At 58.6% G+C, this 57,671-nt stretch carries 51 protein-coding genes and 1 pseudogene (2 of these 52 running past the window's edge); 31 read left to right on the top strand and 21 right to left on the bottom strand.

All coding sequences use genetic code 11. The features are described 5' to 3' along the window. The 10 genes from WDN46_07335 to WDN46_07290 all read left to right on the top strand — a co-directional run. Positions 1 to 348, top strand: partial view of a sarcosine oxidase subunit beta family protein gene (locus WDN46_07335; protein MEJ0093237.1) — the 3' portion only. Its footprint begins 903 nt before the window's first position; the window shows 348 of its 1,251 coding nt (coding positions 904–1,251); its start codon lies off the left edge, out of view; the stop codon is at positions 346 to 348. A 13-nt stretch (positions 349 to 361) separates the two neighbouring features. Further along, a complete protein-coding gene (locus WDN46_07330) occupies positions 362 to 649 on the top strand; it encodes a sarcosine oxidase subunit delta (protein ID MEJ0093236.1) in 288 nt (95 codons plus the stop codon). Then, on the top strand, positions 646 to 3,627 hold the full coding sequence (locus tag WDN46_07325) for a sarcosine oxidase subunit alpha family protein (GenBank protein MEJ0093235.1): 2,982 nt from the start codon (positions 646 to 648) through the stop codon (positions 3,625 to 3,627). Before WDN46_07330 ends, WDN46_07325 begins: the two co-directional genes overlap by 4 nt. Then, positions 3,617 to 4,249 (top strand): sarcosine oxidase subunit gamma family protein, encoded by a 633-nt coding sequence (locus WDN46_07320; GenBank protein ID MEJ0093234.1) that lies wholly within the window; start codon positions 3,617 to 3,619, stop codon positions 4,247 to 4,249. Before WDN46_07325 ends, WDN46_07320 begins: the two co-directional genes overlap by 11 nt. Before the next feature lie 192 nt (positions 4,250 to 4,441). Then, a complete protein-coding gene (ureE, locus tag WDN46_07315; protein MEJ0093233.1) occupies positions 4,442 to 4,912 on the top strand; it encodes an urease accessory protein UreE in 471 nt (156 codons plus the stop codon). An 11-nt stretch (positions 4,913 to 4,923) separates the two neighbouring features. Then, positions 4,924 to 5,631, top strand: coding sequence for an urease accessory UreF family protein (locus WDN46_07310; GenBank protein ID MEJ0093232.1), 708 nt, complete (start codon positions 4,924 to 4,926; stop codon positions 5,629 to 5,631). Positions 5,632 to 5,640: 9 nt separating this feature from the next. After that, complete coding sequence (locus WDN46_07305; GenBank protein MEJ0093231.1) at positions 5,641 to 6,336, top strand: urease subunit beta; 696 nt, start codon at positions 5,641 to 5,643, stop codon at positions 6,334 to 6,336. An 11-nt stretch (positions 6,337 to 6,347) separates the two neighbouring features. Next, a complete protein-coding gene (gene ureC / locus WDN46_07300) occupies positions 6,348 to 8,060 on the top strand; it encodes an urease subunit alpha (protein ID MEJ0093230.1) in 1,713 nt (570 codons plus the stop codon). A gap of 37 nt (positions 8,061 to 8,097) precedes the next feature. Next, entirely contained in the window at positions 8,098 to 8,715 is a 618-nt protein-coding gene (ureG, locus tag WDN46_07295) for an urease accessory protein UreG (GenBank protein ID MEJ0093229.1), read from the top strand. Positions 8,716 to 8,796: 81 nt separating this feature from the next. After that, positions 8,797 to 9,663 (top strand): urease accessory protein UreD, encoded by an 867-nt coding sequence (locus WDN46_07290; protein ID MEJ0093228.1) that lies wholly within the window; start codon positions 8,797 to 8,799, stop codon positions 9,661 to 9,663. Positions 9,664 to 9,667: 4 nt separating this feature from the next. Here WDN46_07290 and WDN46_07285 read toward each other — a convergent pair whose 3' ends face one another. From WDN46_07285 to WDN46_07230, 12 genes are all read right to left on the bottom strand, one after another. Beyond that, the gene (locus tag WDN46_07285) at positions 9,668 to 9,970 is read right to left on the bottom strand and encodes a hypothetical protein (protein ID MEJ0093227.1); all 303 of its coding nucleotides are present in this window, start codon (positions 9,968 to 9,970) and stop codon (positions 9,668 to 9,670) included. Positions 9,971 to 9,975: 5 nt separating this feature from the next. Continuing rightward, on the bottom strand, positions 9,976 to 10,668 hold the full coding sequence (locus WDN46_07280; GenBank protein MEJ0093226.1) for a tetratricopeptide repeat protein: 693 nt from the start codon (positions 10,666 to 10,668) through the stop codon (positions 9,976 to 9,978). A gap of 10 nt (positions 10,669 to 10,678) precedes the next feature. Then, complete coding sequence (locus tag WDN46_07275; protein MEJ0093225.1) at positions 10,679 to 11,791, bottom strand: hypothetical protein; 1,113 nt, start codon at positions 11,789 to 11,791, stop codon at positions 10,679 to 10,681. A gap of 26 nt (positions 11,792 to 11,817) precedes the next feature. After that, on the bottom strand, positions 11,818 to 14,250 hold the full coding sequence (locus tag WDN46_07270; GenBank protein ID MEJ0093224.1) for a N,N-dimethylformamidase beta subunit family domain-containing protein: 2,433 nt from the start codon (positions 14,248 to 14,250) through the stop codon (positions 11,818 to 11,820). A 51-nt stretch (positions 14,251 to 14,301) separates the two neighbouring features. Next, positions 14,302 to 14,742, bottom strand: coding sequence for a N,N-dimethylformamidase, small subunit (locus WDN46_07265; protein MEJ0093223.1), 441 nt, complete (start codon positions 14,740 to 14,742; stop codon positions 14,302 to 14,304). 33 nt (positions 14,743 to 14,775) lie between these two features. Further along, the gene (gene urtE / locus WDN46_07260; GenBank protein MEJ0093222.1) at positions 14,776 to 15,474 is read right to left on the bottom strand and encodes an urea ABC transporter ATP-binding subunit UrtE; all 699 of its coding nucleotides are present in this window, start codon (positions 15,472 to 15,474) and stop codon (positions 14,776 to 14,778) included. Between the two features lie 2 nt (positions 15,475 to 15,476). Next, a complete protein-coding gene (urtD, locus tag WDN46_07255) occupies positions 15,477 to 16,217 on the bottom strand; it encodes an urea ABC transporter ATP-binding protein UrtD (protein MEJ0093221.1) in 741 nt (246 codons plus the stop codon). A gap of 1 nt (position 16,218) precedes the next feature. Further along, the gene (urtC, locus tag WDN46_07250; GenBank protein MEJ0093220.1) at positions 16,219 to 17,340 is read right to left on the bottom strand and encodes an urea ABC transporter permease subunit UrtC; all 1,122 of its coding nucleotides are present in this window, start codon (positions 17,338 to 17,340) and stop codon (positions 16,219 to 16,221) included. 51 nt (positions 17,341 to 17,391) lie between these two features. Further along, positions 17,392 to 18,288: an urea ABC transporter permease subunit UrtB gene (gene urtB / locus WDN46_07245; GenBank protein MEJ0093219.1), complete on the bottom strand. Its 897-nt coding sequence runs from the start codon at positions 18,286 to 18,288 to the stop codon at positions 17,392 to 17,394. 193 nt (positions 18,289 to 18,481) lie between these two features. Continuing rightward, a complete protein-coding gene (locus WDN46_07240; GenBank protein MEJ0093218.1) occupies positions 18,482 to 19,792 on the bottom strand; it encodes a transporter substrate-binding domain-containing protein in 1,311 nt (436 codons plus the stop codon). A gap of 536 nt (positions 19,793 to 20,328) precedes the next feature. Continuing rightward, entirely contained in the window at positions 20,329 to 20,970 is a 642-nt protein-coding gene (locus WDN46_07235) for an XRE family transcriptional regulator (GenBank protein ID MEJ0093217.1), read from the bottom strand. Positions 20,971 to 21,210: 240 nt separating this feature from the next. Next, positions 21,211 to 22,833 carry an ABC-F family ATP-binding cassette domain-containing protein gene (locus tag WDN46_07230; protein ID MEJ0093216.1) on the bottom strand — a complete coding sequence of 541 codons (1,623 nt, stop codon included), beginning with the start codon at positions 22,831 to 22,833 and terminating at the stop codon, positions 21,211 to 21,213. Positions 22,834 to 23,351: 518 nt separating this feature from the next. On the opposite strand from WDN46_07230, the gene WDN46_07225 reads away from it, so the two are divergent. Beyond that, complete coding sequence (locus WDN46_07225; GenBank protein ID MEJ0093215.1) at positions 23,352 to 24,722, top strand: cytochrome B6; 1,371 nt, start codon at positions 23,352 to 23,354, stop codon at positions 24,720 to 24,722. 712 nt (positions 24,723 to 25,434) lie between these two features. Here WDN46_07225 and WDN46_07220 read toward each other — a convergent pair. Beyond that, positions 25,435 to 26,514 (bottom strand): annotated as a pseudogene (locus WDN46_07220) (IS5 family transposase). A gap of 27 nt (positions 26,515 to 26,541) precedes the next feature. Between WDN46_07220 and WDN46_07215 the strand changes: the two are divergent. The 7 genes from WDN46_07215 to WDN46_07185 all read left to right on the top strand — a co-directional run bounded on the left by WDN46_07215 (position 26,542) and on the right by WDN46_07185 (position 32,960). Continuing rightward, a complete protein-coding gene (locus tag WDN46_07215; GenBank protein MEJ0093214.1) occupies positions 26,542 to 26,883 on the top strand; it encodes a hypothetical protein in 342 nt (113 codons plus the stop codon). 208 nt (positions 26,884 to 27,091) lie between these two features. Continuing rightward, positions 27,092 to 28,375 (top strand): site-specific integrase, encoded by a 1,284-nt coding sequence (locus WDN46_07210; protein MEJ0093213.1) that lies wholly within the window; start codon positions 27,092 to 27,094, stop codon positions 28,373 to 28,375. A gap of 1,233 nt (positions 28,376 to 29,608) precedes the next feature. Next, a complete protein-coding gene (locus WDN46_07205) occupies positions 29,609 to 30,229 on the top strand; it encodes a hypothetical protein (protein MEJ0093212.1) in 621 nt (206 codons plus the stop codon). A gap of 122 nt (positions 30,230 to 30,351) precedes the next feature. Continuing rightward, on the top strand, positions 30,352 to 30,564 hold the full coding sequence (locus tag WDN46_07200) for a helix-turn-helix domain-containing protein (GenBank protein MEJ0093211.1): 213 nt from the start codon (positions 30,352 to 30,354) through the stop codon (positions 30,562 to 30,564). Next, complete coding sequence (locus WDN46_07195) at positions 30,561 to 31,130, top strand: hypothetical protein (protein ID MEJ0093210.1); 570 nt, start codon at positions 30,561 to 30,563, stop codon at positions 31,128 to 31,130. The genes WDN46_07200 and WDN46_07195 overlap by 4 nt, the downstream gene beginning before the upstream one ends. Before the next feature lie 94 nt (positions 31,131 to 31,224). Continuing rightward, entirely contained in the window at positions 31,225 to 31,392 is a 168-nt protein-coding gene (locus WDN46_07190; GenBank protein MEJ0093209.1) for a hypothetical protein, read from the top strand. Continuing rightward, positions 31,389 to 32,960, top strand: a complete 1,572-nt coding sequence (locus WDN46_07185; protein MEJ0093208.1) for a phage/plasmid primase, P4 family — start codon at positions 31,389 to 31,391, stop codon at positions 32,958 to 32,960. The genes WDN46_07190 and WDN46_07185 overlap by 4 nt, the downstream gene beginning before the upstream one ends. A gap of 738 nt (positions 32,961 to 33,698) precedes the next feature. Here WDN46_07185 and WDN46_07180 read toward each other — a convergent pair. Together WDN46_07180 and WDN46_07175 are read right to left on the bottom strand one after the other, a co-directional pair. Further along, positions 33,699 to 34,253 carry a flavin reductase family protein gene (locus WDN46_07180; GenBank protein ID MEJ0093207.1) on the bottom strand — a complete coding sequence of 185 codons (555 nt, stop codon included), beginning with the start codon at positions 34,251 to 34,253 and terminating at the stop codon, positions 33,699 to 33,701. A 41-nt stretch (positions 34,254 to 34,294) separates the two neighbouring features. Continuing rightward, positions 34,295 to 35,788, bottom strand: a complete 1,494-nt coding sequence (locus WDN46_07175; GenBank protein MEJ0093206.1) for a 4-hydroxyphenylacetate 3-hydroxylase N-terminal domain-containing protein — start codon at positions 35,786 to 35,788, stop codon at positions 34,295 to 34,297. Positions 35,789 to 35,987: 199 nt separating this feature from the next. Here WDN46_07175 and WDN46_07170 point away from each other — a divergent pair, with 199 nt between their 5' ends. Continuing rightward, on the top strand, positions 35,988 to 36,602 hold the full coding sequence (locus tag WDN46_07170; protein MEJ0093205.1) for a MarR family transcriptional regulator: 615 nt from the start codon (positions 35,988 to 35,990) through the stop codon (positions 36,600 to 36,602). A gap of 92 nt (positions 36,603 to 36,694) precedes the next feature. On the opposite strand, the gene WDN46_07165 is transcribed toward WDN46_07170, so the two are convergent. Further along, positions 36,695 to 37,960, bottom strand: coding sequence for an MFS transporter (locus WDN46_07165; GenBank protein MEJ0093204.1), 1,266 nt, complete (start codon positions 37,958 to 37,960; stop codon positions 36,695 to 36,697). Between the two features lie 116 nt (positions 37,961 to 38,076). After that, positions 38,077 to 38,652: an amino acid synthesis family protein gene (locus WDN46_07160; protein MEJ0093203.1), complete on the bottom strand. Its 576-nt coding sequence runs from the start codon at positions 38,650 to 38,652 to the stop codon at positions 38,077 to 38,079. Between the two features lie 445 nt (positions 38,653 to 39,097). On the opposite strand from WDN46_07160, the gene WDN46_07155 reads away from it, so the two are divergent. Next, positions 39,098 to 39,784: a GntR family transcriptional regulator gene (locus WDN46_07155; GenBank protein ID MEJ0093202.1), complete on the top strand. Its 687-nt coding sequence runs from the start codon at positions 39,098 to 39,100 to the stop codon at positions 39,782 to 39,784. Between the two features lie 45 nt (positions 39,785 to 39,829). On the opposite strand, the gene WDN46_07150 is transcribed toward WDN46_07155, so the two are convergent. The 4 genes from WDN46_07150 to WDN46_07135 all read right to left on the bottom strand — a co-directional run bounded on the left by WDN46_07150 (position 39,830) and on the right by WDN46_07135 (position 44,802). Further along, complete coding sequence (locus tag WDN46_07150; protein ID MEJ0093201.1) at positions 39,830 to 40,438, bottom strand: UbiX family flavin prenyltransferase; 609 nt, start codon at positions 40,436 to 40,438, stop codon at positions 39,830 to 39,832. A 60-nt stretch (positions 40,439 to 40,498) separates the two neighbouring features. Continuing rightward, a complete protein-coding gene (locus WDN46_07145) occupies positions 40,499 to 41,923 on the bottom strand; it encodes a UbiD family decarboxylase (protein MEJ0093200.1) in 1,425 nt (474 codons plus the stop codon). Between the two features lie 42 nt (positions 41,924 to 41,965). Next, positions 41,966 to 43,234 carry an MFS transporter gene (locus WDN46_07140; protein ID MEJ0093199.1) on the bottom strand — a complete coding sequence of 423 codons (1,269 nt, stop codon included), beginning with the start codon at positions 43,232 to 43,234 and terminating at the stop codon, positions 41,966 to 41,968. 182 nt (positions 43,235 to 43,416) lie between these two features. Then, on the bottom strand, positions 43,417 to 44,802 hold the full coding sequence (locus WDN46_07135) for an NAD-dependent succinate-semialdehyde dehydrogenase (GenBank protein MEJ0093198.1): 1,386 nt from the start codon (positions 44,800 to 44,802) through the stop codon (positions 43,417 to 43,419). 722 nt (positions 44,803 to 45,524) lie between these two features. Here WDN46_07135 and WDN46_07130 point away from each other — a divergent pair. From WDN46_07130 to WDN46_07080, 11 genes are all read left to right on the top strand, one after another. After that, positions 45,525 to 46,100, top strand: coding sequence for an amino acid synthesis family protein (locus tag WDN46_07130; GenBank protein MEJ0093197.1), 576 nt, complete (start codon positions 45,525 to 45,527; stop codon positions 46,098 to 46,100). A 19-nt stretch (positions 46,101 to 46,119) separates the two neighbouring features. Further along, entirely contained in the window at positions 46,120 to 47,316 is a 1,197-nt protein-coding gene (locus WDN46_07125) for an amidohydrolase family protein (GenBank protein ID MEJ0093196.1), read from the top strand. Beyond that, a complete protein-coding gene (locus WDN46_07120; GenBank protein MEJ0093195.1) occupies positions 47,313 to 48,521 on the top strand; it encodes an NAD(P)/FAD-dependent oxidoreductase in 1,209 nt (402 codons plus the stop codon). Before WDN46_07125 ends, WDN46_07120 begins: the two co-directional genes overlap by 4 nt. 120 nt (positions 48,522 to 48,641) lie before the next feature. After that, a complete protein-coding gene (locus tag WDN46_07115; protein ID MEJ0093194.1) occupies positions 48,642 to 49,940 on the top strand; it encodes an MFS transporter in 1,299 nt (432 codons plus the stop codon). Positions 49,941 to 49,978: 38 nt separating this feature from the next. Further along, entirely contained in the window at positions 49,979 to 50,656 is a 678-nt protein-coding gene (locus tag WDN46_07110) for a hypothetical protein (GenBank protein MEJ0093193.1), read from the top strand. A gap of 365 nt (positions 50,657 to 51,021) precedes the next feature. Further along, a complete protein-coding gene (locus WDN46_07105) occupies positions 51,022 to 52,701 on the top strand; it encodes a UbiD family decarboxylase (GenBank protein MEJ0093192.1) in 1,680 nt (559 codons plus the stop codon). Next, entirely contained in the window at positions 52,698 to 53,792 is a 1,095-nt protein-coding gene (locus WDN46_07100) for an ABC transporter substrate-binding protein (protein ID MEJ0093191.1), read from the top strand. Before WDN46_07105 ends, WDN46_07100 begins: the two co-directional genes overlap by 4 nt. Positions 53,793 to 53,816: 24 nt before the next feature. Then, positions 53,817 to 54,629: an ABC transporter ATP-binding protein gene (locus WDN46_07095; GenBank protein ID MEJ0093190.1), complete on the top strand. Its 813-nt coding sequence runs from the start codon at positions 53,817 to 53,819 to the stop codon at positions 54,627 to 54,629. A gap of 34 nt (positions 54,630 to 54,663) precedes the next feature. After that, a complete protein-coding gene (locus WDN46_07090; protein MEJ0093189.1) occupies positions 54,664 to 55,458 on the top strand; it encodes an ABC transporter permease in 795 nt (264 codons plus the stop codon). 601 nt (positions 55,459 to 56,059) lie between these two features. Next, the gene (locus tag WDN46_07085; GenBank protein ID MEJ0093188.1) at positions 56,060 to 57,502 is read left to right on the top strand and encodes a carbohydrate porin; all 1,443 of its coding nucleotides are present in this window, start codon (positions 56,060 to 56,062) and stop codon (positions 57,500 to 57,502) included. Positions 57,503 to 57,618: 116 nt separating this feature from the next. Continuing rightward, positions 57,619 to 57,671, top strand: the 5' portion of a protein-coding gene (locus tag WDN46_07080) for an asparaginase domain-containing protein (GenBank protein MEJ0093187.1). The gene runs 1,648 nt beyond the window's last position; only the first 53 of its 1,701 coding nucleotides appear in the window; its start codon is at positions 57,619 to 57,621; its stop codon lies off the right edge, out of view.

The raw sequence follows: 57,671 nt of genomic DNA, 5'->3' as shown, positions 1-57,671 counted from the left end.
TATGCCCAGCGCGGCAGCCTTGCGGTCTTCTCCGATGTCGCCGAAAACGCTATCGCCATGATGCCGATGCTCGGCCGATTGCGGATTCTTCGCAGCTGGGGCGGCATCATGGACATGAGCATGGATGGCTCGCCGATCATCGACAAGACGCCGATCGAGGGCCTCTTTTTCAACGGAGGCTGGTGTTACGGCGGCTTCAAGGCGACGCCTGCAGCGGGCTTCTGCTTCGCGCACTTGATCGCCAAAGGAGCTCACCATCCTGTGGCCGCGGCTTACCGGCTCGATCGTTTCGCGACAGGGCGCGTCATCGACGAAAAGGGCGCCGGGCCAACGCCGAATTTACACTAACAAGGTTTGATCCATGCTGATCAATTGTCCCTACTGCGGGCTTCGCGATCTCACCGAATTCGTGGTTGCTGGGGAAGCCGTCGCAAGGCCCGACGCGCATGGCGATCTTGACGGCGCGGATGCGCGCGCAGCCTTCGCCGACGCCGTATATCTGCGCGAGAATCCCGCAGGGGTCCATCGCGAGCATTGGTTCCACGCGGCCGGATGCCAGAGCTGGCTCCTCGTCGAGCGTGACACGCGAACGCATGAAATCATCAGGGTTGATGCGATTTCCGCGGGAATGGCGAGAGAAACACTATGACTCGCGGCGGCTTCAGGCTGAAGGCGGGCGGCCTTATCGATCGCGCGCGGAAAATCTCTTTCCAATTCGATGGAAAGACCTACTACGGCCATCCGGGCGATACGCTTGCCTCCGCCTTACTCGCGAATGGTCTGCGCGTCGCCGGACGCTCGTTCAAATATCATCGGCCCCGCGGCGTCCTTTCGGCCGGGCATGAGGAGCCAAACGCCCTCGTCGAACTACGCGCCGACGCGCGCCGCGAGCCCAACGTCAAAGCCACGACGGTCGAGCTTTATGAGGGGCTTATCGCGGCGAGCCAGAACCGCTGGCCTTCGCTTGCCTTCGATGTTATGGCGCTGAATGGAGTGCTGAAACCCGTTTTCGCAGCCGGCTTCTATTACAAGACCTTCATGTGGCCGGCTTCATTTTGGGAAAAAGTCTACGAGCCGATCATTCGGCGCGCAGCGGGTCTTGGCCGCGCCGCCGTTCTGGAGGATCCGGACAGCTATGAGCGATCCAACGCCCATTGCGATCTGCTCGTCATTGGCAGTGGCCCAGCGGGGCTCATGGCCGCGCTTGTCGCCGCGCGATCGGGAGCCAAAATTATTCTCTGCGAGGACGGACCACGCCTCGGCGGGCGCCTCCTCAGCGAGCGCGAGAGCGTCGATGGCAAGCCGGCGATCGAATGGGTCGAGGGCGTCGCGGCCGAACTTGCCGCGCTACCAAATGTCCGCGTCTTCACTCGCACGACCGTGGTCGCATCGTTTGACGGCGGAACCTACGCCGCGCTTGAGCGGGTCGCCGATCACTTGCCGGAACCGCCGCCGTTTGCGCCACGCCAGCGGTTTTGGCGCATTGTAGCGCGACGCGCCATTCTCGCGGCTGGCGCCATCGAACGACCCCTGGTCTTTCCAAATAATGATCGGCCCGGGATCATGCTCGCGAGCGCCGTCCGCAGCTATTTGAATCGTTTTGGGGTCGCGGTCGCCCGGGAGATCGGCATCTACACAGCAACAGACGACGGTTGGCGGACCGCGCGCGATCTCGTTGATGCGGGGCTGCCGCCTGTTGTGGTGATTGACGCGCGGGCGACAGGGCCGAAGGAATTCGCCGACGTGGCCAGCGTCGTTCCGGTCGTGCTCGGCGGTCAAATCATCGCGGCGGAAGGACGCAAAGGGCTGAGGCAAATCACGGTCAGGAGCCCTACAGGTAAGCGAAGCTTTGCCGTCGACGCTTTGGGAGTCTCGGGCGGTTTCAATCCCGCCATTCAGCTCGCCAGTCATTCGGGCGGACGCCCTATCTGGTCCGATGCGATCCAGAATTTTCTCGCCAGCGATGCTGCCGCTGGACTGGCGCCTGTAGGCGCCGCCGCGGGCGCGTACGCGCTCGACGATGTGCTGAAGACCAGCGCGGAAGCGGCCGTCGCGGCTTTGCAGGCCGTGGGCCTTTCCGCCAAACAGATCCCGATTCCAGAGGTAGAGAAAACCGCGACGGGGTCCGCTCCCGTTTGGTGGCGGCCCGGCGGCGACAGCGGTTCAAAATGCTTTGTCGATTTCCAGCACGACGTCACCGCCTCCGACATTGCTCTCTCTCACCGGGAGGGATATCAATCCGTCGAACATCTGAAACGTTATACGACGCTCGGCATGGCGACCGATCAAGGCCGCACCTCTAACCTCGACGCGCTCGCCATCATGGCCCAGCTGACGGGGAAATCGATTCCGCAAACTGGCGTCACCTTGGCGCGGCCTCCGACGATTCCGCTAGCGCTGGGGGCCGTCGCCGGCGACCATAAGCGCGCGTCCTACAAGCCCATTCGTGAGACGCCGATCCATGCGTGGGCTTTGGAGAAGGGCGCGGTTTTTGTCGATGTCGGTCAGTGGAAGCGGCAGCAAGGCTTTCCAAATTCGCGCGACGCCGATCTTGCCGCCACAGTCAAGCGAGAGGTGAATGCGGTGCGCAACGGCGTCGGCGTGACGGATGTCTCGACCCTTGGCAAAATCGAAATCGAGGGGCCGGATTCGGCAAAATTTCTCGACCTCGTCTGCGCGACGCGCCCCTCGGCGATCAAGGTCGGGCGATGCGGTCATCTGATCATGCTGCGCGAAGACGGCTTCATCAAGGATGACGGCATGTTCGCTCGCTTCGCGCCGGACAGATACGTCGCCTATGTGTCGACGGCCCACGTCGCGCCCGTCTACCGCCACATGCAATATTGCCGGCAAGCGCTGTGGCCGGAACTTGATGTGAGCCTCACCAATGTCACTGATGGTTGGGCGCAGTTCGCGATCGCCGGCCCGAAATCCTCGGCGGTTGCGCAGGCGCTTGCGGATGCGCCGTTGCAGATTTCGAGCAAAGGTTTTCCGCCGATGACGGCTGCCGAAATTATGATTTGCGGCGGGATTCCCGCGCGGCTCTGCGCGCTTTCCTTTTCCGGCGAGCGCGCTTTCGAGCTCGGCGTCCCAGCCGGTTATGGCGACGCGCTCATCCGCCGCATTATGGCGGTGGGCGAACCCTATGGAATTGTGGCCTATGGAAGCGAGGCGATGGGCGTGATGCGCATCGAGAAAGGCTATCCGGCGGGGGCCGAAATCAATGGCCAGACCACGGCCTATGATCTCGGCATGCAGGGCCTTCTCGCGGCGGATAAAGACCATGTCGGCCGCGTGCTGTCGATGCGTCCCGCCCTCGGCGACCCAAGCCGGCAGCGCCTTATCGGCATCAGGCCGCTCAACGCCGCCGATCGGCTCCGCGGCGGCGCGCATATCATTCCGCAAAACGCGGCTCCCTCGGCTGATGTCGACCTTGGCTGGGTGAGCTCGGCTTGCTACTCGCCAACACTATCTTGGTCGATCGGCCTCGCCTTGGTGTCGGCCGGCCCGGACCGCATCGGCGAACATGTTCGGGCCTACGACCCCCTTCGAGGCGGCGATTTTCTGGCGGAAATTACCGCTCCCTGTTTCGTTGATCCCGAAGGCCAGCGTTTCCATGTCGAATAACGCCGACGCGAGCCAGCAAAGCATCCTCGTCCCGGAGCTGACCCCCCGCTATTTCGCGCCGGGACGCCGCGGCGCCGCCATTACGCCGCCGGAAGTGACGCTGGCGCTGATAACGGACGAAGACCGTTTCAACGTTGAGGCCCGACGCGGCAAATCCGCTGAACTCATAGCGGCGATTGCAAAAGCCTTCGGCGTCTCGCCAATCGATCGCCCTGTTACCGTCGAGACTGATGGCGTCGCCTTTGTCGGCGTTGGTCCTGCGCGCTGGCACACGATCTCACGCGGCGAAGGGCGCGCCGGGCGGCGCGTGCGTCTGATCGAAGCGGCGCGCCCGCTGGCGACAGTGGTGGACGTTTCGCACGGCTTTGTGACCTTCCGGCTGTCAGGGCCGAAGGCGCGAGATGCCCTGGCGAAGCTGGCGCACATTGATCTCGACCCGGCGTCTTTTGCGGCCGGGGCCTGCGCCGGCGCGGCGTTGCACGGGGTGAATGTTCAGCTGCGGCGGTCCCCGGACGGCGCGGCGTTCGAATGCGCCGCTCCTCGAAGCTTCGCCGCCAGCGTTTATCACGCGCTCATTCGCGCTGCTGATCCCTATGGGCTTGTGGTCGAATCACTCGCGTAAGTCAGACGTTTCACTGAGCCAATTCCGAGATTTCGGATCAAAAACCGGCATCTTCTGCTCCGACGTCCCATAGATTGACGAGCCGTTTCCGAAGTGCGGCAAAAAAGATCGCAACGCCGCGTGCGCTCAGAATCGCTTTGAGATAGACTGAGCGGAAGGTTAAAACTTCCCGCCAAGGATTTTGAAATAGCCATGCGCCTCATCGATCGCATTCTCGGAAGCCGGCTCGATGAGGCGTTGGCTGTCTCTCTTCACCATCTCGAACACCATGGCGCGGTCGACGTCCTAACCCTTCAGAGCGCGGATGTCGCTCGGCGCCGTCTGCGCGGCAAGACGGACATGGGGGCCGACGTCGCGATCGCGCTGCCGCGCGATCAGACTCTCTTCGACGGCGCCGTTCTGGTGCTCGATTCAGATCAGGCCCTGGTCGTTCGCGTGGCGGAACAGCGCTGGCTTCGCCTTGTCCCGGCGGATGTGAGCAGCGCCATCGAGCTCGGCTATCATGCAGGCAATCTTCACTGGCGCGTCAACTTTGACGGCGCCGCCCTTCTCGTAGCGCTCGAAGCGCCGGTTAGCGACTATCTCGCTCGGCTCGGCGATCTCATCGAATCAGGTCGCGTCATCTCATCGGTCATCCTGCCAGAGAAGGGGTCCGCGTGCTGACGCAACTCATTATGCTTCAGCACGCCGACGCCGCCTTTCCAAGCGGCGGTTTTGCTTTTTCCAACGGCATTGAAGGACTGGCCTCGCTCGGGCTGCCTCTCTCCGGAATTGATCTTTCAAATGCGCTCGCCGTCTCCATTCGCCATCGCTGGGCGGGGACAGACCGCGTGGCCTTAATCAATGCGTATCGCGCGGGAAGCGATTCCGTCGCGCTTAACAGGATTGACGCGGCGCTGGAAGCCGCGACCCTTGCCGAACCAATGCGAACCGGTTCAAAGCGAAATGGACAGTCCCTTCTCGCGGCCCACGCGCGGCTCGGCACGCCCGGCGCTGACGATTTGCGTAAATCGGTGCAAACCGGGCGGCTTCTCGGGCATCTTGCCGTCATTCAGGCTGTGCTCTGGCAGGCGCTTGGCATCGGCGAACGCGAAGCAGTCCTGATGTCCGGCTATCAGGCTGCGTCCAGCATGACCGCGGCCGCCGTTCGCCTCGGTCAGGTCGGCGCTATCGACGCGCAGCGCAGCCTTGCGGACGCTCTCGTTGTGATCGCTGAAATTGCGGAGCGGCCGGTCAATGTCGGTTTGACAAACAAGGGCTTGACGGACCAGGACCTGGCGGAGAAACCAGAAGATGCGATCGTCTTGACAAGTTTCATCCCGTTCATCGAGATCGCGGCCATGCGAAATGCAGAGGCGGATCTGCGTCTTTTCGCGAACTGAGGCTCATCGATGCTGTTGACCCCGACCGAAATGGAGCGGCTGACCATCTTCACCGCTGCTGAACTCGCGCGCAAACGACGCGCCAAGGGCCTAAGGCTGAATTATCCAGAGGCCATCGCCATTATCACCGATGAAATCCTCGAAGGCGCCCGTGAAGGACGCAGCGTCGCTGACCTAATCGCCTTCGGATCGACAATCCTAACAACCGATGACGTCATGCCGGGCATCGCCGCGATGGCGCCGATCCTGCAAGTTGAGGGGCTGTTTCCGGATGGGACTAAACTTGTCACCGTCCACGAGCCAATCCGGCCGGCGGAGGGATCGGAGCCAGATGAGCTGCAGCCCGGCCTAATCACCGCTTTGGACGGCGACATCGAGCTCAGCGCAGGACGACCGCGAACAGAGCTCGACGTCGTCAACACCGGCGACAGGCCGGTCCAAATCGGCTCGCACTATCATTTCTTCGAGGTCAATCGCGCGCTCGATTTCGATCGCAAGAGCGCGATCGGCATGCGCCTCGACATACCGGCCGGAACTGCCGTCCGCTTCGAGCCGGGCCAGCGCAGAACGGTCACCCTCGTAGCCTTCGGCGGCGAGCGCATTCTGTCGGGGCTCAACGATCTTTCGCAAGGCATGGACGATAGCGTCGAGGCTAAAGAAGCGGCGCTCGAAAGAGCCCGCGCAGCCGGTTTCAAGGGCGCCTGAGGAGAACGCATATGGCCACGATACCCCGCGCTGATTATGCGGCGATGTATGGTCCGACCGTCGGCGACCGCGTTCGCCTCGCTGACACCTCTCTGGTCGCCGTCGTCGAAAAGGACTACGCGGTCTATGGCGATGAATGTTTGCATGGCGGCGGAAAGACCTTGCGTGACGGCATGGGCCTTGCCGCCGGCGTCACGAACTCCGAAGGCGCGCTCGACTTCCTCCTCTGCAACGTGCTCGTCATCGATCCCGTGATCGGCATCGTCAAGGGCGACCTCGGCATTCGCGCGGGGCGCATCGTCGGCATCGGCAAGGCCGGCAATCCGGCTATTATGGACGGCGTCGATCAGCGCCTCATCGTCGGAGCCGGCACCACCGTGCGCGACTGCGAAGGCCTCATCGCGACGGCGGGCGCGATCGACGTCCATGTCCATTTCGATTCCGCCGGTCTGTGCGATCACGCTATCGCCTCCGGCATCACGACGATGCTCGGAGGCTCGCTCGGGCCTATCACCGTCGGCATCGATTCGGGCGGTCCTTTCAACACGGGCAAGATGCTGCAGGCGGCAGAGCAATGGCCGATCAACTTCGGCTTTCTCGGACGCGGCAATTCGCACAAGACGGCTCCTCTGATCGAACAGCTCGAAACCGGCGTTCTCGGCCTCAAGATCCACGAGGATTGGGGGGCCATGCCCGCGACGATTGACGCCTGCCTCGGCATTGCCGACGAATATGATTTTCAGGTTCAGCTACACACCGATACGTTAAACGAATCCGGCTTCGTCGAGGACACTCTGCGCGCCATCGGCGGTCGCGTAATTCATATGTATCATACCGAAGGCGCCGGCGGCGGCCATGCGCCCGACATCATCCGAGTCGCCGGCTTTCCGAATTGCCTTCCGTCATCGACGAACCCAACCAATCCTTATACGGTCAATACTTTCGACGAACATCTCGACATGACGATGGTGTGCCACCATCTCAATCCGGCGATCCCCGAGGATGTTGCTTTTGCCGAGAGTCGCATCCGGGCGCAGACCATCGCGGCGGAGGACGTGCTGCATGATATTGGCGCGATTTCGATGCTCGGCTCCGACAGCCAGGGCATGGGGCGCATCCATGAAGTGATCTGCCGGACGTGGCAACTCGCCTCGAAGATGAAGGATCAGCGTGGCGCGTTGCCTGAGGAGAAGCCGGGTTTAGGCGACAACGCCCGCATCAAGCGTTATATCGCCAAATACACAATCAATGCCGCGCGAACCTTCGGCATCGCCGACCATGTAGGATCGCTAAAGGACGGTAAGATGGCCGATATCGTCATCTGGCGCCCCGCCTTCTTTGGCATCAAGCCGGAGCTCGTCATAAAGGGAGGTTTCATCGCCTGGGGCGCCATGGGCGATTCCGCCGCCTCTCTGATGACCTGCGAGCCGATGATGATGCGCCCGCAATGGGGCGCGTTCGGTCTCGCCAAGCAGGCGTTATCCGCCTGTTTCGTGCATCCGCTGGCGATCGCGCGCGGGCTTGCGAGCGAACTTGGACTGCGCAAAGCATTGCTGCCGGCGACCGGGACCCGCAGACTTTCGAAGGCTGACATGCTCTGGAACGACGTTTGCCCGAACATTCGCGTCGATCCTCAAACCTTCGACGTCTTTGTCGACGGCGAGATCGCCACCTGCGCGCCTGCGCGCGAGCTGCCGCTCGCACAACGCTACATGCTGAGGTGATGGCGTGACCGCCGAAGAGCCGCATCAAACCATCGCCATGAAGCCCGTTTCCGCTGCGCGCATCGGCATTGGCGGACCTGTGGGTTCGGGAAAGACCGCGCTAATCGAACAACTCATTCCGGTTCTCACCGCGCGCGGCGTCGACCTCGCCGTGGTCACCAACGACCTCGTGACCAAGGAGGATGCGGAGCGTTTGCGCCGCTCCGGCCTCATCGATCCCGCTCGCGTCGCCGCAGTCGAAGCGGGCGCTTGTCCGCACACCGTCATCCGCGAAGACCCGACTCTCAATATCGTCGCTGGCGACGAGCTCGAAGCCCGTTTTCCCGGCCTCGACCTTTTGATCTTCGAGTCGGGAGGCGACAATCTCGCCTCGACATTCTCCCTAGACCTCGTCGATTGGTGGATCTTTGTGATCGATGTCGCGGGCGGCGGCGACATTCCCCGCAAGCGAGGGCCCGGCGTCATCCGCTGCGACCTGCTCATCGTCAATAAGATCGACCTTGCGCCGCATGTCGGCGTCGACCTCGACGCCATGCTGGCCGATGCGCGCAAACTGCGCGGACACAAGCCGGTTTTGACGACGAACGCGCGAGCCGGCGTGGGAATTGCGGCGGTGGCCGACGCGATCGCGGACGCCGTTCTGTTTAGATTCTAGCATGTCGGGCCTGGAGCAGTATCCCAGAAAGGTCACGGACTTTTCGAACGAGATTATACGTCGTAAAAAAAAGCGATGGGCATGACGAGCTTAACTTCGAGCGATCATGCTTACGACCGCGAGATCGAGACCCATCGCCGATCGGAGGCGACGCTCGTCTTCGCGCGGGGCGGCGGCCGAACGTTCTTGAAGCACCAGCACATTCGGTATCCGTTCCACGTCACACGTCCATTTTGGCTCGATCCGCATCGCCCGGAGCTTGCGACCCTCTATTTGCAATCGGCTTCCGCCGGGATTTATCGCGACGACCATCTGCGCCTCAGCGTCACGGCGAGGGCGGGTTCAAACGCTCACGTGACGACCCAGTCCGCGACGGTGGTGCACGATACCGGGTTGCGGCCGGCGCGCCAGGAAACTGCTGTTACCGTCGCGCCAGGCGCCTTTCTTGCGCTGACTCCCGACCCGCTCATTCTTTTCCCCGGCGCATCTCTAACGAGTTCCATCGAGATGTCGGTCGCCTCAACGTCGCGCGCAATCGTCACGGAAGGCTTTGCATGTTTTGATCCGGGGGCGACGGGCCGCTCGTTTCAAAGTCTCGAGCTTCTGCTGACGATTACGGATGGAGACGGGCGAAAAATCGTGCAGGAGCGCGGCGCGCTCGCGGGCGAGGAAGCGTTTTCAAAAGGTTCGCCGCTTGGAACCTATCGCGCTTACGCGTCCATGATCATCATCGCGCCGCGGGATCTATGGCCCGATGCGCGCGAACTCCAGAGCGAACTCGACCGTCATGGCTGTCTGGCGGGCGCCAGTCCCCTCCCCGGCGGCATTGGCCTCAATCTCCGGTATCTTGCCCCCGATGGCGGAGCATTGCGTGATGGTCTTCGCGCGGGCTTTGAACTTGCGTTCACGGCGTTGGTCGGCGTCGCGCCCGCCAGACGCCGAAAGTAAGCCGTCAGAGCGGAGGAGTTTTAGGCGTCTTTTTGAACATAAAGACGCTAGCGCCGGACGCAGAGTCGCCCGCGACGGCATTTGCATGCTGTCGCTCCGTCATCCAGGCATGAACCATAGCGGCGCCCGACGCCGACGCGGCCGGCTTCCAAAGCCAGACGTCGCTTACGGGGTCGACCTTGTTGAGTTCGAAGAGCGCCTTCGGCGCATCGTCGGCGATACCGACCGACCACTCGCGGAAATCACCGCCAAATTCTTTCACATAACTGATCAGTTCGAATTTGATTTGCTGCACGCTATAGGTCATGTGCGTCAAGCTGGGATCGGATTGATGGTCGCCGGCGCTGAGCCTGACGCTGTGCGGCCTCGCCACTTTTGAGCGAAGGCAAGGCCGCGCTGCTTTTCCTCGCCTGACATTTCTGCAATGAGCGCTTCGAGTGCGGTCAGCGCTGTCCCAACGCCATGCCGGCCGGCTAAATACAACCAAGCGAAAGCGGCGACGCGATCCTTCTCGACTCCGAGACCATTGGCATAAAGGTGACCAAGGCGCGCTTGCGAGGGATAGTGTCCTGTCTCCGCTCCGCGGCGATAAAGATCGACAGCGCGCTTATTGTCCAGAGGCACGCCGTCGCCCTTAGAAAGAAGGGTCGCGAGATTATATTGCGCCATCTGATCTCCCTGATCAGCGGCGCGGCTCAGCCATTCGGCTCCGGCGATGCGATCTTGCGGCGCGCCCTGCCCCATTGCCAGCATCGCGCCGACATTGGTCGCGGCCTGGACATGACCCTGCTCCGCAGCGCGCCGATACCAAGCAAAGGCCGTTGGGAGGGAAGCGACGACGCCGGTCCCATTGGCGTATAGGGAACCGAGCCAAGCTTGCGCCTCCATGTCGCCCGTTTGAGCCGCCGGCTCAAAGATCGAAAACGCCCTACCATAATCGCCGGCCTTGAAGGCTGCGATGGCGTCGGCAACGCCATTATTGCTCGCCGCTTCATTTGCGATCATGCCCATCTCCTTATTTACGAGTTGTGTAGAACGTCTCGTTAGCATCTCGCGGCGCCGATTGCGTAAGCTCGCTTATTCTTGCCTCAAGCCATGGGGCCGGAGCGCCCGCGTCTCTCAAGGGTGTGCGCCGGTCATGATTCAAAGCAATCTCGGTCGGATCAAATCGAAGCGCGACCTGCGACGCCTCCGCCGCCGATAAGCGCGGTACGATGTCCGCGAGCCATCCTCGCAGCGCGGACCGGTATGATTCCACTGCCGGAAATCTTCCGAAAATGCGAATGCGGCAAAGCGTGCGGCCGAGCGCGACCGGCTGAAGGATCACCATGCAACGCTGCTGATGCGCCGTAAGGATGACCGCATTCGGGAACAGGATCGTCGCCGTCGCCGAACGGTCGCTCTCGAGCTTTATGGAGGTGTGGATAAAATCACGCGCGCTCGACCGTTGAACGCCCAAGGCTAGATTATGCGCGATCAGTTTCCAATCCGCATCGCATTCGACCCAGTGCGTCGCTTCCGGCCCCAGCCTATCCGCCGACTCTTGGCCGCTGTAGTCAAAGCCAGACGCCGCCGCATCCGGCCAACTAGGCGCCGCAACGCTCGAAGGATCGAGGTTGACGGCGATTAGGCCGCCGAACGTCCTGACCGCGACGGGCAAAAGGCGCTCGGGTCGAAGGCCAAGATATTGATCGAGAGCGCGCTCAGCGTCTGCGGCGTTCGCCGCGATCGGTCGACGATCGTGACTATATCCGCAGGCGGTGAAGGAACATCGCGTCTTCGCGCCGGTTTGGCATTGAACGGGAACGACCCGACAGCCCCCGTGCTGCGCTTTGTTGAAGCGCCCGGCAAGTCCGCCGCCTCGCAGCCGTTCGACATGCACGCCGTGATATCCGACCGTAAATGGCAGAATATCGCCTGCCGCGGCGATTTCGTCCTCGAAGCCGATCGAAACCCACGATCTCGTCCAGATCGCATCGTCTTCGAGGACAGCGAAATCAATCGAACCAAACGCCGCCGGAGATAGCGAGCGGACGGCGCCTTCCGGCGCTGCTCGCTCCCGAAAGGTATGCTTCGATGCAACAGCCGGCTCCTCGACATCGCGGCCGGCGCCAACGTGATTCAGCATAAGCCATCCTCCCACTGTCGCTTACGCTAGGCCGGCAGCGGTTCCCCGCGCTCTTTACGGCTGCGATGTTCCGGCGCCTTTGCATCGTAATCGGCCCTTCCGCGATGCCTGATGGCGTCGGCCGGAGGAGCTGGCAACGGACCATCGGCGGCGAAGCGATCGAGCACGTTCTTCACCAGCTTCGAGATATTGTTGTCGCAATTGTTCCACGGCAATGAGCCGCAGAAGGCGATTGACGAAAAGGCGAAGCAGCCGCCGCCGTTCGGCGTCTCGTGGAAAGCGATGTCCCCGCGCACGCGCGGATGCGTGGTGCCGTCGAGGCCTTGCTGATTGAAGCCGAGGTCCTCCATGACGAGAAGATAGGCTTCAGTATGGCGCCCCGCCGATGTCGCGACCGCGAGCGTATGCGGCGGCGAACCAAGCATCGTATCGACGATATCAAGTTCGAGACCGGCGGCGCCGCCGCCGACGAGACCGAAGTTGCCGAGTTTTTCGTCATATCCAATGCCGTCGAAAGCCCAGCTGACGCGCGGATCGAGGCTGTCTGGCGTCCGCGAGAAATAGGACGAAACGTCAAATCCCTCGGACGACATTCCGACGCCGGCGACGGAATGAAGATAACGGCCCCGATAGCGCCACATGCCGCCGAGTTCGCCCGTGCCTTGGTGGTAATATTCGCCTGGCTCCGCGCGCCATGTGCGAATGCCGGACTCGCAGCGCCTCATCTCCGTCACGACCCCACGGCCGAGATGATCGTAGGCGGGGTGGAACGAATGCACCCAGTACCAGGCGTCGGCGCCCATATACATGAGCCGACCGCCGCGCTGCGTATAATTGTGCAGCGCGTCGAGCTGCGGCCCGCTGTTGTGCTCCGGATGCGAGCCCGTGATGATGACATTGTAGTTTTCAATCCGAGCCAAGCCGTCGTAGCTGATGTCCTCGTCGGTGAACACGTCATATTCATAACCCATCGTCTCCAGCCAGTAGATGAGGTGGAGGTCGGCGGGGTACTGCCATGGCGCCTGGGCGAGGAAGTGATCATATTTCGGCCGGATGCTCAGGATAGGTCGGAGCCGCGACGAGATCGAAATGCCCGTTCCGTCGGTATGCGTGTCGTAGATCGAGCCGCCATATTCGCGATGCTCGGACAGGAACATGTTCTGCTGCTGCATGATCGGCACGCGATAGACGAAGAGCTCCGCGCCGCCTGCGTTGCACGCCACATGCTCGTTGGCATAGGCCATGTAGCTGATCGTCGGCACCATGACGGCGATCTTTGAGGTTTCCTCGCCGATGCGGGGCACGACCCAGAATGGAATGAACTCCTCATCGCCGTCCACCGTCGTCAACTTCACCGCATAGAAACGGCTCTTGATTCCAGTGGTTGGAACAGCCCATTCAAAGTCGGAGGACCATCGCGCGTCGTCAACGTCGTCGTCATGGAAGCTGATCGCTCCATATTCATGGGCCGCATGTTTCCAGTCGAAATTGGTTCCCGACCAGTTGTAGCCGGTCATGGCGCGGTTGGGGCAATTGACGAGCTGCGCGTCGAGACGATACGCCCCCTCATCCGTCGCGACGATGGTGTCGATGCCTTTCGAGAAATTCCAGGCGGCGACAATCGTCTCGGAAAGGCGCCCGGTTGGACCGCTGTTGCGCCGCTCCGTGAGGCCCGGTTGGGCGCCAAGCTTCATCGTCTCGATGTCCTGGCGAGACAGGGCTTTGTTGCAAATGCGCGGACTATCGATCTTGCCGTTATATTTGCCCGCGAAGATGACGCCCGCGGGCTTCGATGAGGCCGCCATCGGATCATCCGGCGCAAGCGCTTCGACATAGGCTCCGAGCGCGACCGGCGCGGGCGTATGTTTGATCGCCGCATCCACTATGGTCTCGACTGGCTCTATGACGGGATCGAGCGCATAGACGACTTGCGGCTCGTGATAAAGCGTCACGGCCCCTGTGGCGGCGTCGAAGGTCGCAGCAACGAAGTGCCAAGCGTGGTCGCGAATCTGAACGCCTGTCGTAATCTTATGCTCGTTGATGCGCAGTTCGAGACAACCCTCTTCATTGATGAAAAGGCCGTACCCGCGACCGTCGCACCATTTGGTCACGAGACCTTGCGCGCCGTGCTTCCAATATTGTGGGTGCGTCTTCGGCGCCGTTGGCCAAATCCAGCATTGGAGAGTGAAGCTCTCGACTTGAAAAGGCTTGGCGTCGGGGACGAAGCCGTAGGATCCGCTGTGCACGACCTGCTTGCGGCCCTTATAGGATTTGTTTATGTTGGCGACGATCGGCTTTTCAATATATCCTGGACCGCGCGGATTCGTGTCGCCGTTGATCATCTGCACGATTTCGGCCATGTATTCGGAAGGGCCGTCGCAATTGACGTAAAATTTGATCGTGTCGCCGGGATGCACGCCGAATTTATCGGCATAGCCGGTTAGCCTCATGAACGTCATGGTTTACTCCCTAAATGTTTGGCGATATGCGCTTGAAAGGAATGAGGCGGTTCACGTCACCGGCCAATTATCATCCTTGCGCTTCCAGCCTTCGTTGAAATCCTCCGGAAAGCCGTAGCTTTCAGGCAGTTCGTCAAGGCGCATGAGGAAGATCGCGTGCTGGATCTCCTGCTCGTCCGTATAAATCACGTCATCGACGAATTGCGGCGGCACGCCGCGGATGCCGGTCAGCCGCCCGATGCGCCACTCCTTATCGACCTTCGTGCAGATGATGATCAGCTTGCCCTTTGGGCTCTCGCCGCGCATGCGCAGAAGTATGCGTTTTAGCACGGGGTCTTCGTGTACGCCGCCGGTCAGCACCGTCGTGTCCCCCGGCGCGCCGCACTTCAGCACTGAATTGCCGGCGACTCCCTTCATCGAATCAATGCAGGCCTTGTGTTCATCGATCAAACGCTGGCGCTCCGGCGTTCCTTTTTTTGGAATCGATTGCATGGTGAATCCTCCTATTGATTTGAATCGTTGAGTTCAGATCGTCATGTGTCGCTCGACCAGTTCGTCGGTCATATCCGCAATTGGGCCGCGCGCTACGATGCGTCCGTTTTCCATCATCACGAACGCGTCGCCGAGCTTGCGCGCCACCTTGATGTGCTGCTCAGTTAGAATCAGCGTGATGCCGAACTCCTTGTTGAGGCGGCGCAAGGTCTGGCCGATTTCATGCACGATGTTGGGCTGAATCCCTTCTGTCGGCTCATCGAGAAGCAAGATTTTTGGATTGGTCGCCAAAGCGCGCGCAATCGCGAGTTGCTGCTGCTGACCACCCGAAAGGAGCCCCGCGCGCTTGTCGAGATTTTCGGCAAGATATGGAAAAAGGCTAAGGCAAAGCGGAGGCACCTCGGAAAGCCCATCGTTGCGCGCAAAGGTTCCAAGGAGGATGTTCTCCTTGACCGTGAAATTCGCAAGAATTTGCCGCCCCTGTGGGATATAGCCTAGTCCATATTTCGCGCGCTGATGCGTCGGCGCCTTGCTGATGTCGTCGCCCGAAATATGGATGTCGCCTGACATCCTGTCCGTCAGGCCCATGATGGTGCGAAGCAGCGTCGTCTTGCCGACGCCGTTGCGGCCCAGCACGCAAAGACACTGACCATCCTCAAGGTCGAAGCCAATATCCTTGAGAATCGGCGTCTTACCGTAATAGGACGTGACCTGATTGAGTCCTAAAAGCATGTCTAGTCCTCCGGGTCGCCGAGATAGACCTCGCGCACCCTTGGATTGGCTTCCATTTCGCCGATTGAGCCTTGCGCCAGGAGGCTGCCCATGTGCATGACGGTGACGACGTCCGCGATCTCGCGCACAAAAGCCATATCGTGCTCAACGACGATGAGCGTATTGGTTTTCTTCAGCTCATTCAGAATGCCGACGGTTTTCCCGATCTCGGCTTCAGTCATGCCGGCGACCGGTTCGTCGAGAAGGAGAATCGCGGGGTCCTGCATCAGAACCATGCCGATCTCAAGCCACTGCGTCTCGCCGTGAGAAAGCGTGCCCGCCTCCGTTTCAATCCGTCCCGCCAGGCCGGTAACGGTCAAGATCTCGTCGAGCTTTTGCTTAAGGCCGGAGGGCCTGAAGCTGAACAAGTTCTTGAACGGATTGATCTCGCGACTGTAGGCAACCTCCAGATTTTGGCGAACCGTCAGGTCGCGAAACACGGCTGGAACCTGGAACTTACGGCCAACGCCGCGGCGCGCGATCTCGTGCTCTCCGAGCCCCGTGATGTCGTCCCTGCGCAGGAGAATCTGGCCCGACGTCGGCTTCTGTCGTCCAGTGATCAGATCCATGGTCGTCGTTTTGCCGGCGCCGTTTGGACCAACGAGGCAACATAGCGTGAGTTCGGTTACCTCAAGGCTGAAATCGTTGATGACTTTTGTGCCTCCAAAGCTCTTGTGCAGGTGATGGATATCGAGAACGCCCATCTCAGGCCTCCACCTTGCTCGGAGCATCGGCCCCTGTTACGCGCGTTGCGACACGTTGGCGTTGCGAGGGAAAGCGGGCGCTCAACGCGCCAAGCGCCTGCTCCAGCAATCCGGCGAGGCCTTTGGGGAGGAAGCGCACGACAAGAATGAAGAATCCGCCGAGCATAAGCAGCCATGTCGCGAGGAAGTGGTCGCCGAGATAGCTTTGGCCGCCTTGGATGAGGAAAGCGCCAAGCATTGAGCCAATCAGCGAGAAGCGACCGCCGATGCCGGCCCAGATGACCATTCCGATGCTGAAATTAACGTCGAGCTGGGCCGGCGAAACATATTGGCCGAGCATGACGAAGCAACAGCCGGCGATAGCCGCGATGAGGCCCGACAGCGCATAGATCATGGTCTCGTAGGAGGCCACATTATAGCCAAGGAAGCGAACGCGTTCTGGATCGCTGCGCAAGGATTGCGTCACGAGCCCGAATTTGCTTTGCGTCAGCAGTTTTCCGCCAACGGTCGTGAGGAGCAAAAGCGCATATACGATCCAATAGCTGGCGACGCTATATGGATCGACTTCGGCCCCGAAAATCTTGAGCGGCGCCGGCGGCGTGATTCCATTGGCTCCATTGGTATAGGGCTGGATATCCAGGATCAGCGTGTAAAGCGCGCTGAGCATCGCCAAGGTCATGATCGCGATGAACGGACCCGACACGCGAGCGCGAAACATCAGGCTGCCGAAGAAGACGTAGAAAAGGGTCGGAACCACAAGAGCGAGGATGATGCCGATGGTCGTATTCTGGAAAGGCACCCAAAGCGCCGGCAGATGATCGAGGCTGTTATTGAGCATGAAGGGCGGCATCGGATTCGAAATCGGATCCTGTGACTGCATTTGCATCGTCATCGCCATCCCATAGGCCGCGAGTCCGAACGCAATTCCCTGTCCAAGATTGAGAATGCCGCCAAAACCCCAGGACAGGCTGATCGAAACGGCGAGCATGCCGAACACGCCGTACATCGCGAACTGGTTAAGCAGAAACGAGTCGTCGATCGTCATCGGGATGATGGCGAGGACGATGAACAGAAAGGCGTAAACGGACCATTGCGCAAACTTGTTATGATAAAGGTTTGGCATAATGCGATTTCCTGACCGACGCTGGCGCGCTGTTGGTTTTGCTGGCCGCCGCTAGCGGCGCGCCTTGGCCGGTGCAAACAACCCCGCGGGACGAAAGCGAAGAAAGACGACAATCATCAGGTAGAGAATGAAGCGTGCGAACGTATCGCTCGTGGCGTAGGCGAAAATGGACTGCAATTCGCCCGTGAGGCCCGACGCGACAACGCTCCCGACAATCGTGCCGCCGCCGACGACGACGACGAGAAAAGCCTGAACTACATAGGCCGTACCCATTGTCGGCAATACGATGGCGAGCACGCCGAACAGCGAGCCGGCAAGACCCGCAAGACCCGCTCCGATTGCAAAGGTGACCATGTAGACGCGATCAGCGTTGATGCCGAACGACGCCGCCATTTCCTTATTCTGCATGACGGCGCGGACCTGCATGCCGAACCGCGTGCGATAGAACAGAAGCACTGTCGCGACGACAAGCGCGATGGTGATTGCGAAGATGAAGATGCGAAGCACGGAAAGATTGACGAAACCAAGCTGTACGTTGCTTTGAAACATCTCCGGCACGGCGATGTATTTAGGATCGCTGCCGAAGATCAGGCGAACCACTTGGGTCAACACGAGCGAAACGCCCCATGTCGCCAGAAGCGTGTCGAGAGGGCGTTTATAAAGATAGCGGATCAGCCCTCGCTCCAGAATAAGTCCAATCAAGCCGACGACCACGAAGGAAGCCGGGATGCAGAGTAAAAAGGGAAGGCCGACCAGGGATTGAAGAGCGTATGAAGTGTAGGCGCCGAGCATGATGAATTCGCCATGCGCCATATTGATCACGCCGATCGTTCCGTAGATGATAGCAAGACCAAGCGCCGCGATGAGCCAGATGCTCGCGATGCTGAGACCGAGTATCAGCGAGTTCAGGATTGGGATCGCGTCCGCGGATAAGGAATGCCCTGTCATCAGTCATCTCCGACCGCGCCCGCCGTTCGTGGCGGCGCATCGTTTGCCGGCGAAAATGCGATGGGCTCTATGAAGCCCGATCGAGAAGATTCGAGCATGACGGTTTCAAGATCGAAACGATCACGCCCGGGCCCTCTTTATTCGACGCATAGCGTCGTCCTGGAACCCGCCGCCGCAGGCGTCGGGCGCCAAATCAAATCACATTGACGCGGAGTTTGCCGTCGGGAGCCTTAAGGCCTGTCGATGTGCATACGCCGACATCCGGATAGATCGAATAGGGGTCCGGAGCGACTTGCTTTTCGGCTTGCTTCACGATCTTGAAGCTGCCGTCAGCCTGGCATTGTCCGATCTTCGGCTTCAACCACGTATTGAAATTCTGATCGTCGATCCAAATCAGGCCTTCCGGCGAGATCTCGTCCTCGACTTTGATCCCGCCGCTCGCGTCGCGGATCATTTTCGGCGTAATTCCATCGATGCTGCCCGCCTTTTTGATCGCGGCTTCGAGGCCATATTTGAAGACATAGGCGGAGGTATATGTTTCCTCCATATTGTAATGGGTAGCGCCGTTTTTCCCGTATTTGCTCTTGAGGAAGCTTTCGACGAATTTGTGGTTGGTCGGATTGTCGAGCGCCTGAAAATAAGGAGCCGAGAGGAAGTGACCTGCCCCGAATTCATTGCCCATGGCGCGGGTTTCGATCTCGCCCGTCGTCAGCGAAGCGATCGGCATCGAGTCGACTTTAAATCCTTCCTGCTTGAACTGCTTGTGGAAGGCGATATCGGATGCGCCTACCACCGTCGAGAAAATGAAGTCCGGTTTCGCATCGCGGATTTTGTTCAAAATCGGCCCGAATTCGGAACTGCCCAGCGGAATATACTCTTCGCCGACCAATTCACCGTTCGCGGCTGAAAGCCAGACCTTGGCGTTCTTATTGGATTCTTTCGGCCATACGTAGTTTGAGCCGACGAAGAAGACCTTTTTCCCGAAATTCTGAACCATGTAAGGAATCAGATCTTTCGAATGCTGATTGGCGAGCGGGCCGGTGCAGATCGTATTTTGAGTGCACTCGGCGCCTTCGTAGCAAGTTGGATAATAGAGGAGACTGTTTTGCGACATTACGGTCGGCAAAATCGCCTTGCGGCTCGCCGAAGTATAGCAGCCAAAAATCGAGATGACCTTATCGCGCAGGATCAGCTCTTTGGCTTTCTCTGAGTAGACGTTGAAGTCGGATTTTGCGTCGACAATAATTGGCTCGATCTGGTGGCCGGCGACGCCGCCATTCTTATTAATCTCGTCAATCGCGTATTGCATGACGAGCGTTGAGTCTTCTTCTGGGACTGCAAGAGCGCCGGTTAGCGAAAAGAGAAGCCCGACCTTAATCGGCTCGCCCTTCTTCAGGGTTGCGCCCCAGGCATCGCTCGCCATCGGGATCCATATCTGCGGGGCGGCGATGGCGGCGGCGGCGACCGAGGCGGTCTGGAGGAACTTTCTACGAGACGAATCCATGCAAACCCCCAATGGCGACAAAATAGGCAGCCTGCCCAATTCTTCACAGGCGATGAACGTAGTTTCTTTATAAGAAACTTAAAGCCCGTCGTCAACACTTGGGAATCAGTTTTTCTTGTCATTTTGAGTGTTAAATTTTGTAGCGACTTAAAATCAACGGATTAGACAGTAAATCGCCTATCTTTTACCCAGTAATGAGCTATTACTAAGCAATCTGCATTATTTACGGTCGAAATGATCGGAAAGACCCGACGCGCAGACCATGTTGTCGGGCGCGGTTCAGCGGCGGCTCATCGCAAATGCTGCGCTTTTCGTCTGGCATTGTGGGCATGGTCTTGAATGGGCAACTGCCGTACGCGCGCCATAACCGAGGCAACCGCACATTGCGTTCGAAGAAACCGGACGGCCGGAATAGCTGAGATCTACGAACGTCTAGCGTCAGCGCTTATTGCGGGGATTTTTCGACCTGAAGAAGGAGAGAGTTTCGGCCTATAGTCGTCTAACGTTCGGATCGTTACCCGCGGATTCTCTATCGTTCACTCATGCGGGTAGATGATGATCGATAGATAGGTCATCGGAAGCTCGATCAACTCCTCCGGTCCGTGTGGCGCGGCCGCATCGAAAAACAGCGTATCGCCGGGCTCGAGCAGATAGCTCCTGTCGGCATGCCGATACAGCACCTTGCCTGTGAGCATGTAGATCAGCTCCACTCCGCCATGCTGAAACGATGTATACGGCTGCGCCTCCTCCGATAGGGTGATGAGGAAAGGCTCGACGACGATGTCGTCGCCAAGCGAATGTCCAAGCAATTGATAATGATGGCCGGACTTGGTGCCGCGCCGCTCGATGCTGACGCCTCGCCCCGCCTTCACGAAGGAGCAATCATGATGCTCCTCGAATGGCGTGAAAAAAGATGAAAGAGGCTGGTTCAGCGCCCGCGCCAGGGATTGCAACGTCGACAGCGATGGCGAGATCTGGCCATTTTCTATCTTGGACAGCATGCCGGTGGACAGGCGCGCCGCCGCCGCAAGCTCGGCTCCTGTAATGTCCAGGCGTTTGCGATGCGTTCGAATTTGCGCGCCGATCGCTTCTTCAAGCGTACGCTCGGCGCTGCGCGGCGCGCTGGAACCCGTCTCCAATATCTCCCCGGACGAATCCGCTCTTTCGAACTTGGTCACGCGACGCTCCCTTTCCGTGAATCCGCCCGCTTCAGGATGACGCCGATGGTCCCCGCGTCATTGAATCATCTCTATCGCAAAAAGGAAAATCGCGACGGCTTGGTTCGAAAACGTCGTTTTCAAAACATCCACGCGTGGAAGTTGCAATGCCTCCGAGCCGCGGGCAATTATTTGGCTACGAATAAAATTATACTACGACTGTTGGGGGCTCAGCGCTATGGCTCGGCGCGCATTATCCGATCAACTTCGCAAGCCGGGAGCTTCCTGGCCGGTTCGCGCCACATATTCTGTGTAACCGCCGCCGTACTGGTGGACGCCGTCGGGCGTGAGTTCAAGCACGCGATTGGATAGCGCCGCGAGGAAATGCCGGTCGTGCGAGACGAAGAGCATGGTGCCTTCGTACTGCGACAACGCCGCAATCAGCATCTCTTTCGTGTCGATGTCGAGGTGGTTTGTCGGCTCGTCCAGGACCAAGAAGTTCGGCGGGTCGAACAGCATCTTGGCCATTACCAACCTGGCCTTCTCGCCACCCGAGAGCACCCGGCACTGCTTCTCTACGTCGTCGCCAGAAAAACCAAAGCAGCCGGAGAGCGCACGCAGCGAGCCCTGTCCAGCCTGCGGGAAGGATGTCTCGAGCTCCTGAAAAATCGTCGCGTCGCCATCGAGAAGGTCCATGGCGTGCTGCGCGAAATAGCCGAGCTTTACTGCCCCGCCAAGCGTCACCTTGCCCGCATCCGGTTGGGTCGCATTGGCCACGAGCTTCAACAAGGTCGACTTGCCGGCGCCGTTAACGCCCATCACACACCAACGCTCTTTGCGCCGTGCGGAGAAATTGAGCCCTTCGTAGATGCTCCGGCCGCCATAGCGCTTGTGCACGTTCTCCAGGCTTACGACATCGTCGCCCGACCGCGGCGCGGGCTGGAATTCGAACGCCATGGTCGAGCGGCGGCGCGGCGGCTCTACGCGTTCGATTTTGTCGAGTTTCTTGACCCGGCTTTGCACCTGAGCGGCGTGCGATGCGCGCGCCTTGAAGCGTTCGATGAACTTAATCTCTTTGGCAAGCATCGCCTGCTGACGTTCGAACTGCGCTTGCTGCTGCGTCTCGCTCAAAGCGCGTTGCTGCTCGTAGAACGCATAGTCGCCCGAATAAGTCGTCAGCGCGCCGCCATCGATCTCCACGACTTTGCCGACGATGCGATTCATGAACTCGCGGTCGTGCGAGGTCATTAGCAGCGCGCCCTCGTAGCCTTTGAGAAAGGCTTCGAGCCAAATCAGGCTTTCAAGATCGAGATGGTTGCTCGGCTCGTCCAGCAGCATGACGTCCGGATCCATCAAGAGAATGCGAGCCAGCGCGACCCGCATCTTCCAGCCGCCCGAAAGGGAGGCGACGTCGCCATCCATCATCTCTTGGCTGAAGCTGAGACCGGCGAGGACTTCCCGCGCTCGGCCCTCAAGAGCGTAGCCGTCCAGGCTCTCGAAGCGCGCCTGCGTCTCGCCGTAACGCTCGATCAGGGCTTCCATCTCGGCCGCGCGGTCTGGATCGGCGAGCCCGGCCTCGAGCTCCTTCAACTCAGCGGCGACGGCGCTGACCGGGCCGGCGCCGTTCATCACCTCGGCGACGACGCTGCGGCCGGACATCTCACCCACGTCCTGGCTGAAGTAGCCGATGGTGATGCGACGATCCGTGGAGATCTGGCCTTCGTCGGGCTGCTCCTCCCCTGTGATCATCCGGAAGAGCGTCGTCTTGCCGGCCCCATTTGGGCCTACGAGCCCGATCTTCTCGCCTCTCTGAAGAGAAGCCGACGCCTCGATGAAGAGGATCTGCCTGCCGTTCTGCTTGCCGATTTTTTCAATGCGTATCATGGGTCCAACGGGATCGAGGAAAATGCCTCACGCCCATACGCCATGGAGCGGCCCAGAGGAAGCTTGATTTGGACGTCAAGGATTTCCCAAGTCCCGAACAAACATCCGATTTTGAGTCAAAATTCTCTGCTATTTGGTAGACGTTCGTGACGCCGCATCTGCCAATTTCAGGTTGGTAACTGGGATCAACGACCAGCTTTTCGATCTCAAGCCGCTGGAGATATGGAGCAGGCGCCAAGCACGGTGAAGCCTCGTGGGCCGAGTTATTGGCGCTGACGGCGCTCGCGCTATCAAGGCCGACATCTTTCGTATGGGCCAAATGCGCGAAAGGGAGCTTATAAAGCAGCGCTGCGTGACCCCATCGTTTCCCGGCATCGAATTCAAGTGGCCAACTCGGCTCACTTGATGGAGCATTTGGGACACGATTAGGTTTGCCTCATGGATCATCAACGATGTAAGCTTAAGCTTATCGGAGGTATCTCGTCATGAAATTTTCGCGAAACAAAAAAATCTGGACTTTGCTGGCGGCAACCGGTGTCGTTGGCAGTCTAAGCCTCGCTCACGCCCAGCAAGAGCAACGCGGGGCAACGAGTTACATGCCCGTCGATATCAAGGAGGCCTTTACGTCGATCATGGGGCGCATGAAAGCGGCGAAACCGGGCGTCGAGAAGACGCATTCGGAACTTCTGGACGCCCGCTACGACCTCAGCGACCGACCCTCCAAAGACGCCACGATGTCGCGCGGAAAACCCTTGCAGGAGGGTGTCCGCGTCAAGTTGCCTGCCGGGACAAGTTGGGATCGACTGGCGGCGATGAGCCCGACCGAAATCCGCGACCAGGGTTTATTCCCGAGGGGTTTCTATCCGCTGCCTCATCCGAACCATCCGGAAGGCGGGATGCTCTTTCCGAAGTTTGAGATCGACGAAATTGAAAAGCAGGAGGGGCGCGACCTTACGCGCTTCGATTTGGATTTCGATATTCCCGATCCTTTTCTGCCCGAGTTTCCAGCGCCCATCTATTTGACCTCCCGTCCTGATCTCGGCGATGTCTCGCAAGGCAAGCTGGTTACCATCGAGAACTATTACGAGATCTTCAACGGCATTCTGAACCCCAAACAGATCGAGGGGCTACGCCTGTTGCTGACGCCGTTTCCGCAGCAGCAGTTTAATCAAACGGAAGATCGCCGTTCGGAGAAAGCAAGCCGCGGCGTCACCTGCTTCGATTGCCACCAGAACGGCAACACCAACGGCGCGACCCATCTTGCGGGTGAGGCCCGTCCGCAGGAGTACCGGCATCGCGTCGAAACGCCTACGCTGCGCGGGGTAAATATCCAGCGGCTCTTTGGCTCCCAGCGCGCCTTAAAAACGGTTGAGGATTTCACCCAATTCGAGCAGCGCGGCGCCTATTTCGACGGCGATCCGGTCATCGCCACCAAGAAGGGGGTCAATATCCTGGAGCGTGGCAGTCAAATCCAGGACATGGCTGAATTTCAGGAGCTGCTAGACTTTCCTCCGGCGCCCAAGCTCGACATCTATGGAAAACTTGACCCGACGAAAGCGTCGCCGGCCGAATTGCGCGGCCAAGAGGTCTTTTTTGGCAAAGGGCAGTGTTCCACTTGTCACGCTCCTCCCTATTACACCGACAACCTGATGCACAATCTGCAAACGGAGCGCTTCTACAAGCCTGAGATGATCAATAACATGATGGCCAGCGGCGATGGACCGATCAAGTCGTTTCCGTTGCGCGGCGTCAAGGATACGCCGCCATACCTGCACGACGGACGGCTGTTAACTTTGGAAGACACGGTCGAGTTCTTCAACCTGGTTGAGGGGGCAAAGCTGACATCGTCGGAAAAACAGGACCTAGTGCAGTTCCTGCGCGCCCTGTAGGACGCGGAAAGGCGATCTCGAAGGGCGTGGCTCAACCGAGATGGCCGGCCTCGTTCGAGCCGTCGCGGATGATCGAAGTCAAAAGACAAAGAAAAAAGCCCGGCGCTAAGCCGGGCTTTTAGTTGGGGAAGCGGGGGAAGAACCGCAACGCGGTCTTGGCCCAGGAGCTCTGACATTGGCGAAGCAAGAGCTGCGCCGCATATCTCGACCGCGCGCTCCGGGATGTAACGATTTCGGGGGACTGCGACGCAGTCGTGCTGAGCGAATAGGCGATCGCCGCCCAAGCCTGTGCACAAATGCACTATGCGATCCCCGTCGACCTCACGCTCTGTAATCCAGAAATTAAGCTCAAGGCTGTCATCCCCCATAACTGGGGCTAAGCTCACGAATAAAAAATAGGATTTGTCGTCGAAGTCATCATATCCGATGTAGTACATCAGTAAGTGAGTATTGCCTCTATCGAAGAAAATCCCTGAAACGTCGCTCCCGGCGATTGTACAAATAAAAACCACATTGCCCCTCAAATGCCAGTTTTGAAATGTGGCTTGAGCTTGCATGTTGTCGACCGAGTCGCCAATAAGCTGGACGCTTCTATCAACAGCCTCCGTTGCCCTAATTGGACGGGATTGATCGGATTCGACGTGGGCTTTCTCTGAAGAAAGGCTCCTGGCCGACGTTTTGTTTTGTGCCGTCAGCGGCGGCATTGAAGGCGCTAGGCCAGGGCGATGCGCCGCAGGAACAGCAATCTTTTGATGTTGTAGACGAGGTTCGCCATTCCGATCTTCACTTTCGCCCGGGCGATCCCGATGGTGCGGATGAATAAGTCCATCCGGTCCTTTTGCTCGGCGAAGACATGCTCGACCTTGGATCGGACTTTCGATTTGGCGTTGTTCGCCCGGGAGAGAGCCTCTGGCATGGCGCAGCCCTTCGGCTTCTTGCGATGAACGTGGCTGACGAAGCCGTTCTTTTCCATGAACTCTTCGTTGGCTTTCGAGCGATAGGCTGTGTCCGCCCGGACTGCGCTCGCCGTGTTGGTCTTGTCGAGAAGTCCTTCACGGAGGCGCCGGCCTTCATAGGCGGCGGCGTCTGTCGCGCTCCATTTGCGAATAAAGCCGAAGCCGCGATCAATCGAGATGTGGTTTTGATAGCCGAAGATAGGAATCGCCAGATCGACCGGCGGCGTCGAGCCATCCTCGCGCAGCTTGGCCTTAGTGAACTTGACCGTCCAACGCGCCTCGCGATCCTTCTGGCGCAGTTTCGCGGGCTTGTCCTTCCAGTCCGTCCGGGACCCGCCCTTCCTTGATCGCCGCCTTCTCTTCAATGGTGTTGCGTTGCGTGGCGCGGCGATCAGGCTCGCATCAACGATCTGACCCGACATGGCGATGTAGCCGGATTGCCGAAGCGTCGCATCGAAACGCTCAAACAAAGGCCCAATGGCGCCGGCTTTCGTCAGTTTCTCCCGGAACAGCCAAATCGTCCGCGCGTCGGGGATGCGATCTGATAATCCAACTCCGAGAAAACGCATGAACGACAGGCGATCATTGATCAGGAACTCGGCGCGTTCGTCCGAGAGATTGTTCGTCGCCTGAATGACGAGGATTTTGAACATCATGACCGGATCGAATGGCGGACGCCCGCCTTGCGCACCATCGGAATAAGAAAGCGCCGCGACTAGGCCAGGGCGGAACATCTCGAAATCCACCGCCGCACGGAACGCCTCGAGCTGGTCCCCAAGATCGCTCAGCCGCCGCAAACGATCATCGACGTCGAAAAATCCCGGCTGCTTTCTCATCGAATCATCCCCGACCCAACGGAGACGATGGAATCAAAAATCGCAGGAATTGGCGAGGTTTTTAGAAGCGTCCAGCTTTGTGGTCGCCTTATCGATCGGACGTTGCGCCAGCCTTGCGGCAAACGGACTCAGCGGGCCCGAGGACGAGAAAAAGCCTTCACCCATAGCGGCACACGCTTCACCGTCCATTCAGCATGGTCGATGGAAAGAAGTCACCCTATTGCGGCGAACGTCGCGATTGTTATCGGGGGATTTCTTCGAGTGAGCAAAAAAAGCGGAAAGCGCAAAAAGCAAAATGTAAAGTCTGCTGTAAAGTACCGTAGCGCGTCTGGCTTTATCTCATTTTGTTCTCTTTTTTTCCAGCCGTAACCTATTGATTTTACTTCATTTCCTTTGGTGAGCGCGATGGGGCTCGAACCCATGACCCTCTGATTAAAAGTCAGACCGTCGCGATATCTTTCAGTTTCTTTTTATTTCATTGTGTATCACTTCTCCCTGTAGTTACTGCGATTCATATGCGATATTGTTTCGCATAGCTACCCACGGTTTCTTTTCTGGTGGCGACACGGTGGCGACAATGACTAAAGGCCTTACTAAGCGCACGATCGACGCCCTCGCCCCTCGTGAAAAGTCCTATATCGTCTTTGACGGAAAGCTGGCTGGATTTGGACTGCGCGTCGCGCCCAGCGGCATAAAAACTTTCGTCGTCGAGTACCGGCCGCACGGCGGCGGCCGCGCAATTGCGAAGAAGCGGCTCACGATCGGCGCGTATGGCCCGCTCACGCCCGACCAGGCGCGCAAGGCTGCAACGGAAGCGCTCTCTACCGTGCGCCATGGACGCGATCCGCAGGCGGAGAAGGACGAACGCCGCAGGGCGCTGACGATCTCAGACTTGATCGATGCATTCGCGGCCGAGCACATCGCCACCAAATGCAAGCCGCGGACGGCACAAGGATATGTCGCATCGCTGGAAATACTACGGCGGCAGCACGGTTTGGCCAAAGCTGAAAGCCTGACTCGGGCCCAGGTCGCAAAAATGCACGCGAATCTGGCTGAAACACCATTCACCGCCAATCGCTTCCTTGCGACCCTCTCGAAATGCTTTTCTTGGGGCGTCGATCGACAGCTGCTGCCGGACGGCCATCTCAATCCCGCGATCCGCGTGCAGCGCTATGCTGAGAGTGCGCGAGAGCGGTACATGTCCATCGCCGAGCTCGCTCGGCTAGGCGACGTCTTGCGGGAGGGCGAAACGATCGGCCTCGAATGGTCGCCCGACGAGACGAAGGCGAAGGCCAACCACGCCCCCAAGTCTGAAAACCGACGCACGGTGCTCGACCCGTTTGCCGCCGCTGCAATCCGATTATTGATTTTGACCGGCGCTCGGCTGCGCGAGATTTTGCACGCTCGATGGGAATACGTCGACTTCGAACGAGGCGTTATCCGTCTGCCCGACTCGAAGACCGGGGCCAAGCCCATTTATCTCTCAGCCGCCGCGCTGGCCGTGCTCGCCGCGCTGCCCCGGATCGCCGGAAACCCGCACCTCATCCCCGGCGATAGGGAGGGGGAGCCGCGCTCGGACCTGAAGCGGCCGTGGGCTGCAGTTATCAAGGCCGCAGGGCTTGGGGGCTTGCGCATCCACGATCTGCGCCATTCGTTCGCCTCGGTCGGCGCCGGCGCGTCGCTTGGCCTGCCGATCATCGGGAAGTTGCTCGGGCACAGCCAGCCAGCCACCACCGCTCGTTATGCGCACCTTGACGCCGATCCAATGCGTCGCGCCGTTGAGTCCATAGGGGCAACGATTAGTGTCGCGATGGGGGAGAACGTCTCCGAAAACGTTGTTGTCCGCCTCCGGCGTGAATAAAATCGCGATTTTCTTGGGTGGAAGCGCCTATCTGGGCGTAGGTGTCGTACGGGGGCTTAGCAAATTCAACAGTTTCCGTCAGTGCGCGGTGGTTTTGTAAGAACCGCCCTTCGCTGGCGCAGCGCGCCTAGCCGTCCCAGATTGGCGGCGCTGGCGTGTTTGCCGGCTTCGTTCTTGTCTTCGACTTGACCGGTTGCGATCGAGCGCTAGCGGGTCGCGCGGACATTGAAGACGATTTTCACTGGCGGGACGCTTGTCGTCTTTAGGTCCGGCCGGCATTACCCACATCCCTCGGATATAAAATATAGGCGCTATACCCGGTTTCCCTGCCGATAAGGCCATCGAGATCGCGACGACACTTTCCGTGGAGAGCAGGTCCGTCCAGACGTGAAGAATTTAACGTCTGGGTGGATATCGCAGCCCTGCTTTGCGCTAAGCATAGGAGAGAGGTCGAGGCCGCGCGAGCGCGCGTGTCAATGGCCTCAAATTTCAAACGACCTGCTAGCTATCCGCGCGTTACATATCAATGTGTACGTCCTATGTGTACCCTCGCTGGGAAGCATAGATTGACGGGAAAAGGCCCAAATGTGTAAAATTCGCCGGTCGAATTGTCTATGGACGTGCCGATCTCAATGACTTCATAAATGCCAGCAAGCACTCGTCTACCTCCGCCTATGACTCCGGCGAGGTCCTGTGATGGCTCCGCGCTCGCAGAGGGAACTATTCACATGTAGCCGCGATTCGGCTTCTAGCGCTCACGGGTTGCCGCCGCAGCGAAATCATGAGCCTGCGATGGTCGAGCGCCGATTTCAAGTGGCGAGCGCTCCATCTTTTCGACAAGAAAATCAGAGAGAAAATCATTTATATAAGCTGGCCGGCAACGGCCATACTGGGCGAACTTCCGCGCCCTGCGGATAATCCCCAGGTCATCGCAGTGCCGCTTGCTGACGCGCCTTTTGTCGCCATTGATAAGGTTTGGACCGGCGTGCGTGAGCGGGCGGAGTTGAATTGCGCGAGGCTGCCTGATTTGCGGCACGCATTCGCATCCGCCGCGCGTCGTTTCGGACTTCCGGTCAGAGGCAAGCTCCTCGCTCACACTGAAATGCAAACCACTGTTCGATCTAGCCACTTCGCCTCCAATTCCTCTTGGTCGCGCAGCCGATTCGATCAACGCAACCATCGCGGCCACCAGAGAGGGAAACGCGACGACGCAAAGGGCGGAAGGGGCGGCAGATGATTGAACGACGTAGCGCCCTTGGCGATCGCAACCGGGCGGGAAGTAAATTAGCGCGACTAAAGTATGATATGGTTGCTGAGGCAGCGCAATGGTACACCGATAATAATGGGACAGAAGATGAAAAAGAAAAACTCAGGAATTGCTGTGAAAAATTCTCCAAAGCTGTCTTGGCGGTCATCAATCATGTTTCTCAGGGGCCTGACCTTAATACCCAAACTCTCATTCTCTCGAATCTCGAAACAGTTATGCTTACAGCCCACATGCTTGGGAATTTAAGCCGGACGAGCCCCTTCATGGAACGCCGCCAAAAACTGGCAAAAAGGCAACAAACGGCCAACGGGCGTAGCACGAGAGACAAGATCGCCAAGCAGCGCCTTCCCGTCATTGCCACTTACGCAAACGCATTGTGGAAACTAAACCCGAAGCGCAACGGAAATGCCTGCGGGACCGCAAATGAAATCGCAGAGCGCACGCAGGCCGCGCTTGCCGCGCTCGATCAACGGCTCCCATACGGATCGCTGGAGAAAGCGCGAGAGGCGATTCGCAAGCAATTGCCGACTGTAGAAGGCTGGAAGCCGCGTGGGAAAACTGGCGGTACCGTACAACGTTCCAGCTAAATTTGGCGACACAGTACAGTATCGCCATCAAAAGCAACGCCGGTTGTTTACCCCGCAGAAATCGTCGTCAATCTGACAGCCGCTCTCGCATTGCGAGATCTCTTTGAAGAAGAGCGGCGACAATGAAACCAACGGAACACGTGCGGCTATTACTCACCACCATCGCGGCCGCGCAAATGTGCGGGCTGAGGAAAAACACCCTCGATAAAATGCGCCTGAGCGGCACGGGACCAGCCTATTTAAAATTAGGACGCTCGGTTCGCTATGATTTGGCTGACATCGAAGCTTGGATAAGTAGCTCGCGGCGACGCAGCACTTCGGAGAATGCGCGATGAGCGATGCAAGCGCACTCCGTGATCGTTGCTGGCGGCGACAGCTTGATGCAGCGATCGAGTTCTGCCGTTCCCACGCGCCGCATTTGCTCCCAATTTACGCCGGCGTCCGCGATGAGAAAATCTCATTTGTGACGGTCCTCCAGAACGCCGGAGCATTTGCTCCTAAATTCGATTGGCCGACGGTTGTCCTTTTTGGCGACGATCGCGACGCGGCGCTTGGCTTGACTGCGTTTCATCGGAAATCTGTCGAGGCTGTTTTGGACAAAATCGGTGCGGCTGCCGTCATATCGTCAGCGCCGGCCGTCGCGCTTTACGCCGCCGCCGCGGCAGGCGCCGCGATGCTGCGACAGCACGTCCTCATCGTCGAGACGCGCGAAAGGTTCGAGGTTGATTGGACCAACTTGATCGGCAAACGCCGCCCTAGCTTACCCCTTTTGGTGAGCAGAGTTGGGACAGAACGGTACCCTGCAATGACGGGAGAACCGATAGCGTCGCGCGCACTTTTCCAAGTCGTCGAAAGCGCGGAGATGCCGCAGGGGCTTGAGGTGCGCCTTGGATCTGACTGAAAGAACCGTACCCCGCGCCGAACCGGGATCGCCAACCGAGGAACAACGCCTCGCGCTGTCAAGGGACAGCGCCTGGCGGATCGGCTCCCTTTGCATGGCTCACATAAAACTGATGCTTGGCTCGCTCGAGATCAACGACGACGAGGCGGCATCGCATCACGCCAGCCACGCCGTCGAAGGGATGAGAGCGACGGCGCTCCTTATTAACGAGATCATGGACCTTCATCACGTAACGGCTCAGCCCGGCGGAGGCGGCAGATGAGCGATCCAGAAATTCCACAATTTCTTCCAGGCAATAATCGCGCTCCGGCTCCGGGGAGACTGGACGGCATAACAATTCGCTCGTTTCCCGGAACTTCGCCGGAGGGCCACGGTGACGCGTCTTCCTTCCGCATGAATGCGGAGAAGACGCAGCCCATCGTCGGAATAACCGACTTGGATGACGCTGACGCCCCCGAAGCAGACGCCGCGGCGCGGAGGGCGCATCGCGACGTGAACGTCGAGGTCGCGAGTTCGGGCGCACTGACCGAGGATGGGCAGGCTTTGCTTTTCGCCGAGCACGGCGCGCATTTTCGCTACGTGGCCAGCTGGAGCCGGTGGATGGTCTACAGCGGCGGCCGGTGGCAACCTGAGAAAACGCTGTTGATTTTTGACCGCATTCGCAAGCAGGTCCGACTGGCGACTGAAAACGCAAAGCCTGGGGTTCGGACGCGCTTATGCGCCAAACGATCAATTGCAGCGATCGAGACCCTGGCGCGATCGGACCGCCGGCTCGCAGCGACGACCGAGCAGTGGGATTCCGACATTTGGGCGCTAAACACGCCGGAGGGAGTCGTGGATCTTAAGAGCGGCTCAATCCGGCCGCATCGTCTGGATGACTTCTGCATGAAAACGACCGCCGTGGGCCCCGGCGGAGACTGTCCCAAATTCTTGGCGTTCCTCGATCAGATATTCGATAAAGATCAGGAATTGATCGACTACATTCAAAAGATGTTTGGCTACTGTCTGACCGGCTCGATTCGCGAGCATGCGCTTTTCTTCGGCTTTGGAACCGGCGGAAATGGCAAGGGCGTTTTGCTCGGGGCGATGAACGGAATTCTGGGGAGCTATGCACGCATCGCCCCAATGGAAACCTTTGTCGCTACGCATCAGTCGGGTCATCCGACCGATCTCGCCGGGTTTGCGGGCGCCCGCTTTGTCTCGGCAAGTGAAACCGAGGAAGGCCGAAAGTGGGCGGAAGCCAAGGTGAAAGCGCTGACTGGCGGCGATCCGATTTCGGCGCGGTTCATGCGCCAGGATTTTTTCGACTTCGCGCCAACATTCAAATTGTTTGTGACGGGCAATCATAAGCCGGGCTTACGCGGCGTCGACGAAAGCATCCGGCGTCGGTTTCACTTGATTCCTTTCGCGGTGTCGATCCCTCAGGATGAACAAGACCGGCGTTTGCCGGAAAAGCTCAAGGAAGAATGGTGCGGAATTCTCGCATGGGCGATCGAAGGCGCGCGGAAATGGTGTGAGGAAGGCCTCGATCGGCCAGCGGCTGTGAGTGGCGCGACCAACGACTATTTGGAGGCCGAGGATACCTTGGCGACATGGCTCGACGAGTGCTGTGAGCTGAACGCTAATTATCGAACGCCCAGGGCGCAATTGTTCGCCAGCTGGAAGGCGTGGGCCGAACGCGGCGGCGAGTTCGTCGGCAGCCAAAAACAGCTGTTTGAAAAACTTGAAAACCGAGGATTCCAGCCGAGCAAGGACCGTGACGGCACGCGCACTTTCTTGGGGGTGCGATTGAAGCTTACCGAGCGGGGCGAACACTGCGACCTGTATTGACGGCAGGTAACGGCAGGCGTTTCTGTTTCAGCCGTTCACGCGCGCGCGAATGCGCGGGCGCGCGATACGTCCCAAACGGGAGGACCTGCCGTTACCTGCCGTCACCCCGATTCTCAGGCGCAGCGTGCGGCGGGTAGGGGGTTTGTTTAGAGGCGCGGCGCATCACCTATCGACCGGACACTCCCTAACGCAGAGATTTTTTCCCCAAAGAACCAATGATTTAATCAAATAATCAACTTAATCAAAATCCGGTAAAACAACCGAAATCCTGTGAGAATGTAAACGCTTCCTTCGTCGAGGGGCCAAGCCCCTGATGCCGGGGCGTACGATTACGTCGTGCAGAATCGCATCTCGTTGGTGAGCCTCTGTAAAATCGTAGGAAAGTGTATCGTAGGAAAGCGTTTGGCGGCCACGACGGCTTTTCGTGGAGATACGCCACGGCATGACGCGCATCGTTCCATGTACACCTGTTTCCTACGCTTTACGGCGAGGGCACCGGCTGCGTCCGCAAAATAGGATAACCGAGGCGCGGCGCGCCAGCCGAGTATCCGATCTATGAACGCAGATGAGGTCATGGCCACCCCCGACGCTGCACAGCGACTGAGTGCATGATTTTCTCGTTGTGAGGGAAGATTTGGTCAGGTGATTTCACCGGACGAGCGGTTCAACAACGAGGTTTGGCTGGTGACGCGCATCGCTCTGGGCGGAGCCGGCTGAGTCAAAGGCTCCTCCGAATTGTCACCAGCCGTGCAGCCACATTGCGTTTTCTTGAAGCCTTGCGCGGTCGGCATCCAGGCGGTGATAGCGACTCTTGAAGAATACGAGCGGCCTCTCGCTCGCCCGTTGATTGCGCGTCAGTATGAGAATGCGACCTAATATTATGAGGTGGTCACCTCCTTCATATTGCGCGAATTTGCTGCATTCAAGCCACGCCAGGGCTCCCTCAAGGAGGGGCGCTTCAATCATCTTCCCTTGCAGCGGCGTTATGCCACCCCACTTGTCGGTCATCGAGCGAGCGAATCTCGTTGATAGGTCGTCTTGATTTTCCGACAGAAGGTTGACTGCAAAGCAGGCTGCGGACGCCCATTCGTCGAACGACTTCGCCGCCTTTGAAAGGTTAAAGGAGACAAGGGGAGGCTCAAGCGAGACGGAGGAGAAGGAGCTGACGGTCGCCCCAAGCCGATCGCCCGAAGCGCTAGTCGCAGTGACGATCGCAACGCCCGTCGGGAAAAGGCCCACAGCATCGCGGAAATCGCGGGCTGAGACTAGCGGGAGCGCATCCGATGAACTCATTGTCTCGCTCAATCCAGAATGCTGTGGCGGCGGGAACAAAGCTACGCTGGAAGCGCAAGCGCCCTGTCGACGAGCGCCGTGGCGCGTTTAAAGTCAAAGCTGCGAAACATGTTCTGCTTCACGAGGAAGGACGCTCCACCATAGAATTTCTCATATTGTTGGTGACGGCTGCCGAATTCGGAGCCAATAAAGTCCCATGCCATTCGCATCAGCGCAATCCTTTCGCGGGCGCCTGTCGAATCCGACCCCATAAAGCGTTCGATATCCGGTGATGTCAGATCGCTATCGAGGTCTTTGATAGAAGACGGGAGCGTGAGCATTGCTGCACCTGTCAATTCGCGGACGATCTCCACCATGCGCGGATTGATTTCCGATTGCAGGGACATGACCGCATAGAGAGCTTGTTTGCACGGCCAGACGACGCCCTTGTCGTCGATCGTCGCTTTAGTTTCCTGCGCCTCAAGCATCGTCTCGACAATCGAAACCAAGGCCGCCAACTCGCCCATCTGAACCATGACGGGAGGCAGAGCGTCATTTCCAGTCATTTCATTCATCCGCTTGGCAAGCCCGATCATGAAGCGGAGTTTCGTGGCGTAGCGCGCCTGCGCCTGGAGGTTTCCATAGGAATGGGATGGCGTCTTCCACCATTGATCCCTGCAGACCTCGATGTTCCGGTATATGAAGACCCGCTCCCAAGGAACTGTAACGTTCTCCAACACGACAAAGCAGTCGGACTCGTCGAACCGGCTCGAGAGTGGATGATCGAAACTATTGTCGACTTGCGCGGCGAAAGGCCGACGCGGATACAGACGAAGGCCCTCCGCATTCATGGGAATTGCAACGCCTATCGCATAGTTCTCGTCGCCGGCTTGGAGCGGATGGATGCAGCTGAGATAAAGGAAGTCGGAATAGAGACCTGCAGTTGCGAGTTGCTGCGCGCCTGAAATTACGATGCCGCCGTCCGTCTCTTTCACAACGCCGGCATATAGGGTTGGATCGCTTTGCTTGTGCGCCGGTTTCGATCGATCAATTTGCGGCGGGACGATTGCATATGTCGCCCACAGATGGTTGTCGCGTAGATGCTCATAGAAAGCGACGACGTTTTCGGCGAACCCCTTGCCTCCGGCTGCAAACACTTCTGGGACGGCCGCGTAGCCGACGAAAAACCCGGCCACATGATCGGGGGAACGGCCGATGAGGCCAAATGAAGCTTCCGACCATGTTTCCGACGCAAGCCGCTTGGCGCGAAGATCTGCGGGTGTCCTCGGAATTTGATAAGCGCGTAGAGTCTGCGCTCCCGTCGGCGAGGTCACAGTCATGCGTTCACGCATGGCCGGGTCGGCCGCTATGTCAAAGAGGCGAGCGGATGATGCCGCCGCTCCCGCGAAGGCAGGGTGAGTTGCAACGTTCTTCACCCTTTCGCCGTCAAAGAACACGGCGCGGCCATCATTCAGGCTTCTCAGATATTCTTCACCTGTTCGAAGACTGGCCGGGCGTGGCGCTTGAGCGGGCATCGTGGAGGCGGCGGCTGTCATTTGGTTCTCCGGGAAGGCGATCAACGGCGAAAACGGTCAAAGTTAGCATTTAGATACAATAATTATATATGTATTGTACATATAAAAAAGCTGGCGTCGGCACGGTGCCTCTTGGACGTTGAGCGCGCGGAACTATAAGGAATGCACGATGCCGCCTTCAAAGCGGCGAGGAAGCTATACGAAAAGCCATGGTGACGACTTGGGTAGTCGCAAGCAAAAAACGGTCCCTCCCTCAGAATCACGGGCGCGCAGCGGCGGCGCGCCTACGCCATTTGCGCCGCCGCTGACGATATCCAACGAGTCCCTCCTGGCGAATGGGCGCGACGACTCGCTGCGCGAGACGCTCTACCTGATGGTGCTCGTCCTTGGCCGGCTTCAGGCTTGCCGCGAGGCCTTCGGACGCGCAATGGGACTGACAAGTCCCCAATTCGCAGTTCTGATGGGCACCGCTTACACGCAGGGAACGCTGGGCGTCAGCATCGGGAAGCTCGCCACGCATGTGCATCTGGCGCCTACGCATGTGACAACGGAGGTCGGACGCTTGATCAGGCTCGGTCTGCTGGACAAACGTCCGAACTGTGAAGATCGACGCGGCGTACTCGTGAGTTTGTCGTCGCAAGGCGAAGAGATCGTGCGCGATGTGACCCCGTTGGTGCGATCCGTCAATGATAGGCTCTTCGCCAATATGACGCGCGACGACCTTCAGCACGTTCAGGAGTTTTTCACTCGCTTTGCGCTTAATAGCGAGTTCGCGTTGGTGGAGATCCGGCGCAACAAAGCTGGCAAGCGGGCCAGCTCGTCGAGACCGTCCTGACGAGCAGCCGCCCAACCATGCGGCCGTTGAACGAGAGCGACCGTGAACGTTTCTCTAAGAGCAACGCTTCGCCGCTTGCGTTTCTATATCCCTCAATATCGCCGCAAGAGGGGGAGCATCGCCAACGAACCCAGCGCGGCGGCGCCGACAAGAAACATGATTCCGGCGTCGAAGGCTCCGGTTCGGGAAATGAGCAGCCCCATGATCAAAGGGGAAAAGGCGCCGACGATGTTCCCGATTCCGTTGTAAGCGCCGACGCCAGCGTGCAGCGACCGCGCCGGGATGATCTGCGCGCCAAGAGCGAAGAGCGGCGGCAATCCGCATCCCCAACAGAACGCGCTCGCGGCTATCATCCATCCGGCCCCCTCTGCGTTCGGGATAATGGAGACCAGGTACATGCCGACGCCCGCCAAGAGCAGCGCAAGGAAACAAACAATCGCGCGGCGTCCAATCATGTCAGAGACTGTTGCCCCAGTCACCTCGCCGAGAAACATGAAGAGGAAAGGCAACGACGAGAATATACCCGTCTGGTAGGGGTTTAGATGGCGCGCCTTCACGAGGTAGCTCGGCAGCCAGCTGTTCAGTCCCCACAAATAAATCAGCGCGGCCGAGTTAAAGATGACAAGGAGCCAGAAGCGCTTGTCGCGCAAAAAGCTGCCGACGTTCGCCAAGTAGGAGCCTGATTTGGAAGGGAAGGCTTGAGGCTCGGCGCGATGCAATCCCGGCGGACGATCGCGAATGATCAATAGGATTGCAGGCAGCACGACAAGAAGGTTGAAAGCGGCCAGGACGTAGAAGGCGATGCGCCAGCCGAAGTTGGAAACGATGCATATAATAACCGGAAATCCGATGGCGGAGCCGAGCGGACTACCCATCATCCAGATGGAGTTGGCTCGCGCTTGCTCCTTGGGCGGAAACCAACGCTTGACGACCGAGTTGGTGAGGGAGAACTGCGGCCCTTCGGCAATGCCCAGCAGCAAGCGGCAGATAAGCATATTGGCGAGGCCGGTAGCGGCCCCCATCAACGCCACAGAAACTCCCCAGACGACGGTTCCAACCGCCAGGCAACGCCGGGGGCCATAAAGGTCGCCCATGAAACTGAGTAGGACGCCCGAGACGCCATATGCAAAGATGAAGACCGTCATCAAAAGGCTGAGGCGGGTTGGATCGAACCCGGTTCCGGCCGCATTCTGAAAATCAACGTCAGTGAAAAGGACCGCCACGCTGATGCGGTCGAAGAAGGCCGCGATAACCGCCAAAAATAGGACGGCGACGACAAGCCACCGTCGACGGCTATAGGCCTGCACCGGGTCAGCAGGCTTGACCGGCAGATCCAAAGCGATATTGGGGTCAGACAATGGACATAGCGCCTCTGCTCAGTGGATCTGTTTGGGAAACGCTGGCATTACCTTGGGCGAGCCTCGTGTTCCGCATCCTCGCCGTTGCGATTTGGGCTCGCCCCAAGTTCCCGAATCTATTGAGCCTGCCGCTTCTTTACTTCTGCAAGGGTTAGGCCGCCGACGCGCGCATTCAGACGCCCCCGGGTCGCCAAGCAGAAGATGAGGGCGATTTCATCGGGCATCGGCGCATCAGGCAACACAAGGCTCATCGTATTATAGTGCGAGCGGATGTAAATTTCGTCCTTGGAGTTCATTGGCACGTCGATGAGCGCGCCCGGCGCGGCCACTTTTGTCACCGAGGAGATCCATGCGTCCCCGCCGCCAATGGCTTCGCGAAAAGGGATAGCAAAGATAGTGGTAAGCAAGGCATTTGCGTGCTCGGTCTCCCCAGACATTCCGACGAGTCCGGCTTTTCCATAGCTTTCCACGGAGGCCCCATTGAGGGGCGCCACAGCCTGCGCAGCCATTTGACGGCCAAGTTGCGCGCTTGCTTCCGTCAAAGGGGAAAGATCTTCCACATAACGACCTGCATACGGGTTCTCGATGACGATAACCGCCGCAACCTTTCGAATCGGCGTATCAGCCTTCCGGCCGGCTTCAAAAAAATGCTCCTCCACGAGCGTCGTAACCCTGCGAATTTTGATATCCATCCCAAAAACCACTCACATGAAGACGTTGGTCGATAGATCAAACTTTCATATTGTAAGACATTCCGTCAATGGTAAGAGCCATTCAAATTCGTGAAAACGCGATCCTGCTTGCCAAAACGGTCTCTCGCGGGAATGTCGGTGGACATTTCTAACGGTTGGCGTCGCGGATAAGCGCACGCCTCGTGAGCCGGAAACGCGAAGCGCCCTCGCTCACCAGCAGCTATGCCAGTGAGCGAGGCTCAGGGGGCGACCTGCTCAATCCGGCGCTGCAAAGGACTCCGTCCGTAGGCTATCTTGTGCGGAAGGAGGCTTTCGACTCGCCGAAGCGCACGACTGCGTGTAAAATGCGTCGCCGAAAGCGGCTTTCCGAGCAATCACGATTTTAGAATCGTTGTTCGGTGGACCCGAATCATTAAAAAGCGTCAATTGAGCCGAATCCGGAGCTATGATGGATCTCAAGGTCTCGCCCCAGAGCGTGCAGGGGCTGGCTGTTCGTAAGCTACGGGAAGCGATTATCTCGGGAGTGTTCCAGCCTGGGGATCGCCTCGTGGAGTCGGAGCTGTGCAACCGCCTTGGGATCAGCCGCCCTTCGGTTCGTGAGGCCTTGCGAAGTCTTGAGGCGGAGCGGCTCGTGACGATCGTACCCAACAAGGGGCCGGTGATCCCGGTTTTGACGATCGAACAAGCGCGAGAGATCTATGGCGTCCGGGCTCTGCTTGAAGGCGAGGCGGCGGCTTTATTCGCTGAGTGCGCCCCGACGTCCGCCATCGCTCATATGCGTCACGCGCTGGAGGCGTTTGACGCCGCGGTCAAGGACGGCGATCGAACCCAGCAGCTCGAGGCTACGCGGCAATTCTACGAGCAGATGCTGTCAGGTTGCGGGAACCTGATCATACATGAAATGCTGGACGTGCTTCTCGCGCGAATAACCTTCTTACGCTTCAAATCCATGTCTCTGCCGGGTCGAGCGCAAAAGAGCAGTAAGGAGATGCGCGCAATATTGAAGGCCGTCTCGGCGCATGACGCCGAAGCCGCTAGAGCGGCGGCTATCGCGCACGTTCGCTGCGCCAGCGAAGCGGCGACCAAAGCCTATTCGACTGAAGAGCGAACTAAAAGGCCTCCCGCCGCCTGATGCTTCAAACGCCAGACATCTGCCGTCAGCTAGAAGGGAACGACGTCAGCTTTCGCAATTATCGAGAACTTTCGGCGGCACGCCTGCCCATCGGGTTGCTGAAGGAAGGTGAATGCCGAATTGATCGATGATCCTTCCTACAGTCTGGTCGATGATGTCATCGATTGTCTTAGGCATAGTGTAGAAAGCCGGAACAGGCGGGCAGATCACGGCGCCCATGCGGGAGAGCTTCAACATGTTCTCCAGATGTATGTCGCTCAGCGGAGTTTCGCGAACCGCCAGAACTAGCCTGCGTCGCTCTTTCAAGACAACGTCGGCGGCGCGCTGGATCAAGCCGCTCCCATGTCCGTAAGCGATAGAGCCGAGACTTTTTGCGGAGCATGGCACGACAACCATCCCCATCGTTAGAAATGACCCGCTTGAGATGGGCGCGCCAAGGTCGGTGTCGGAATAGTTCTCATCAGCGAGCCGCCGCAGTGATGCGGCGGAGAATGAGGTCTCGTATTTAAGCGTTTGGATGCCCCACTTGCTCATCACCAAGTGCGTACGGACTTCGGTCTCCTTCAAAGCCTGTAAGAGGCGGACGCAGAAGATCGATCCGCTAGCTCCCGTAAGCGCGACGATAAGGTTCGCAGACTTTGGTTCGATGTTCATCAGCGTTCATTCATGTGCGTGACCGTGAATATTTAAAAAGGAGGCGCCGCTAAGGGCCAATTATATCAGCGCGGCTCCCCATTTTGCCTCTATCGCGCGCGCCTCTGCGTGAGACAGGGCAGTAGTGCGGGGATAATCCGCGGCGGCGTGAAACGGCTTACACGCGTCGATGATCATCTTCGAGTTCGAAGTTGCCCCCAACTGCCTCGCCTCAGGAGTGAGGCGAGGATCTAAAGCAGAACTCCAACCATTACGAATGATGTCGACTGATTCCGAAGGTTCGGACCGCGTCGTTACCGCCCACATGACGTCAGCCAGGTTCGACGGATCAATGTCATCGTCGACTACTACGACAATCCGAGCCATATAATTGTTGGCGGTCGCAATCAAGGCCGCGCGTTTTGCATGTCCGGCGTAACGTTGCTTAAGCGCAACGACTGTCATGAGCTGAGATACATGCTGCCAGACACCTGTCACGTCTGTTACGCCAAGCGACTCCAGGTCGCGCCACATGCTCGCGGCGCGAAAGGGTAATCCGAAATGGAACCGAGGCGGCTTCATAGGCGGCGAGCCGAAAAGGATTGGGTTGCTCCGGTAATGGACCGCCGTTACCTCCATCACCGGAGCCGGCCTTTGGTCGGCGGCATAGTAGCCGGTAAATTCGCCAAAGGGGCCCTCGGGAAGATTCGTTGCCGGGAAGGGCAGCAGGTAGCCTTCAAGGATGATTTCCGCGCGTGAGGGAATCGGCAGCCCTGTCACAGATCCTTTAACGACCTCGACAGGAAAGCCTTTAATGGCTCCAGCGAAATCATATTCGCTATGGCCGACGGGAAGGTATTCGAATCCTGCGATAAAAAGAGCGGGGTCTTCTCCGTTAACGATCGCCACGGGGCACGGCACGCCCTTGTCCCAGTATTTTTTGGCGATCATCGACCCATGACGCCCCGAATGATCGAATTGGATCGTAACGCGATTCTTTGAGTGGACCTGCACGCGGTAAATGGAGGCGTTGACCCAATCCTCATCTGGGTCGCGCGTGATCACAAGGCTGCCAGAACCGATGTACGGACCTCCATCCTCTTTGTGCCAATGCGGCGCGGGAAACCTGCCAAGATCGACATCGGAGCCGGAAAGGCTGTTTTCCATGAAGGCGGCATCGGTCACGAACACAGGCGGGATCGCCTTTAGGCCTGCCCGCCTCTCCTTCCAGAGTTTTAAGGCCTCAAGCGCGGGCGTATCCGGATCAAACCCCAAGGCCAAGGCTGCCCTTTGTGCGTTCACCGTCGCGTTTGAGAACACGCGAAAGCCGCTCGCGAAGCCAGGGATATCGTCGAAAAGGAGTGCAGGACATTGCGGGAGACCCGCCGCTACCTCTGTTATGCCGCCGATCTCGCGTGCGGCTCCTGCGCCCGAGATGCGCCGCAATCCGCCGATGCTGTCGACGAGGTCGATAAATTCGCGGAGGTCTCGATAATTTACCTTCATTTTTCCTCGACAATGCCATTCGTCAACGGTGCGGCGCCCCTTTTAAGTGGTCGATCGTGATAAGGAGAGCGACTCTGAGATCGGATCCGGCGTCTTGTGACCGAACACCGGCAAAGACCCCATCGATCCGATGATGCACGCTCCAGCGATGAAGACGAATATGCCGCCGCGTAAAGCAGGATCGTACGAGCCGCAGGTGTCGTGTATGTATCCTGTGAGCATTCCGCCGATACCGCTGCCGGCAGCGAAGAAGGCCATTTGACAGCCGTATATTTCGCCATAGGCCCGCATGCCAAAATAGCGTGATACGAGATAGGCGATCAGATCGATTTCCGCTCCCGCGCAGAACCCGATGATTGCGGCGGCGAGGGCAAAGAGCGTCCAGCTGGGACCCGCTCCGATAAGCATCCAGCACGCCAGCGCCGGAAAGCAAAGGGCGGCGGCGGCAACATACGCCGCGTGGAAGCGGTCAAGCAACCTGCCAATAAATAGTCGGCCTACAAGCATCGACAGGCCTATAATGGAAAAGAAGCGCGTCGCTGTCTGGATTTTAACGCCTGCATCCACCGCTAATGGGACGAAATGAACAAGGAACGAGCCCATGCCTAGCACAACGAGGAAGAGGCCTGCGCCCATCTTCCAGAAGCTTGCAGTTTTAAACGCCTCTTGTCTGGTAAGGCCGAGGAGCGAACCAACTTCGGTCAGCCCGTCGCCCTTGCCGGCAGTCTCTTCTTTAGGTCGCCTCTCAAAAAAGAAGAAATGAGTGACTGGGATAGCGATGGCCGTAATTGCAGCCAACCCGAGGTAACCTCCGCGCCAGCCAAAAGAACCGATGACGGGTCCGAGCGCCAACGGCCCTAGCAAAGCCGCGAAAGCCGTCCCAGTCAGAGTCAAGCCCAAAGCAAACCCGCGATTCTTATCGAACAGCGTCCCGATTGCGCGCGTCCAGACAATCCCGCTGGTTCCGACCGAACCCACTGAGAGCGCCAACCACAAGGCGTAGTAAACGATGATAGATCCATTCATGGCGGCCAGCGCAAGAAAGCCAAGGCATAAGGCGATGAGCGATCCGATCGCCACAGGACGAACGCCGACCCGGTCGCATAGACGGCCGATGAAAGGAGAGGCAAAAAGGGTTGCGACATTTATGCAAACGGATGCTCCGGATACTTGCACCCTGGACCAGCCAAAGTCTGCATGAAGCGGGCCCATAAAAAGCCCGATCGTTAAAAAGGGAAGTCCCAAAAGACCAATCCCGACTCCGAGAGCGGCGGCGAACACGACCCATAAGCCCCGCGGGGCCGCCTCCATGGCGAACTGCGATAACCAAACCCATTTTGTGCCATCAGACATCGCGCCCTCCGTGGGTGTGTGCTCCCGCTTCGATCGGCTTGACAGGAGGCAGATCTCCAGCAAAAGGCGTTCCACTTTGGGCACAACAGCATCCGTCCAAGCAAAGCGCGACACGCCCGGCCTAGCGGAAGATGGTTTTGTCAGGATCGATTGCGCCAAACGGTCTGGATGTTCACGAACTCCGTGGCGCCGAAATAGGAGAGTTCGCGTCCGTAGCCGCTCATCTTGACGCCACCGATCGGGACGCGCGGATCGGATGCCGAGAAGCCGTTTATGAATACGCCTCCGGTCTCGAGGCGCCGCGCAGCCTTCCCGGCCAAATCAAGATCCTTGGTCCAGAGGTTGCCGCTGAGACCGTATTGGCTGTGGTTGGCGAGAGCAACGGCTTGGTCCAGGTCGCCGACCACCGTTAGAGCCGCGCACGGACCAAATGTCTCCTGATCGAACGCCGCCATCCCAGGCGCGACATGATTAAGCACGGTCGGCCGATAAAAATAGCCGGCATCGCTCGTGAAGCCCCCTCCGGTAAGAATCTCCGCGCCGGCTCTTTTCGAAGACTCGATCTGGTTATGGAGCTCCGTCCGAAGATCAACGCGCGCCATCGGTCCCAGCTGCGTCTCGCTCTCCGTCGGGTCTCCCAGCCTGAGCGCGCGCACGCCTTCAACGAGGCGATCGGTAAACTCCTTGGCAATCGGTTTCTCTAGAATGAATCGCTTCGCCGCGATGCAGACCTGACCGTTGTTTTGAAATCGCGCCCGAATCCCGGCCGCGACGGCCTGTTCCACGTCGGCGTCTTTCAAGACAATGAAGGCATCCGAGCCTCCTAGTTCAAGAACGGATTTCTTCAGGAGGGAGCCTGCTTGCGAGGCTACCGCCGAGCCCGCTTTTGTGCCGGCTGTCACTGTGACCGCCGCGATGCGGCGATCGGCGAGCACCGCGGCAACTTTGTCCTGCGGTATGTTGAGGATTGAGAAGAGGCCTTTTGGGAGTCCGCTTTGATCCCACGCATCTTCGATATTGAACGCCGAACGCATGACATTCCGAGAATGTTTCAGAACGAAGCAGTTGCCGGAAAGGATGATAGGGACCGCGGCGCGCAACACTTGCCAAATCGGAAAATTCCACGGCATCACGCCCAGGACCGGACCGAGAGGCAAATAGGAAATATAGGCGTCGCCTTTTTCCACGCTGACCGCTTTGTCAGCCAACATGGACGGTCCGTTGGCTGCATACCACTCGCATTGATCGGCGCACTTTTGCACCTCGGCTCTTGCTTCGGCGAGGGTCTTTCCCATCTCACGAGTTATATCTTCGGCGAATTCGTCGGAGCGGGTCCGCAGGGTTAACCCCATCTGGCGGACGATAGCCGCGCGATCCGCGATTGGCGTCTGCCGCCAAACACGGAATGCAGCGGCCGTAGCGGACAGCGTCTGTTCAACCTCCGCGTCGGTCTGGTTGGGGAACGTCGCAATTGTCCTCCCGGTAAACGGGTTAATCGAAATCGCTGCCGGGTCATTCGCAGTCATTGCTCGTCGGCTCCCTGCTGCGCCAAAGACGACGTCTGCCTTATAACCCGTTAGGTCGTCACGGCCAGACCAATCTCGGACGCGACCGCAAAACGGTCGCTACACTCATCCTCTTTTTTGTCAGACAATATGTCAATACATTGATTATGCGCCGCCGGCTCGAGCTGCCTCGTCGATGATATGGTTACGCAAGGTCCGGATAGGACCAATGGCGATCTCGACCACGTCCCAGCCTTGAGAAAGATCGGCGACGTGCGCGCATAGCCGACGCCGGCGATTCAATCACGACTGAGACAGAAGCCTTAGCTTCTGAATCAATCTAACCCAAGGAAACGCAGGCATCGGGGCTTTATTTCCGCGCCGCGCAGCGTTTGCATCCTCGCCAGTCCGGCGCTCTCGCGCCCAAGGCGCCTAGAATGTCGCCGATTTCGGTGCCTACTATCCAGCTCGCAAAACGTCGTACGCGGAGAACCGACGAAGCGCATCTAGAGATGAATGACATTCGACAAAGATACACTTTGCTTAAAAAGCGTGCGATCGGCGGATCGAGTGGGCATTATTCCGGCTTGACGCGTGGAAAAAATACGACTTTAAAATCGTCTGACAATATGATCGATACCCACAACACGCGTTGAGTGGTTTGGAGGCGTAGCCACCCTTCGCTGGAGCTTTGCGTCGAAGGTTCGTGGCCGCTTTATCGTCGTCAATATCAGGATATCTAAATGCAGCTTCCCATCCTTCGCAGCCTCCTCTTTATAGACGAGACGTTGCCGAATGAAAGGGACAGCGGCGATCCGCTCCGTAAGGTCGCGGTGGTGGGAATCGTACGTAATCCGCTAGCCGATCAGCACGGCGATGATCTCACCGACATGATCGCCGCCAGCGCGGAGCTCGGACGATTTCTTTCGCAACACGCCGTCGCCGCAATGGCGCCTTATGAAGTTTGCAGCTATGGCAAAGGTGGTATTGTCGGTCTTGACGGCAAGCAGGAACACATTAACGCGCTGGTCACTTCAACCTTCGCGGCTCCGCTACGCGAGGCGATTGGCGGCGCCGCCGCCTGGATTTCGTCCTTCACTAAGCGCGCCGCGCCCGGCAGTTCGATTGATGTCCCACTCGCTCACAAAGATGCGCTCTATGTCCGCTCACACTATGATGGCATGACGATCACCGTTCCCGATGGGCCGCAAGCAGACGAGATCGCCGTGATCATCTGCGTGGCAAATCGAGGCCGGATTGACGATCGCGTCGGCGGACTCCGGGCCGACCAAATCGAGGGAAAGGACGGTCTCCGGTGACGTTTTGTGAGGCGATGAAATGAGGACGGCGATCGTCAATATTGGGCGAATCGTCACCGGCGACTGGCGGGATCCGTTTCATTCCGCTGAGGCGCTTCTATGCGAGGACGGAATCATAACGGCAGTGGGCCCGTTGTCTTCGCAAGACATTGCCGCCGCTGACGTAGTAATTGATGCCGACGGCGTCGTCGCTATTCCTGGCCTGATCGACAGCCACGTCCACATCACCTTCGGGGACTACACGCCGCGTCAAAAGACAGTCGGCTATCTTGAGAGCTATGTTCACGGCGGCGTTACGACAGCCATTTCCGCGTCTGAGGTGCATGTGCCCGGCCGCCCGACCGACCCGGCCGGCGTCAAGGCGCTCGCTATTGCGGCTTCACGTTGCTTTCAACATTACCGGCCAGGCGGAATGCGCGTGCACGCCGGCTCTGTCATTCTTGAGCCCGGGCTAGTCGAAAGCGACTTCGCCGAACTTGCTGCGCAGGGCGTATGGCTTGCAAAGGCTGGTTTTGGCGGCTTCGACACGCCGTTCGGTTACGCGGAGCAGGTCGCCTGGGCCCGACGCGCCGGAATGATCACCACGATGCATACCGGCGGCTCCTCGATCCCTGGCTCTTCAGGGATCTGGGCCGATCATCTTCTCGCCGTCCGGCCAGACGTATCATTCCACGTAAATGGCGGCCCGGTTGCGATGCCGGACGCCGACTTTCCGCGCCTAGTGGAGGAAACCGAGATCGCCTTGCAGCTATGCACTGCGGGCAATCTGCGCACAACGCTCCTCGTAACTGAGCTTGCACGCAAGGCCAACGCTTTCGACCGGCTGCTGATAGCGACGGATACGCCGACGGGTAGCGGAATCATGCCTCTTGGCATGCTCTACACAATTTCGCATCTTGCGAGTCTGACGGATCTTCCGGTCGAGTGGGCGATTGCCGCCGCGACCGGGAACAACGCACAGATCTATCGACTGAATTCAGGATTCCTGCGCGTCGGCCGCGATGCCGACATTGTCTTAATAGACGCATGTGCGGGCGGCTCGCAGAACGACGCGCTGTCCGCTCTGCGCAACGGCGATATCGCGGCAGTGGGCGCAGTCGTCGCCAATGGGGCGCCGCGTTTCGTCGGTCGCAGTCGCAACACGCCGGCAACCAATCGTCGCGTCCGCGTCGCCGAATGCCGATTGCTGATGGACTTTTCCGGAGGAGGACATTGAGTCGCTCACCACAACTTCTCATTGTAGGGGCCGGTCCCGTTGGGGTTGTCGCCGCGCTCGCTGCAACGCAGTCCGGCTTCGATGTTCAGCTTATCGAGGCGGCTACTGAAATAGATACCAATCCACGCGCCGCGACGACGCATCCCTCAACGCTCGAGATGATCCATCGCATCGGACTCCTCGATCGATTTATTGCCGAGGGACTTGTAGCGCGCGAGTTTCAGTTTTGGGATCGCGAGAGCCGCGCGCGCGTCGCCACTTTTGATCATGATCTGCTGCGCGATGAGACGCCGTTTCCTTTTGTCGTGCAGACCGAGCAGCACAAGCTTGTGCGCATGGGTTTGGAAAAACTGCAGCAATATGGCATGTTAGCGCGACTTGGAACCCGCGTCATAGGATGTGCGCAGGACGCCGACCGGGTCAGCGTGCAGATTGAGTCCAGCGCGGGTCAGGAAGCAGTTTCCGCTGACTGGATGATCGCAACCGACGGTGGTCGCAGTACGATACGCAAGGCGCTCGGCGTTCCCTTTGAGGGTTACACTTGGCCGGAGCGCTTCGTGGTGTTGACCGTGCTCGACGATGTGAAGGCGCTGATGGGGTGCTGCTTCCGCAACTATCTTGCCGGCGTCTCCGAATGGGCCAATCTGTTTAAAGTCGCCGGCGATGACGGGAAAGGGCGTTGGCGCGCCGTTTTCCCAACTCGTTCCGACGAAACGGACGAGGAGGCCCTGTCCGACGTGGCAGTCGCGACTCGTCTTGAAGGAATTTATCCGCTGGGACATCCCTATCAGCTGGTGCATCGCAATCTCTATGCTGTGCACCAGCGAGTGGCGGAGACATTTCGCATCGGCCGCGTGCTCCTTGCTGGCGATGCTGCGCACGTTAATAATCCGATTGGCGGTCTCGGACTTAACTTCGGCATTCACGACGCGATCGATGCTGTCGACTCCCTGTCGGCCGTGGCGCTACAGGGCGAGGACGATGCGGTTCTAGACGGGTACGCGCATCGGCGCCGGTCATTGAATGTAAAGTTCGTTCAGGATCAGACAGTCGCCAACAAGAAGCGACTCGAAGAAAAAGACCTGACGGTGCGCCAAGCCAATCTTGATGGTCTCCGGGCGACGGCCGCTGATCCGGCGCGGGCCCGCGCCTTCTTGCTACGATCATCGCTGATCGAAAGCGTGCGAGAGGCGACCCGGATTTGACAGTGGTCCATCCGCCAGCGTACGGGCGCGAATGCCGCCGAAACCGCTTCGCTCCGCTGCAATACCGATTGCATCACTCTGCTTGTTGCCCAGAGCTGGAATAATATGAGGGATGGTTCGATGTCAGAGTTTTTCTCCCTTGCCTGCAGCGACGAAGCGTCCGATGAAACCTTAGCTGACAGCGGAGGACCACTGCAACCGAAACGCGATGCGGCGCGCTCCCCCTGGCGATGGGTTATCGCCGTTGTCATGCTCGCGACGGTCGTGACGGGATTTTTCGACCGCATCAGCATTGCAGTTCTGTTCACCGATAGCGGCTTCAACGCCGCGCTAGGCACCGCCTTTCGCCCCGAAGCGCTCGGCTTGCTCATGACTGCGTTCCTGCTCGCCTACGCGATCTCCGCACTTTTGCTGAGCTTCGTCGGCGATGTGCTTGGACCACGCCGCGCCCTTGGTTACGCCGCCGCACTCTGGGGTATGATGATGGCGCTGATGGGGAGCACCAGTTCCTACGCCGCCATGCTGGCATATCGCATCGTCCTCGGCCTCAGCGAGGGACCGCAATTCTCGCTCATTTCCAAGACGGTGCAGCGCTGGTTTCCGCCGCACGAACGGGCGCGCGCCAACGCGATATGGATGATCGGCAGTCCGCTCGGCTCGGCGATAGGCTTCCCGCTCACAATCTGGCTTGTTGCGAGCTTCGGCTGGCGCGCCTCATTTTACGTCCTCGGGCTGTTAAGCTTTGCGATCGTGATGCCATTGGTGTTCGCTGTGGTGCGCGACCAGCCGCCCGCAACAGCCGAGAGGGTGGCGGCGGCAACCGCCCCTTCGTCGCTCCGTCTCGTGGATGTGCGCGTCGTGCTCGCCGATCGGCGGGTCTGGTTGCTCTCCGCCTATGGCGCCGGGCTGCTGACATATCTGTGGGGTCTCAACAGCTGGCTGCCCACTTATTTGGAGCGGGAGCGGCATTTCAATTTACATCAAATGGGCATTTACTCGTCATTGCCCTTCATCCTGATGTTTATTGCCGAGATGTCCTCCGGCTATATCTCTGACCGAACAGGCCGTTGCGCGCTACTGAGCGTTGTCGGATTGCTTGCCGCTGGCTTGCTGCTGTTCGCTGGCACTCGCGTCCAGGATCCGCATCTCGCCGCGATCGTAATCGCCTGCAGCGCGGGCGCTTGGGGTTTCGGCCTGCCAACCCATTACGCACTCGCGATGAGGGTGCTTCCTGCCTCTGCGACGTCGACAGGCATCGGAGTGATCAACGGGATCGGCAATCTCGTCGGAGCCTTCGCGCCTGCGCTGATCGGATGGGTCGTGGCGACGACCGGAACTTTTCAGACAGGTCTGCTGGTCGTTGTGGTTGCAAGCGTGCTCGGCTCGCTCACGCTGCTACCGCTGGTCCGATCCTATTAAAATGGCCGATGCAGGCCAGCGCCCAACAAGGAGTTCTCATGCAAGGCACATCCATCCTGTTTTCCGAAATGACGCCGCCCATCGGCGAAGAATCGCGCTTCCATAAATGGTATGATGAGGAGCACATACCGCTGCGCATGGCCGTCCCAGGCTTCGTCTCGGCGCAGCGTTACCGCGATCTGGCGGATGACGCGCGCGGTTTCCTTGCGATTTACGAAGTGGCCGATGCAGGCGTAATGAAATCGCCAGCCTACCAAGAGCTCAAGACCAAACCGAGCGAGACAACGCACCAGATGCTCAGCAGCGTCTCCGGCTTTACGCGCTATATAGCGGCCGAGACCAGCGCTCGCCGGCAGCCAAACGAGCGCGGCGCTGCGGCAATCGACGCCGCGCTGGTCTATGCCGTGTGGTTCGAGGTGCCCGAGACTGCTTTATCCGACTTCGACGCCTGGTACGAAATCGACCATGTGCCCCATCTCATGGGCTGCAAGGACTGGCTGATGGTGCGGCGCTTCCGCGTCGTAGACGGTGAGCCGACGCGCGCGAATCGGCTCGCCTTGCACTATCTGGCTGACCGCTCCGCTCTTGCGTCGCCTGAACGCGCCGCTGCCCGGCAGACACCATGGAGGGATCGAATGGCCGCGCTGCCCTGGTTCGTCGGCCGCTACAGCCTGTTTGAGAAGCACGGCGCCCGCCAGATTGGCTGCTTACGCTAGGGACTAATGCAAAAACCGCTCTGTTCTGCAATCGAAGGATGTACTTTTCACGACCCGCTGTACGAAGAACGCTGGGACGATTGGCTCCGACCCAATTCTCCTTCTGTCTGACAAAAGCTAATTGCTGGCACGGATCATGCTGAGGCTATCTTAACCGCGTCCGGGCATTTCCATTGACTCATATCGTATGACAATCTTACATATGAAACCCAGCGTTCATGTAGATCATCTTCGTGGGATCGAAGTGTGCGATCTATAATCCCCAACGTCCTGACAGTTGCGGAATTCCGATCACGCGCGGAGCTTCCGCAGCGCTTTTTACCGGGCGGCCGTTTTGCTGGCGTTTGCGAGAGTAAAGATCGTAGATGACTGATTCCTTTAACGACAGACATCCGGCCCTCTCGCGCTTCCAGCGCGATCCGGAGGCGACACACAGATATCCGGATCTACGCGATCACATCCGTAACCTTGCAGACGCGGGACTGCTTGTCGTTGTTGATGAGCCCGTCAACAAGGACACCGTGATGCATCCTCTGGTCCGGTGGCAATATCGCGGCGGCATTCCGGAGGTGGATCGACGCGCTTTCCTTTTCACGCGCCCGACCGACGGGAAAGGCAAGGCCTATGACGGCGCCGTGCTCGTGGCGGGCTTGGCCGGAAGCCGCGATATTTACCGCATCGGCTTTGGCGCGGACCCGGGAGCCATCGGCTCAATATGGTTGAAAGCCCTAAATGCGCCAATCCCGCCAAGTTTGGTGGAACGAGCTCCCTGCCACGACATCGTGCTCATCGGCGATGACCTTGATAGGCCCGGTTTCGGTCTCGATAGCTTACCGGTTCCGATTTCTACGCCAGGATGGGACAACGCTCCGTATCTTACCGCCGGGCACTACATAACGATGGACCCGGATACCGGGATTCAGAATCTCGGTAATTACCGAGGGCAGATAAAAGGACCGCGCCAGCTTGGCATGAATCCATCTGTCGAGATCCGACCCGGAATTCTGGTTCACTGGGAGAAGCGCAAGGCTCGCGGAGAACGGCTTCCCTGCGCGGTGATTGTTGGCTGTCCTCCCGCCGTTTCCTATACCGCGGTGCAGAAGATGCCCGAGAGTCTCGACGAGCTGTGGGTTGCGGGTGGGCTGACCGGTAGCGCGATTGAAGTCGTTCGCGCCAAGACGGTTGATCTGCTTGTGCCCGCTCAGGCCGAGATCGTCATCGAGGGTTATATTGAAACTGCATTTCTCGAGCCTGAGGCTCCCTTTGGAGAGTCTCACGGCTACGTAAATCTTCAGGAATATAATGCGTTCATGGAAGTCACGGCAATCACCCGCCGCCAACATCCTATTCTGACATCCTTCATTAGTCAGGTCACACCGAGCGAGTCGAGCGTGATCCGTCGCGCGGCCATGGAGCCGGTGATGCTTAATCATCTGCGGTCCGCCATGGGAATATCGGGAGTTCGTCGCGTACACATGCACGAGCCCCTGACGAGCGTGATCGCTCTAATCGCAATCCAGTTCGCAAAAGGCACTCTTGAAACGGAAATTTGGCGCGCCCTATATGGCGCATCGTCCATGCACCGTTACGCGGGAAAGTGGATTATCGCCGTCGACGAAGATATTGACCCGGAGAACGCGGATGCGCTGTTCTGGGCGATGTGCTATCGTAGTCAACCGCAAAATGATCTGAAGGTCCTGGATAAGAAGGATCCGGGACATGGTCCTCGGAGCTCACTGCAAAGTGGCGATAGCGGATCGGTATTGATCAATGCAACAATGCGCGGCAGCTTCCCACCGATTGCCCTCCCACGACGCGAGTTCATGGAAGAAGCGCAGCAGCTCTGGAATCGTCTCGGTCTGCAGACGCTGAAGCCGGAGTCTCCCTGGTACGGATATGATCTTGGCCACTGGCCGAAGTGGCTTGCGGAGCAGGCCGCTCTTGCGACGCGTGGCGAATATTTTGCGACCGGCGAGAAGATTGCTCGGCAACGACGCAGCGACGTAGCCATGAATACACCAATCTTGCAGGATCCAGCAGCGTGACCCACAAAAACTCATTGGCGTTCGCCGCACGGCTCGTTCTTCCTCCCAAGACCTCAGAAGGGGAGACGGGAATAACCGGATCGGCGGGTAGAAAGTGGATCCTCTGCCGCCTCGACGCGATCCTCGCAACAATAGGCTTTATCGCGGGTTTGGCGTATGCGCATCCAATTGCCGCGGAAGAACTTCAGGTTTGGCGGCACGCTATCGTTGAGGCCAAGGCGGATGCAGGATTCGTCCTGATGCCTGGTCAGCCCGAGGTCGCGTCGAAACACGGGCTGAGGGTCGAATATGTTCAGATGAAGGGCGACGCACTCGCCCTGAAGGCGCTGCTAGCCGGCGATGTCGATAGCTTTGAAGGAAGCCCGGGCGGGGCGATCATAGCCGCTGCGCGAGGCGCTGACGTGAAGGTCGTTGGCTGTTACTGGCCGGGACTTTCCTATGGATTGTTTACGTCAGACAAAATCACTGACGTTGAGCAACTGAAGGGGGCAGTATTCGCTATTTCGAGTCCCGGCTCCCTTCCGGATCTATTGGTCAGATCAATTCTCGAGGAAAGAGGCATTCCCGTTACGGAGGTGCGCTTCGCCGCGATGGGAGGCGACGCAGACCGCTACCGCGCTTTGACGGCCGGAATTATAGGGGCTGCCGCGCTCTCGACGGAGTTTGCTCCGCTAGCAGCGAAAAACGGCCTAAAGATGCTGGTCGACGGCCACAAGGAACTGCCTTCTTATCTGAGGCTTTGCACTTATATGAGCGGCGCGGCTTTAAAGCGCCATCGAGATGCGGCCGTCAACTTTGTCGCCGCACAGATGGATGGAATCCGCTATGCGGAGCAGCATCGTTCGGAAACAGTCGCGCTCGCCCGGACAACGCTGACTCTCAGCGGCGACGACGCGAGACCCGTTTACGTTTATGATCAGGCTGTGAACAACAAGCTAATCGATCCATCCATGCCGTTACCTGTAGAAAATTTGATTTGGATGGAACAGTTGTTGTTGAAGACCGGCAACCTCAGCGAGTCCTTCGACGTCAGCAAGATGGTGGATACTACGATACGGGCTGATGCCTTCGCGCGAACCACGGTGAAATAATAAGGCCTGCGAAGAGGTACAACCGTGGCGGACATTGCTTTCGTTAACATCGAAAAATCGTTCTCCTACCAAGGAGCGACTCGCAACAGCGCCGTGCGGGCGTTGGACAACTTAAGCTTCCTCGTACCTGACGGCGAGATCGTCGCACTTTGCGGGCCGAGCGGTTGCGGTAAGACGACCGCACTCCGGATCGCAATGGGATTGGAGGCGCCCACTCGCGGCTATGTAACTGTGGGTGGCCGGAAAGTCACCGGGTGCGGCTATGACCGCGGCATTATCTTTCAACATGCAGAACTTCTGCCTTGGCTCACGGCGCGGGACAACGTCATGTTTGGGCTGGAGATGAAGGGCATACGTGGCAGCGCCGCAGCCGAGATCGCCATATCCTATCTCGACCTTGTAGGTCTAAAAGACTCAGCCGCACGTCGGCCACACCAGCTCTCAGGCGGCATGAAGCAACGCGTTGGGATCGCGCGCGCGCTGGCGATCGATCCCGGTGTGCTGCTCATGGATGAACCGTTCGGCGCCCTCGATGCGCAATCGCGAGAGGCGCTTCATGATGAATTGCTGGCGATCCACGCCAAGACTGGCAAGACAATCCTGATCGTCACACACGATCTTGATGAGGCGGTCGTGCTCGCCAGCCGCGTTGTCGTTCTCCGCGGCGGACGCCTGCAGGAAGTGATCGATGTTCCGCTGTCGCGCGCGCATCGCGGCGCGGCGGCCTTGCGCGCAACTCCCGAATTCACAGAAACGCGGCATCGTTTATGGGAGGCTCTTCATCGGGCGGCGGCGACGAATCAAGTTGGCCAGGATGATGCAAATGCTGTCGGGTAGCGCAGACAAACCTTACACCTCCGAACCGCTCTTGATGGACTCAGGCGTAGCCGGGGGAAAGCTGTCGCGAGCATCAAGTTGGCTCATCACGGTTTTGTCCGTGTGTTCAATGCTCGCGCTTTGGGAATTCTTTGGGCGCGATGTCAATCCTGTCTTCGGCTCATATCCGAGCGCAATCGCAATTGCATTCATCAAGCTTCTCAGGTCAGGCCAGTTCGTTCCTGCGGCTCTTCAGAGCGCGGAGACCCTTTCTCTAGGCTATATCCTATCGATTGTTGTCGGCATTCCTCTCGGGCTGGTGATTGGCCGCTTCCGCGTTATCGAGGCAGCCTTCGGGATTTACGTTATCGCCGGTTACGCGATGCCCCTGGTTGCTCTTGTGCCGCTTCTTGTATTGTGGCTCGGCCTGGGGCTCGCCGTAAAGGTTGCGGTAGTTTTCCTGATGTCGGTCTTTCCGGTTTGCATAAACACATGGGCTGGCGTCCAAGCCGTTCCCAAAAGCCTGATAGAGGTCGGAAAATCGTTTGTCGCCAGTGACTTCGTCATTCTCCGACGGATAATTCTTCCCGCCGCGCTCCCATACATCGCCGCAGGCGTTCGCCTCGCTATTGGGAAGGCTGTTGTCGCCATGATTATCGCTGAATTTTTTACGGCGATATCGGGGCTTGGCGCCATCATCATCAACTCGGCCAACAACTTTGATACAGCAACAATGTTCGTCCCGATCATTTTCCTGATGATATTCGCCTGCGGTTTGGACGCGCTGATTGCTTGGATTGAGCGGCGTCTTATGCCGTGGCAGGCTGAGATAGGCGGCAGAGGGGCTTGAAGAAGTGGCGGAGCTGCTTGGTCTGGCGCAGATATCATCTCGCGGCGGATGGGAAGCTAGCGTCGATAACGACGTCTTGGCAAGACGCGGAACAGGGATGCGTTCACCCAAGCGAAGCGCTTAACTCCCTAGAGAGTACGCTCGCAGATCTGAGCCGACGCGCCCGCCCGAGCCGCCGGTATCTTGCTGACCGCGGCGCCCAGGTTGATCGATGGCCTTTTCAAGTAGCGCGATGGCTGCGCCGGAAATTTGCAATATCCGCGGGCTTTTGCATCGCCTCGAAAAGAGATCGGCGGCGCCGGATGAGGCATCGCGCCATGAGCGAATTTCAGCCAATTTGCCGCTGCGTTACCCATTGAGTGGTGGTCCGCTGGCGTCTGATGGTCGCGAACTGCCTTTGTCGCGACGGACGGCCGCCAGCGTAATCGGCGCCATCCGGCGCACCGTTCCTGCCTGAAGCTATCTCTTTTCAACGCCGCCTCCCCCGATCCAGTCATAATGTCTGACAAACAGACGATATGGCACGGATGATGCAAAGGCGTTGTGAAGCCGCCGATCACATCGAGGTGTGCAAGGCTTGTATTGTACAGGGGGGCCTGTCATGCGTACAAAGACATTCCACCGGCTATTCACGATCTTAATGTTATCGGTTTCCTTCATTGCCCAGGCCGAGGCCCAGAGCGACGAGGGGACGGCGGCCTCGCCGACCGCGCAGCCCGCTCTTCCTCCGGTCGAGCCATACCCGGCGGAGGGAGTGTCCGAGGGCTACCTTTTCAACCTTCGGCCGTGGGGGAGAGATCTTGGCAAGACTTTGGCGGACCAGGGAATCTATATTACCGGCCGCACGATCAATGAGGGATACGCGAACATCTCCGGCGGCCTACAGAGAGGCTGGCTTTATCAAGGGTACACATCGCTTGGAGTCGATCTCGATATGAATAGAATCGTCGGCATTCCGGGCGGTTCGGTTCACATCCTCGTCGATGATCTGAACGGCGTCCCAACCGAGCCATTTTCAGGTAGCGCATTTGCGTTCAATCGCGTCTTCTCGCTGAATGCCGCGCTCAGGCTAAACGAGTTTTCCTACGAGCAAAGCCTGTTTAATGATAATTTGGATGTCCGGGTCGGCCGCATCCCAGTGGGTTTTGATTTCGATTACTCTGACCTCTATTGCCAATTTATCAATGGCCTTTGCGCGCTTCCCGGAGCATACGCCTTCGACAAAGGATCTCCTTCCTATCTCACGGCGTCCTGGGCCGCAGTCACGAAGGTGAGACTGCCATATTCCTTTTACTTCAACGTCGGCGTCTATGAGGATGAGCCGCTCCTCAACTCAATTCATCATGACGATTGGCCCGGAGAAGACTGGGATTTCAACAAGGGGACGGGCGTTACGATTCCAATGCAGTTCGGTTATCGCACCACTTTCAAAAATGATCCGTATCCGAGGGCTTTCGACATCGGCGGATTTATCGATACCGGCACATACAGTGATCCGTTGCTCAACGCGGCTGGCAAAAATCGCATAGTGTCCGGAGGCGCCGCCAGGGTTGATCAAGGCAGGAGCGGACTCTGGCTTCAGGGTCAGCAAGTCGTATGGCGCCCGGACATGACGAATGAGCGCGCGCTATACCTATTCGGGGGCGCCAACTTCACAACAAGCGGCGAGCCTTCAATCGCCAGCGCCTTCTTCGTCGGTTTGTCCATGAAAGGACTACTGGCGTCCCGACCCAACGACTCAATCAATTTCGAGGCCCAGTGGATCAACCTAAATCCTCTCTTGACCACCGCCATCGACAGCAGCCTGCGCCTCCAGCACACCAACCAGACGGTCAGCAGCTCGGAAGAGTTCATCGAAGTTAACTACGGACTCCAGCTTGCGCCAGGCATCAACTTCAAGCCGTTTTTGCAGTACATCTGGAATCCTGATCAGAGCGGGCTCGCAAAGCCCTCGCCGTCGCTCACGCATACTTTTTTCGTCGGGGCCGCGGTTTCGGTCTTCTGGGCCGATGCATTCGGCTTGCCGAAACTCGGCGGGTTGTGAACGTAAACTAGCCATGGCGCGTCTTCTGCGGCTTAATATTGACGCTTCAGCTATCGAGGCGAAGCGCTGACTCGGGTCGTGGCGACGTGAAGCAGTCGCATTATGAGGGAAGAAGCATGGCCGAGAAGGCCCGCATCGCACATATCTCCGGACCAACTGCAACTATCCA

It is taken from the genome of Methylocella sp. (assembly GCA_037200525.1).
In the GTDB taxonomy this organism is placed as follows: Bacteria; Pseudomonadota; Alphaproteobacteria; order Rhizobiales; family Beijerinckiaceae; genus Methylocapsa.
This window is presented reverse-complemented; position numbering and strand designations above follow the sequence as displayed.

Excerpts from the sequence above, each read along its gene's own strand:
- WDN46_07330 (MEJ0093236.1), top strand. The coding sequence starts at position 362 with ATGCTGATCAATTGTCCCTACTGCGGGCTTCGCGATCTCACCGAATTC.
- WDN46_07325 (MEJ0093235.1), top strand. The coding sequence starts at position 646 with ATGACTCGCGGCGGCTTCAGGCTGAAGGCGGGCGGCCTTATCGATCGC.
- WDN46_07320 (MEJ0093234.1), top strand. The coding sequence starts at position 3,617 with ATGTCGAATAACGCCGACGCGAGCCAGCAAAGCATCCTCGTCCCGGAG.
- ureE (MEJ0093233.1), top strand. The coding sequence starts at position 4,442 with ATGCGCCTCATCGATCGCATTCTCGGAAGCCGGCTCGATGAGGCGTTG.
- WDN46_07310 (MEJ0093232.1), top strand. The coding sequence starts at position 4,924 with ATGCTTCAGCACGCCGACGCCGCCTTTCCAAGCGGCGGTTTTGCTTTT.
- WDN46_07305 (MEJ0093231.1), top strand. The coding sequence starts at position 5,641 with ATGCTGTTGACCCCGACCGAAATGGAGCGGCTGACCATCTTCACCGCT.
- ureC (MEJ0093230.1), top strand. The coding sequence starts at position 6,348 with ATGGCCACGATACCCCGCGCTGATTATGCGGCGATGTATGGTCCGACC.
- ureG (MEJ0093229.1), top strand. The coding sequence starts at position 8,098 with ATGAAGCCCGTTTCCGCTGCGCGCATCGGCATTGGCGGACCTGTGGGT.
- WDN46_07290 (MEJ0093228.1), top strand. The coding sequence starts at position 8,797 with ATGACGAGCTTAACTTCGAGCGATCATGCTTACGACCGCGAGATCGAG.
- WDN46_07285 (MEJ0093227.1), bottom strand. The coding sequence starts at position 9,970 with ATGACCTATAGCGTGCAGCAAATCAAATTCGAACTGATCAGTTATGTG.
- WDN46_07280 (MEJ0093226.1), bottom strand. The coding sequence starts at position 10,668 with ATGATCGCAAATGAAGCGGCGAGCAATAATGGCGTTGCCGACGCCATC.
- WDN46_07275 (MEJ0093225.1), bottom strand. The coding sequence starts at position 11,791 with ATGCTGAATCACGTTGGCGCCGGCCGCGATGTCGAGGAGCCGGCTGTT.
- WDN46_07270 (MEJ0093224.1), bottom strand. The coding sequence starts at position 14,250 with ATGACGTTCATGAGGCTAACCGGCTATGCCGATAAATTCGGCGTGCAT.
- WDN46_07265 (MEJ0093223.1), bottom strand. The coding sequence starts at position 14,742 with ATGCAATCGATTCCAAAAAAAGGAACGCCGGAGCGCCAGCGTTTGATC.
- urtE (MEJ0093222.1), bottom strand. The coding sequence starts at position 15,474 with ATGCTTTTAGGACTCAATCAGGTCACGTCCTATTACGGTAAGACGCCG.
- urtD (MEJ0093221.1), bottom strand. The coding sequence starts at position 16,217 with ATGGGCGTTCTCGATATCCATCACCTGCACAAGAGCTTTGGAGGCACA.
- urtC (MEJ0093220.1), bottom strand. The coding sequence starts at position 17,340 with ATGCCAAACCTTTATCATAACAAGTTTGCGCAATGGTCCGTTTACGCC.
- urtB (MEJ0093219.1), bottom strand. The coding sequence starts at position 18,288 with ATGACAGGGCATTCCTTATCCGCGGACGCGATCCCAATCCTGAACTCG.
- WDN46_07240 (MEJ0093218.1), bottom strand. The coding sequence starts at position 19,792 with ATGGATTCGTCTCGTAGAAAGTTCCTCCAGACCGCCTCGGTCGCCGCC.
- WDN46_07230 (MEJ0093216.1), bottom strand. The coding sequence starts at position 22,833 with ATGATACGCATTGAAAAAATCGGCAAGCAGAACGGCAGGCAGATCCTC.
- WDN46_07215 (MEJ0093214.1), top strand. The coding sequence starts at position 26,542 with ATGGAATCAAAAATCGCAGGAATTGGCGAGGTTTTTAGAAGCGTCCAG.
- WDN46_07210 (MEJ0093213.1), top strand. The coding sequence starts at position 27,092 with ATGACTAAAGGCCTTACTAAGCGCACGATCGACGCCCTCGCCCCTCGT.
- WDN46_07205 (MEJ0093212.1), top strand. The coding sequence starts at position 29,609 with ATGATTGAACGACGTAGCGCCCTTGGCGATCGCAACCGGGCGGGAAGT.
- WDN46_07200 (MEJ0093211.1), top strand. The coding sequence starts at position 30,352 with ATGAAACCAACGGAACACGTGCGGCTATTACTCACCACCATCGCGGCC.
- WDN46_07195 (MEJ0093210.1), top strand. The coding sequence starts at position 30,561 with ATGAGCGATGCAAGCGCACTCCGTGATCGTTGCTGGCGGCGACAGCTT.
- WDN46_07190 (MEJ0093209.1), top strand. The coding sequence starts at position 31,225 with ATGGCTCACATAAAACTGATGCTTGGCTCGCTCGAGATCAACGACGAC.
- WDN46_07185 (MEJ0093208.1), top strand. The coding sequence starts at position 31,389 with ATGAGCGATCCAGAAATTCCACAATTTCTTCCAGGCAATAATCGCGCT.
- WDN46_07180 (MEJ0093207.1), bottom strand. The coding sequence starts at position 34,253 with ATGAGTTCATCGGATGCGCTCCCGCTAGTCTCAGCCCGCGATTTCCGC.
- WDN46_07175 (MEJ0093206.1), bottom strand. The coding sequence starts at position 35,788 with ATGACAGCCGCCGCCTCCACGATGCCCGCTCAAGCGCCACGCCCGGCC.
- WDN46_07160 (MEJ0093203.1), bottom strand. The coding sequence starts at position 38,652 with ATGGATATCAAAATTCGCAGGGTTACGACGCTCGTGGAGGAGCATTTT.
- WDN46_07155 (MEJ0093202.1), top strand. The coding sequence starts at position 39,098 with ATGATGGATCTCAAGGTCTCGCCCCAGAGCGTGCAGGGGCTGGCTGTT.
- WDN46_07150 (MEJ0093201.1), bottom strand. The coding sequence starts at position 40,438 with ATGAACATCGAACCAAAGTCTGCGAACCTTATCGTCGCGCTTACGGGA.
- WDN46_07145 (MEJ0093200.1), bottom strand. The coding sequence starts at position 41,923 with ATGAAGGTAAATTATCGAGACCTCCGCGAATTTATCGACCTCGTCGAC.
- WDN46_07140 (MEJ0093199.1), bottom strand. The coding sequence starts at position 43,234 with ATGGAGGCGGCCCCGCGGGGCTTATGGGTCGTGTTCGCCGCCGCTCTC.
- WDN46_07135 (MEJ0093198.1), bottom strand. The coding sequence starts at position 44,802 with ATGACTGCGAATGACCCGGCAGCGATTTCGATTAACCCGTTTACCGGG.
- WDN46_07130 (MEJ0093197.1), top strand. The coding sequence starts at position 45,525 with ATGCAGCTTCCCATCCTTCGCAGCCTCCTCTTTATAGACGAGACGTTG.
- WDN46_07125 (MEJ0093196.1), top strand. The coding sequence starts at position 46,120 with ATGAGGACGGCGATCGTCAATATTGGGCGAATCGTCACCGGCGACTGG.
- WDN46_07115 (MEJ0093194.1), top strand. The coding sequence starts at position 48,642 with ATGTCAGAGTTTTTCTCCCTTGCCTGCAGCGACGAAGCGTCCGATGAA.
- WDN46_07110 (MEJ0093193.1), top strand. The coding sequence starts at position 49,979 with ATGCAAGGCACATCCATCCTGTTTTCCGAAATGACGCCGCCCATCGGC.
- WDN46_07105 (MEJ0093192.1), top strand. The coding sequence starts at position 51,022 with ATGACTGATTCCTTTAACGACAGACATCCGGCCCTCTCGCGCTTCCAG.
- WDN46_07090 (MEJ0093189.1), top strand. The coding sequence starts at position 54,664 with ATGGACTCAGGCGTAGCCGGGGGAAAGCTGTCGCGAGCATCAAGTTGG.
- WDN46_07085 (MEJ0093188.1), top strand. The coding sequence starts at position 56,060 with ATGCGTACAAAGACATTCCACCGGCTATTCACGATCTTAATGTTATCG.